Consider the following 57,671-nt stretch of genomic DNA (forward strand, 5'->3'; position numbering starts at 1 on the left):
TATTTACCAAAAAAAATTATATAATCATGCCTGACATATCTTCCATCGTTCAAATAATACAATTAATGCTTGCACCGGGAATCATGATTTCTGCCTGCGGTTTGCTTCTTCTAGGAATGAATAACAAATACTCCCTGGTAGTAAATAGAATTCGTACTCTCAATGAAGAGAGACGAAGAGCCCTGCACAAAATGGGTGAAAAGGAATTTACTTTACAGGAGAATGTAAGGTTTGAAAGTATCACAAAGCAACTTGAGAGACTTACATACAGAGTTGGACTTGTTCGAAATGCTGTACTGTCCTACACAATTGCAGTTGCTCTGTTTGTACTTACTTCACTTCTTATCGGAGTTGGATATCTTTTTGATATGACAAGGCTGAACAGCTTTATTACAGTTTTATTTCTATTAGGAATGACATCCGTTTTAGCTGGAGTTCTCTTCGCTGCTTACGAAACATACAAAGGTTACGAAATCGTAAAGTACGAAGTTGAGAGTGATGAATGACTTTTCAATGTCATCACGAGCGAAGCGAAGTGATCTCAAGCTTAAAGAGAGATTGCTTCACTTCGTTCGCAATGACAAAAAAATGCTAACTCACTTTTTCGATTCATCCGGAGCTGGTGGTACAACGATCTTCTTCCTCGGATTGTTTTTCAACTCTTCCAGTAAGACTTCCACCGCTTTTTCAAGTGAAGGATCTCTTCCCTGAACAACCAGGTCAGCACGGTCATCGATTTCTATATCAGGATAAACACCTTCATTTTCAATAGCCCAGTTGCCATTAGTATCTAAAAATCTAAAAACAGGAATATTAATGTTGCCGCCATCCATCAAATTAGGATTTCCGGAAATTCCGATAAGTCCTCCCCAGGTTCTGGTACCGATTATTTTTCCCAATCCTTCTTTTCTGAAATAATACGGAAATGCATCACCGCCGGAACTTGAATAACCATTTATGAGGCAAGCTTTTGGTCCGTCATGAACAAATCCCGGAACAGGAATTGGTTCAGTCCCGCGTCGTGTCCAATAGTTTAAAGTCTTTCTTGAAACTAATTCAATCATTCTATCCGGCACGAATCCTCCGCCGTTGTAACGGTCGTCTATAATTAAAGCTTCTTTGTTTGTCTGAGGATAAAAATATTTGAAGAGTTCTCTGTTCCCTTCTGTTGCGGTGTTTGGAATGTGAATGTATCCAATTTTTCCGCCTGATAATTCATCAACCATTTTCATGCGTGAATTTACCCAATCAAGATAAAACAGGTTTTGTTCGCTCTTGACCGGTTTTACTTTTTCTTCTCTTGCACCTTCTTTCGATGGTTTAGAATTAACAAGAAGTGTTACAACTTTATCTGCTTTGTTTTCAAGATATTTGTACGGATTTATGTCAGCAGACAACTCGTGACCATCGATAGCAATTATAAAATCTCCTTCTTTTACACTAACTCCATACTCTGTTAACGGTGATCGAAAATCTGAATGCCAGTTTTCACCTTTGAATATTTTTGTGATCTTATAGAAACCTGATGGATCAGCTTCAAGTTCGCAGCCAAGTAATCCACCATCTATTCTTTTAACTCTTTCAAAATCTCCCCAATCAACATAAGTGTGCCCCGCACTCAACTCACCAACCAGTTCGCCAAAAATGTAATCAAGATCCATTCTGTGAGAAAGATATGGAACAAGCTGTCCATATTTCTCCCGCATTTTGTCCCAATCATTACCATGCATTTTTTCATCATAGAACCAGTCACGCAATAAACGCCAACCGTCAACATATATCTGTTTCCATTCTTCTTTTGGGAAAATTTTTATTTCCAGATTACTAAGATCTATTCTGCCATCCGTATTCTTCTGGTTTTCTTTAACGTCAACAATTCCATATTCACCAGCTTTGGCATACAATAATTTTTTACTATTGGATGAAACAACATAGTTACCAATATCTTCAAGCACTGTTACTTCTTTTTCATCTTCCTGGTTAAAGAATTTTAATTTTGAACCTGAGTCATCGCGATAGATATAGAGAACTCCTTTTTCTGCCTGATGAAGCGAACCATAATTTCCTGATTTTCCGGGAAGGACTGCAATTCGATTTTCAAAATTTTCAGGATCGATTTTTACAACTACTTTTCCGGTATCTTTTTTATTATTCTGTTCACCATTTGTTTTTTCATCATCACTTTTTGGCTGGAATAATGCCGGGACATCATTATTCAGAGCAGCAGAATAAACTCGTGTCGGATTCGTATAAACATAATTGAATTCCCAGTTGCTGAATTTCAGATTAAAATCACGGTTTGAGAAGAAATACAGATAATTTCCATCTCTGCTGAAAACAGGATTGAATTCATTTGTCAGATCGCTTGTAAGCTGCATAGTTTTTTTCTGGTCAATTGAATATACCCATATCGAACTCATACGTGATTCACTTCCCTTTGTGTATGTCAGCCACTTACTGTCCGGTGACCATTGATAGTCTCTGATGTCATTATAATTGCTTTGATCAACTTCAGTAGTGCTTCCTGTATTTACATCGACATACCACAACTTCTGATTCTTATCTGAATATGCAAGCTTTTTGCTGTCAGGTGACCAAACAGGAGCAAATCGCCAGATAGTTCCGTCCTTTGTAATTTGTTTTTCTTCACCTTTGCCATCACTTGCTTTCATAAAAATTTCGTACTCGCCCTTACGGTCAGAAAGATATGCGATCCATTTTCCATCAGGAGACCATACAGGATCAATTTCTCTTATACCGGGAGTTTGCGTGATGTTTACTATCTCACCATTCTCTGCAGGAACAGTAAATACATCTCCTCTTGCTTCAAGTAAGGCTCTTTTTCCGGTTGGAGAAATCTCAAACCAGTTTACCTGACCCTTTAAATTTTTTATATAAGGAACAGTTCCCGGAAAATCCCCAAAAACCTTTATTTGGACTTGTTCATTTTTATTTGTTGATGGATCATATTTGTAAATATATCCCCCGTTTTCATAAACAATTTTATCATCGCCTGCACTTGGCCATAGAACATCGTAATTATCAAAATCGCTGACAGCAGAAGTTTGTTTTGAAGAAAGATCGTAAGAATAAAGATTAAGAGTACCAGTTCTGTCAGATGTAAAATAAATTTTTTCTCCAACCCACATCGGCTGATTATCAGTTCCAAGCCAGTCGGTGATTTTTTCTGTGGTATTATTTTTTAAGTCGTAAATCCAAACATCCTGTGCACGACCGCCGCGGTATCTTTTCCAAGTTCGCCATTCTCTTTCAATCGGAGTGTAAACCATTTTTGTTCCATCAGGAGATAACATTCCTCCTCCGCCTTCAGGAATTTGTAATGGAGTTTCAAATCCACCATCAACCGGAACGAGAAAATATTTTCCCATTCTTTCACCCCAGGGAAGTCGGTTCCCACGAAAAAGAACATTCTTTCCATCCGGTGTCCAGTCGAGAACCTGGTAATCAAATCCACCGCGCGGCGGCATAACTCCAACATCATTGTAGTAAGTTAACTGAGTCGGAGCTCCGCCTTCAACCGGAATAATGTGAACCTGCCGGTTCCCTGAATATTCACCAGAGAATGCAATCCACTTTCCATCAGAATAAAATTTTGGAAATATTTCAATTCCTTCGTGAGATGTTAACTGACTTGCAGTTCCACCGTTTGAATCTACAATCCAGATATCACCTGCATAAACAAAAGCAATTTTATCTTTGCTGATATCAGGAAAACGAAGAAGACGGGTTAGTTCTTTATCTTGTGAAAAAATATTAATTGAGCAACTTAAAATGAGAAAAAATGAGAATACGATTTTCATTTGGACTCCGGGAATCTGAAAGAGATTATATTTTTATTTTTGGTTGGTTCATTTGATTTTGCACATGCAATATAAGCCAATCATAGAATTTTTCTGATACCATTTATCATAAAAAAACCCCTGCTCTGAACTTGTGAGCAGGGGTGTAGGTGCGCTGTACATTTGGAAGGATTATTTCATCAGGATCATCTTCTTTGAATCGACAAAGTCTCCAGCGTTGATTTTATATATGTACACTCCCGATGCAATTGTTGAAGCATCGAAGCTGACCTCATAATTTCCTGCTGGTTTATCTTCATTTACTAACTTTTTAACTTCTCGCCCCAGCACATCGTAAACTGTAATATTTACAAAATTATTTTGTGCAATTGAATACTTTATTCTTGTTACAGGGTTGAAAGGATTTGGATAGTTCTGCTGTAGTGAAAATTCAATAGGTGCATTGTCACCGCTTACCATAAATTTGGTAATATTTGGATTATCTATAACAGTATTTTCACCAGGCTTAAGTTTCGTATTAATCACTTTCCCGCTCTCATCCATCAGTTTGATATCAATTTCTTCTACACTTACTGTAACCGGATAGACTACGCCACTCATTTCAATAGTCTGGATTGCACTGTTTATATCTTCTGCTATTCTTCCACTTGAGAACCTGAGATCATACATTCCAGATGGTGGTGCTGGAGGTAGTTCGTAATGATTTAAATCAACCTGGCCTTTTACTGAGTATAATGTGTAGCTTACTCCGGCTGCATCTGTAATTATGATTCTTCCCCAATCTTCCGGGAACCATTCTACTGATTCTGTACCTTTAGCCAAGGCTTCAGGTATTATTATCTGACCTGCACCACTGAGCTTTATCCAGTATCCATAGCCAGGATCTATTGATGTTGCTGTCAAATATCCACCTGAATACTTGTATATCGGTCCAGTCTGAAGTCCTGGTGGATTAGTAGTTATTAGTGATGCTGTTGCAGAGATTTCATATCCTCCAAATAAATTCCAGCCTGCACTTGCATTTATTGGATCGTGAGGTACTATCTGTATTCCTTCTATCGGCCATTCATCTCCGCTATTGTACGTTCTGGCTCCAGTATGCTTCATCCAATATCCGATTCCAGGGACTGCATCGGTAACGGGCAGATATCCTCCTGCATACTTAAATACATTAGCACTTTGATCTCTATATGCCCACCAGGTATTTACATTTTGATCTGGTGAGTTTAATCCAGGTATTGAAACGATGTTCCAACCATTGCTTATGTTTACTGATAATTGAAATGTTGTTGGTCGTTCATATTTAATATAAAGTGAAGTGATGGATGGATCTGTTATTGTATAACTGCTTTGATTTCTCATATCCACATTAATAATATTTCCATTTATTACATCCGTTAATAGAAAAGTGCCTGAGGGAAATCCTAGAGTATCCCAAATGAATGTCATTGGATAACCAGAAGGGCCTGGTTGAAATGCCAGTGTCCATGTTACTTCTGTTTCTGTGCTGTCTCTTATATCAATTAAAGAACTTACTTCAGGAACTGTTGGTAAAATAAATCTCGCATCAAAAGTACCAACAGGTGGTACGGGCGGTAAAATTTGTTCTCCAAAAGTTGTATCTATTCCATTTGTAGCAGTAGGTCTTTGCCCAAATTGTAACTCAATTTCTGAATCAGTTCCACCCACATCCCTCAGTGCTATTGGTATTACGTAATCTCCTATAATTGCCGGTGGCCTTACTTCAACTGTTAAAGTACATTCGACTGCTGCTGCATAATCATCTACTATAGTAAATACTATTTCGTGAAAACCAATATTTGCTGGAGTCGGAGTCCATGAGAATTCACTGCTTACAGGATTTCCGGTGATAGGCAGTGGAGGATTCATTGATGAAAGAAATGGTAAGCCGCTTACGTCAAGCACAACAAAATCTCCCGGGTCAGGGTCTCCTGCCTGGACTGTAAATGTAATTGGAGTTCCTGCTATAACAGGTAATATCTCTCCACAAGCTGGTGTTTCTCCATAGAATATCGGTATTGTATTAGAAACTGCATCTCTATATAAAACTAAATTAGGATGATGCTCTCCGCTAGCTTGAAAGAAATCTCCACCAAGATACAAGTCTGTTCCAACCCTGGTAATTGCTTTAACATAACTACCGTTGAAATCAAGATCCCAGTCTGGATCAACATTACCAGTAGTATTATTCAATTTTGCAACCTTGTTTATTGAGCCGCCACCAATTGTTGAAAAATTTCCACCGACATAAACATAGTTCCCAGCACTAAGAATGCTTTTGACATCACTGTTTGACCCTGGAGTCCAGTCAGCATCGAGTTCAGAACCAGTTTCATCTACCTCTAACTTTGCAAGACGGTTTCTGGTTTCACTTTCAATAGTTGTAAAAACTCCACCAACATAAATATGATCTTCACTATTGGCTATAGTGTTAACTGTTCCATTTGCATCAGCTTTCCAGCCTGTTACAACTTCTCCATCAGAATTTAATTTTGCTAAACGTTGTCTTGTAGTTGGAGTTATACCGATTGATGTAAAACTTCCACCTACATAAATATAGTCTCCTCTTACTGCAATTGTCTGAACAGTATTATTTGGATTTGGCTTCCAGGTAGAATTAATATCCCCAGTAGAAATGTCAAACTTCGCAAGACGGTCAATATCCGAATAGCCTCCTATTGAGGTAAATGCACCGCCAACAAACATATCATTTCCACTTATAGCCATTGTGTAAACTGTACCTCCGGTTGGGTTTGGATTCCAGGATAGAGCTGCACCGGTTGTAGGATCTAACTGGGCAAGTACCCTCCTTGGCTCACCACCTACTGTTGTAAAACCACCACAGATATAAATGTCACTTCCATTCAATACTATTCCTTCAATCTGATAATCAGTATCAGGATCCCAGGTTTCATCTAAAGTACCACCATGTGCACCACCAAGTCTAAATAATCTAGCAATATTATTTCTTGGTTCACCGCCAATTGTTACAAAACTTCCACCAGCATATATGTTATCTGCATCTGCAGCAATCTCTTTGACTTCTCCGCTTGCATTAGGATTCCAGTCTAGATCTAAGTCCACAGTACTAGTAATATTGAATTTTGCGATTCTATATCTTGAATAGCTACCAACTGTTTTAAACAATCCACCTGCATAAAGACTAGACCCACCAATTGCGATCGTTATGACTGAAGCATCTATATTCGGATTCCAGCCATCAGCCTCTCCTTCCACATTTATTCTGGCTAAACGATTCCTAGTTGTTGGAGTTTCGCCGATTGTCGTAAAATCTCCACCAACATAAACAAAGCTTTCATGAACTGCTATTGAATGAATCTTGCCACCTTGACCCGGGTTCCAATCCGGATCAACACTACCGGCGGTATTGTTCAACTTGGCAATACAATTTCTAGATACGCCACCAATTGTAGAAAAATTTCCACCGACATAAACATCATCATCATCATCACTTATTGCAATTGTATAGACAGCATTATTCGCACTTGGATCCCAGGAATCAAGAAATCCGCTACTATTGAATTTTGCAAGACCGCTTCTTGTGTATGGAGTTCCGTCCACTGTTATTGTCCAAAAGCCTCCACCAACATAAACTTCTCCAGTACTTGAAACTTCAATTGTATAAACAATTTGGTTTGCACTCGGACTCCAGGTTGGATCCAAATTACCGGTTGTTAAATCAAATTTTGCTAGACGGATTCGTGAAGTACTGCCGATAGAAGTAAATTGACCACCTATGTAAATATTATTCCCGCTAACTGCAATTGCTTCTACTGTAAGGCTAGGATCTGGATTCCAGGGATGAACTGTTCCATCAGCATTTATTCGTGCTAAGTTCTTTCTCGCAAAAGTCTCTCCATCTTTATACAACTCGTTAAAACCTCCACCAATTAACCATCCACCAGAACCATCAGGTTCAACACAATGGATGAATCCGTTTACTTTTGGAAACGTTAAATTCGGAAAGTCTGAAGCTGCTGTAAGATTAGCACCATAGCCGGTATTTGGACCTACAACTCCAAATCCTCCTCCAATATAAATGTATTCCTCGCTTACAGCCATTGATTTTACAATTCCATCTGCAATCCACAAATCCGGATCCGGTTCATAAGGTTGTGCAAATACAACCGATGTTAAAGCAGCAAAAAAAACTGCGATTGAAATAAATGTTTTCATATAACCTCCATTTAGTGATTAAATAAAATATTTGGTTAAAATTTTTACTTCTGGATCAGAAAGAGTTTGCGCACCTCCTTTCCCTGGTTTGATCCCTACGAATTATTGAGTGCGAAAATAGATTTTAATGGAGGGGTCTGCTGTTGTTATTGTAACAATCTCAGGCGTTTTTGTAACAAAAAGGAAATTATTTGAAGGAAATAGATAGAAATGCACGGTAGTCGCAACCTTCAGGTTGCGCTTGTTGGTCAATCTCGAAGGCTGGGGACTACGGTGAAGGGATTACGCTAATTATATTTTCATTGCTCTCAGCTAAAACCCAGTTCAAGCCCGGCTTTTTCTATCCCCGATCTACCCGTCTCACCTCGGTGAGCCGAGGTGGAAAGATCGGGGCTAATATTTTTTAATTAAATTTTAGGGGTTGCAAAAATTGCCCCGACTTTCAAGTCGGGGAAAACTATCAAAACCACTAGCAATTTGGCTTTAGCCTAATTCCTCAGGCTACAATATTGTAGCCCTAGACTTCAGATTGTGTTAAGATCGTTTTATGTTTACCTCAAAAGGTTCTCTCGATACATTTCATTACTCGAGAACCTTTTGTTCTACCTGGTTTTCGAGCTTGCCTGCTGCAAGCAGGTTTTTTCTGATGCAATCAGAAAAATTATCGAGAAAACATTTCTATTTAGCGTATTCGGAAGGGCTGACATTAAAATACTTTGTGAATGCTTTGCTGAAATGTGACGGGCTGTTGTAACCGACTTCGTATGCAACCTGGGTCACGGATAATCTTTTCTCAATTAGCATCTCGGCTGCACGTTTTAACCTGTAAGCTCGTATAAATTCACCCGGCGCCTGCCCTGTTATAGCCTGTATTTTTCTGTGAAGCTGCATACGGCTTACAAATAATTCTTTTGCAAATTGTTCAGTATCGTATTCAACATCATCGAGATGTTTTTCAATAATGTCGTATGCTTTTTTAAGAAACTCATCATCAAGAGGATTTGTTGTTACTCTTTCCGGTCGTGGATGAATATCCTTACCGAATTTTTCTTTTAGTCTCCTCCTTTGCTCGATAAGATTTTTAATTCGTGTAAGAAGCTCTTTTGCATCAAATGGTTTTATAAGGTAATCATCAGCGCCGGTTTCAAGCCCTTCTATTTTATTATCGTGTGATGCTTTAGCAGTTAGAAGGATAACAGGTATATGTGAAGTGAGAAATTCTGTTTTAATTATTCTGCAGAATTCTATCCCATCCATTTCTGGCATCATTACATCACTCACTATCAGATCAGGCATAATTTCTTTTGCTTTCTCAAGTCCCTGCTGACCGTTAACAGCTTCTTCAACTTTATAATGGCTATTGAGAACGTCTTTAATGTATTCACGCACATCACGGTTATCTTCAACAAGCAGAATCAGATTTTTATTTTCTCTTAGGTCGTTACCAATATCTCCAGTTACCAACTCAGTTTTCTTCGTAAATACAGATTCATCAATGTAAATATTTTCGAGTTCCTGAACAGAGCTCTCAACTATTTCATCATCTTTCAGATGATTTCTTCCCAACGGAAATTCAACAATAAACTCACTGCCGCTTGTCCCGACTTTGTCGGGATCGCCGACTTTACTATTCACACGAATACTTCCGTTGTGCAATTCGATGAGTTCCTTAATTAAAGCGAGACCTAATCCTGAACCTTCATATTCTCTTGTCTGTGAACTGTCAACCTGGTAAAACCTGTCAAACAGTTTCGGCAGTTCATCTTCGGATATTCCAATGCCGGTGTCACGAACAGAAATACAAATAAATTCTGTTACCTTTGTTTGACCCACCCCTCGCCCCTCCAATGGAGGGGATAACGATCTTTTTGAAGTCCCCTCCTCCGGAGGGGATTTAGGGGTGGGTGAATAGATACCCACCGTTATACTCCCACCTTCAGGCGTAAACTTGAATGCATTCGAAAGAAGGTTAGTGAGAATTTTTATCATCATTTCTTTGTCGAAGTAAAGCTCAATGGTATCTTGTTCCGATTCTATCTTAAGATTAATGTCTTTCCGCTCTGCAAGAGATTCAAAAGACATTACAATTCCTTTTACAAAAGGAACGATATTACTCTTCGATGCTTTAATTTTCAGCTTGCCTGCTTCCAGTCTGGAAAGATCAAGAAGCTGGTTTATAAGATTCATCAGGCGGTGAGCATTTCTCCTGATAATTCCCGTAAGCTTTTCAATTTCATCTGCCGGAGTATCGGAAGTTAGTTTATCAATCGGACCAAGAATCAAAGTAAGCGGTGTTCTGAACTCGTGAGAAATATTTGCAAAGAAACGTGATTTCATTTTATCTGTTTCTTCTCTTTCCTGCAATTTCACTTCATCAAGCTTAACCTGGTTTTTTAATCTTAGTCGGTTCATTTCGTATCGTCTCACTGCATAAAAAATGCTTAGCACGAATAAAATGTAAAACGTGTATGCCCACCATGTTGCCCAAAAAGGCGGCGAAATTATAATCTTAATTGATGCACCATCTTCATTCCAGACACCATCGAGATTACAGGCCTTAACTTTGAAAACATATTCGCCTGCATCAAGATTTGTATAAGTTGCATTTCTTTGAGTTCCTGCATCAATCCATTCTTCTTCATATCCTTCCAACTTGTACATATACTTGTTTCTTGAAGGATCTGCATAATGCAATCCTACATAATCAAATCGAAGATCGTTTTCATCATAAGAAAGATTTAATTCTTTAACGTTCGTTATCAATCCATCATACTCCAATTTTTCATCAGGTCTGTTAAAGAGAGACACATTGCTGATGACAACTTGCGGAGGAACCGGATCGTCTTTTATATTATCTGGATGAAACAGAATAAATCCATCAGCAGTACCAAACAACATTTCTCCATTTGAATTTTTAAAAGCACTATTGACTGCAAACCTATCGCCTTCAAAATTTTCTGAGGTCGTGTAGTTTTTTACAGTATGCGTAGAGGTATTCAACATTGATAATCCGTAATCTGTACCAATCCATAAATTGCCGTTGTTATCTTCTAATATCGACCTAACCAAATTATTACCTAGCTTAATGGTAGAAATAAAGGATTCTGAATCTCTGTCAAATAAAGCAATACCTTGATTATAAGTCCCGACCCAGAGATTTCCACACTGATCTTCATAAATTGCAAGTACAACAAGTTCATTACCATTAGCAAACCTAAATGATTTAAATGAATTAGTGGATGGATCAAATTTATTGAGCCCTGCATTACCTTGACTTGCGACCCAAATAAAACCATCACGAGCACGAATAATACCTTCCACTCTGTTATCACCAATACCTTGCTTATCATTTTCATCTGGAAGATATTTCAGGAATTTACCTGTTTTCTTATTGAATTTATTTATACCGCCACCACGTGTTGTAATCCAGAGGATATCATCACCATCTGGCAACATACTACGAATTATGTTATTACTGATTGATTCAGGATTATCAGGATTATTTGAATAGAATTTCAACTTATTACTTGCCAGATCAAATCTTACTATTCCCCTATAAGATGTACCAAGCCAGAAAACTCCAGATTTCTCTCTACAAATAAACGTTACTGTATTATCATACTTATTATTATCAAATTTGAAATTCTTAAATTCACCTGATTTTCTATTAAAACTATTGAGGCCGAGCTTAGTGCCAAACCATATTGTCCTTGTTGAGTCTTCGATAATACACTTAACTACTTTGGAATCTTTATCAGCACTTTTATTAATAGCTCGATTAAAACGTTTAAACTTAAATTTATTCCCATCCCATTTATTCAATCCACTGAAATAAGAACCGATCCAAATTATCCCGGTTTTATCTTTGAAAATTGATTGTAATAAATTGGGGTTACTAATACTAAACTGATATTCCGGATGATATTCAATGAGTTTAAAATTCTCACTAGCTGGATCAAAAATCACAAGACCGGAGTACTCTATAGATCCAAATATTAACCAGAGAAATCCATGATCGTCTTCGACCATTTTCCGAACATAATTATCATTTCTATAATTTATTGAGGGAGTTAGTTGATAGTGTTTAGAATTTAAACTTCGCAAGTCTAATTTTGTTACTCCCAATGAATGTCCAATCCATAATATTCCATCTCTTGCTTGGAGAAAAGAATTGATTGTACCAATGGATGAAATCAGATTATTAATACGATCATCTTCTGTAAGGAGTTCTTTCTCCTTATCATAAATTAATATCCTGTTTTCAGTACCTACGTAAATATTTCCCGATAACTTATCATAGGAAATAGAACTAACCCCTTTCGAAAGAACAGATTTATTATAATAAATACGACTGAATTTTTCCTTAACTATATTAAATAAGTATAAACCACTATTAGCTCCAATTAAAAAATTGCCATCTTTTACCTGAAGTATACAATTTACCCAGTTTGGCACTACACTAGATGTGTCTATAGATAACCAAGATGATCCTGGAAAATTGACAACACAGTATTTTCAGGTAATCCGTCAGCTAATGTAAAGTGTTCAAAGATTGGTTCCGGCCAGTTTGTGTCCGCATAATTCCCCTGCGAATGAATTGTGAAATTCACCAGTAAGATAAAAAGAGAAGCCAGTCTTCCAACAGAAATAATAATTGAATTCAAGTGTTACAACCAGCGCAATTGAATTTGTTAATTTAATTGAAGGAGTAAAATTCTATCATGAATATAGGAAGGAAAAACTGCAAGGCGCAACTTTTGTTAACAATGACAACTGTTTATTCGGGCATATTTCAGAATTGAATATTGATTGACATTATTTTTTCGGACTTCTCTATCAGAGTTTAGCTTCGACGTAAGATAAAACTTCACCCAATTTCTTTTGTGCCTGTTGTTTCAACTCAGCACAAGTTTTTCTCATCTCATCAACAAACTTCTGGTCTTTAATATCTTTAAGATTAATAAGCACATTATAAATTCCGCCAAGAACGCCTGTGTAAGCACTCTGTGCACCGACACCAACGTCTGTAATTGAATTCGGATTTCCATTTTTGGCAACATCTTCTGCGATTTCAATTGCACGGTAACTTTGCTTTGCAGTGTTGAGAGGGACCATTACTGCTTGTTTCAATCCGGCTTGCATTGCTTCTTCTCTAGCTTTCTTTTCCTCAGCAGTCTTGTTTGGAAGCCGGCGAGCATTCATATAAGTATTGAATGCATTTGTATCCTCATCAATGGCTCTCACTAATTCTTCTTTAATCTGTTGGCATTGTTCCGCAGCATCATTAAGAATTTTGTCAACAGTATCGCTTCCTCTTTTATTTGCGGTCAGGTTGCTCACCATAGATGACAATGAAGCACCCAAAGCACCAGCTAAAGCCGCAATTGAGCCACCACCGGGTGCAGGTGATTCGCGTGAGACTTCATCAATAAAATCTGTTAGTTTCATTTCAACTAATGCTGTTTCAAGATTTTTAGGAAGTCCTAAAACTCTTTCTTCAATTTTGAATTCAGACACATCATTCAATCCCAGTGACTGAACAGCAGTGTTCAGAATATCTCTAACCGGAACTCCAACCGAACGATGCTGCTGCCTAAGATAAAATTTTCCTGTCTCCAGCAAAGCGGGATAAGGAACCATTCCAACAATTTCACTTCCCGTAACGACAAGTCCTCTTTCCATTGCAAGCTTTCTGGTCTCTTCAATAACATCGTGCATTGAAGTCACTTTGTAGTTGGTCAGGTTAATAGAAATCTGTGCGCGGTCGTACTTCGGAACCATCCATCCTATTGCTTTCGTGAATTTAAACTTCCCCGGCTTTTTTACTGACTGACCTTCAGGCTTTTCAGGATTTATTCCGTGTTGTTCAAGAATATCAGCAAGATCGTATTGATGTTTAACTTTGCAATGATCAATCGTTTCATTTAATGTTTTTCCATTGAAGTCACAATCGCCGCAGGGATAATTTCCTTTTTCATATTTCAGAATGTCTTCACTCTTGTAATAAAAGTTTCCGTTGTTAGTTCTGCGTGCTGATCTTCCCTTTTCTCTTATTTCAAATGCAATATCGGTGGCATGATTTACTTCACGTGTATTCAGATCGATATTATAAGCAATTAAAAATTCTCTCACTCCGATAACTGTTGCCCCAGCTTTTGCATTAAATTTTGCTGGACCGAAGTCTGGTTTCCATTCAGGTTTTTTTAATTTTTCTTCGAGCGCTTCGTACTCACCTTGCCTGATTTTTGCAAGATTTTCTCTTTCCGGTTTAGCAGCAGATTTTTCGTAAAGGTAAACTGGAATATGAAGTTCTTCTCCAACTCTCTTTGCTACTTCTTTTGAAAGTTCAATACATTCCTCAGTTGTAACTCCTGTAACCGGAACAAACGGACAAACATCTGTTGCACCCATTCGTGGATGCGAACCTTTGTGTTTGCTCATATCAATCAGTTCTGCAGCTTTTTTTATTGAGTTGAATGCAGCCTGTTTCACAGCTTCGGGTGGACCAATAAAAGTTACAACTGTCCGGTTCATATCAAAACCAGGATCTACATCGAGCAGTTTTGCTCCTTCTACTTTTTCAATTTCGTCTGTTATTTGTTTTATTATTTCAGGTCGTTGTCCTTCAGAAAAATTAGGGACACATTCGATTAGTTTATCTTGCATTTATATCTCTTTTTAATGAAGCTTTGGAAAAAAGTATTTATTGATATGAAAAATTAAAGGTATTGTATCAGAGAGACAAGGTGGATTAGTTATTTTGTGGAAATGTGTACTTAATTAGAGCTAGTACACTAACCAATCGTGTTTTTCTTGCTAAACAAATAAATATATACACTTAATATTATTATAACCACCAACTGAAAATAAATCGGTGTGCTGATTAAATTTCCACTCATAAAAGCTGAGCTAATAAGCAAATACTTAATCAAATAATAAAATATCTTACTTAAAACTACACTCACCATCATACCGAACATTTTGTTCGATAATCTTTCAGACAGAAAGAAGAATAACCAGACGTTCAGTAAAAGTTCGCTAGTAATAAGAGTAGTTTTTATCAAGGATGGATGTGCAGAAATCAGAAATGAGAAAACAGGAAGTGTTAATGCAATCAGGTAAGCGTTTTTCCTGCTTGTGTGAGAGATAGCAAGTATTAACATTATGCGCATCGGCTCTAAATAATAAACTGGGAAGTTGAATAAATGAGAGATTGGCGGGACAAGGTATATTGCCGCTAATGCAACTATATCGAATACTATAAGTTTAATTTTTGAAACAGAGAATGGGTGCAATGCCGAATTATCCATATTTAATTCTCCAATTAATATTAACAATGTAAAATTAAGCTTTTCCAATCAAAGTATACACCTAGTAATTAGTCAATAATACTTTGATTAGAAATTATTAATTTTCATAATAATAAAAATAATTTTCTCATTAAGCTGAGACTAATATGGACCGCAGAGATTTCATTAAGAAAAGTATACAGGCAGGAATATTAGTTGGATCTGCCAGTTCATTAGGAAAATATTCCAATCTATTTGCTTCACAAACTTCGCTCCTCTCAAAAAACTATGTCCTCGTTGCTATCAAAGGCGGCGAACCCGATTCTATGTTTGATAAAGCCATCGAATCTCTTGGTGGAATGAAAGCATTTGTTAAAAAGGGGCAGAAAGTCGTTGTTAAACCGAATATCGGATGGGACGTAAGTCCAGAGCGAGCAGGAAATACAAATCCTGTTTTGGTAAAACGAATCGTGCAACATTGTTACGAAGCAGGAGCAAAGGAAGTGTATGTTTTCGATAATACCTGTGACGATTGGAAAAGATGTTATTCCAACAGTGGAATTGAAAAAGCAGTTAAGGATGCCGGCGGTAAAATTGTTTCGGGAGATAGTGAAAGGTATTATCAATCTGTTGAGGTCAAGCAAGGGAAGAAACTTACCAACACCAAAGTTCACGAGCTGATTCTTGATTCAGATATTTTCATTAATGTTCCAATCCTCAAACATCACTCCTCAACTGATCTTACTATCGCAATGAAAAACTTAATGGGAAACGTTTGGGACAGGGGTTACTGGCACAGAAATAACTTACACCAATGCATCGCGGATTTCACCTCCTTCAAAAAACCAGATTTGAATATTATTGATGCATATTATGTGTTGAAGAGAAACGGACCACGCGGCGTTTCCAAAGCTGATGTCGTGTTGATGAAATCCCAGATAATATCAACAGACATAGTTGCAGCAGATGCAGCTGCATCTAAACTTTTTGGATCGGAACCGGAGAACATTTCATATATTAAGCTTGCTGCTGAGATGAAACTCGGACAAAAGGATTTATCAAAACTAAATATCAATAGAATCATCCTGTAAATATGAACTTTTCTAAATTAAAGAAGATCAGGGTTTATGTTGCTCTTCTTTTCTTTGTGACTACTCTTTTATTATTTCTAGACATCATACATATAATTCCTGCGCGATTAACGCCTTATGTGCTTTACTTTCAGTTCGTTCCATCTACTGTTAAATTTTTCAACCAATTCTCACTGATTGCTTCTGGCTTTATCATCGTTTTAATAGCTACCATTTTATTTGGGAGAGTTTACTGTTCCAGCGTTTGTCCGCTTGGAACTCTTCAAGATATTATTTCAAGAGTCGCACTGACTTTCAACAAGAATAAATTTTTTCAGATGCTCAGAGACTTCAAACTGCTGAAATATAGTATTCTGACTGCAACAATTTTATCTCTATTTAGTGGTAGCTTGATATTATTAAATCTGCTCGATCCTTTTAGCCTTGCAGGGAAAATATTCTCAAACCTATTTCGTGTGCTTCTGATTCCATTTAATAATTTAGCAGCTCTCACTCTTGAACAATTCAATATTTACAGAGTATATCCAATCGAGTTGAAAGCATTAAGCTGGATTGCAATTTCTTTTTCATCAATTATTCTTTTAACAATTGGAATAATGTCTTTCACAAAAGGAAGATTATTTTGCAACACTATCTGTCCTTTAGGAACATTCCTTGGACTAACTTCAAGATTCTCTCTGTTTAAGATAAAAATTGATGAGACAGATTGTTCTGGATGTGGCGTTTGTCAAACTGTATGTAAGGCAGGATGTATAGATAACGAAAATAAAAAGATTGATTACGATAGATGCGTCAACTGTTTTAATTGCTTCACTGCCTGCCCTTCGAATGGAATTGTATATAAAAAATCGCTACAATCAATATTACTAAAAGAAAAAAAAGAAATTGATATTGATAAAAGAAAATTCTTCACAAGGCTTGTTATCGGAGTAATCGGATTATCTGACTTTTTAAAAGCACAGGTTAAAGTCATTCCCAAAAAGAAAAGTACAGTTCCTGTATTTAAAAATGTTTATCCTTCACCACCAGGTTCAGGAAGTGTAGAACATTATTATAGTAATTGTACAGCATGTCATCTCTGTGTTGCTGCCTGCCCGACTCACGTTTTGCAGCCATTATTTCTTGAACATGGTTTCTTTAATATACTCCAGCCTTTTCTGGATAACTCTGCAGCTTACTGCACATTTGAATGCATCAGATGCACTGAAGTTTGTCCAACAGGAGCGCTTCTTCCTATAACAGTTGAAGAGAAAACAAAAGATCAGATTGGGAAAACAATTTTTGTAAAAGAAAATTGTATCGTTGAAACTGAAGGAACGGAATGTGGTGCTTGTTCTGAACATTGCCCGACGAAGGCTGTGATTATGGTCCCATACAAGAACAACATAAAAATTCCCGAAGTTACAAATGAATATTGTGTCGGCTGCGGAGCTTGTGAATATGCCTGTCCAACTATTCCTTATAAAGCGATTTATGTTGAAGGAAATGAAATACATCAGATTGCAAAAGCCGCACCGCAGGAAAGGCTTCAACAGGAAATAGACTATAAGGAAGAATTTCCGTTCTGATTAAACATCCAATCCTCTTCTCTTATTTAAAATCATTAAATTTCGATTGGCGATAACCTTTAATAATCTACAAATTTATATTATCGAGCCCAGTTGACAGAATATTTAAATAAATTTTTATCCAGCTTGAGAGTCAGGGGGTTGATTCCAACCCTTAAAATAATTTCAGACAAGCTAAGCTTCGAATCAAAATGCCTCTTGATCTCTTTTAAGCTGAACACAAAGAAAGCACTTAAAAAAGGTGAGTTAATTATTGATCATGGGAAATATAAATTTATTTTTTATGGCGGTGGCGATAGAGGCGAAATTCTATATCATGCTTTCTGGGATAAAATGTTTTCAGAAGAAATACAAAAAGTTAAAAATTTTATCAAGCCGGGTGATACTGTAATTGATGTTGGCGGTAATCTTGGTTTCTTCGTTTTGATTTTAAATGAACTAGTTGGGAATACAGGAAACATTTATACCTTCGAACCATCAAAAAGACTTAAAGCAAAACTCGAATCCACAGTTCAGAAAAATTATCTTCAAAATGTTACTATTGTAAATTTCGCACTTGGAGAATCAGAAGGAGTCACAACAATTCATTACAATCCAAAGCAAACAGGTCTAACTTCGATTGTAACTGATTTTGAAACTGGATCACTCAGTGAAGAAATTCAGATCACAACACTCGATAAATATTCTGAAAATATTTCTGGAAGAGTATCATTCATAAAAATTGATACTGAAGGTTTTGAACCGCAGGTTTTAAATGGCGCAAGGAAACTTATTTCCAGGGACAAACCAACTATTTACATTGAGCTTGGCGGCGATTATCAGAACTCATCCGCACAGGCATTAAAGATTCTAAAAGAATTAAATTACGATTGTGAAGCATATAGTATCGATTTGAAGAATGTTCCCGCCGGAATAAATTTTATCGCTACTCCAAAACCTTAAAACAAATTATTTAATCAAATGAAAATCGAAAGAATTGAACTCCGTCATACCAAAATGGAATTGGTTTCTCCCTTTACAACATCAATGGGAACTGAATATGATGAAGAACATATTATGGTTAGAATTGATGCAGAAGGAATTACTGGCTGGGGCGAATCGGTAGCTGAAGGAACTCCTTTTTATTCTTACGAAACAGTTCAGACTGCCTGGCACATTCTTCAGGATTTTCTTATCCCATCAATTCTTGGAAAAGATATCAGAAGTATCGATGAAGCAATTTCTCTTTACTCAAAAGTTCGTGGACATATGATGGCAAAAGCCGGTCTTGAAGCAGCATTGTGGGATGTTTTTGCAAAATCAAAAAATATTTCGCTTTCAAAAATGCTCGGGGGGACTAAAGATAAAGTTGAGGTTGGTGTAAGCATTGGTATACAAAATTCCGAATCTGAACTTATCAATAAAGTTAGTGCTTATCTTGATGAAGGCTATAAAAGAATTAAAATAAAAATTTCTCCGGGGAATGATATTCAGTACGTTAAAGCATTGAGAAAAGAATTCCCGGAAATTCTTCTTCAAGTTGATGCTAATTCAGCTTATGAATTAAAACATATTAATTTGTTCAAAGAAATGGATAGCTATCATCTTCTGTTAATTGAACAACCTCTTGGATACGAAGATATTTATGATCACTCAAAACTTCAGCGGGAACTTAAAACCCCAATTTGTCTTGATGAAAGTATTCATTCGCTCGACGATACTCGTGCTGCAATTGAACTTGACAGCTGCAGAGTAATCAATATAAAACCAGGACGAGTTGGAGGATTTACTGAATCAAAATTAATACACGATTACTGTGCATCTAAAAATATTCCTGTTTGGTGCGGTGGAATGCTTGAATCAGGAATTGGACGGGCAGGAAATGTTGCTCTCGCTTCTCTTCCAAACTTTACTTTGCCCGGAGATATTTCTGCAAGTAAAAGATACTACAAAGAAGATATTGTTGAACCAGAATTCACAGTTAATAAGGACGGAACAATGGATGTTCCAACTAAACCGGGTATCGGTGTAGAGGTAAATATGAAAAGATTAGAACAAGTGACTGTTCGCAAGAAAACTTTTAAGTAGATTACTATAAAAAAGCCCCTCGTAAGATGAGGGGCTCGCAATAAGTCATTAACGTTATTATCTGATTCGTTTAAATTCAATCCTTCTGTTCATTCTTCTATTTTCAGGTGATGCATTCGGCACTCTCGGAAATTCTTCGCCATATCCCTTTGAAATTATTCTATCGGGTTGAATTCCCTTACTGATCAACCAGAATCTTACTGAATCAGCTCTTCGTTGTGAAAGTGATTGATTACTTGATGCACTACCAACGTCATCAGTGTGACCACTTATCTCGACGATAATATCTGAATAAGTCTGCATTGTTTTTAGCGCACCTTGTAGAACAATTTCAGATTCAGGTGTAATGTCAGATTTTCCTGTTTCAAAAGTAATTCCTTCAAGTACAATTGGTACATCCATTTTCACTACATCATCTTCAGGATTTAAAGGATTTGTACCACGATTAACTTCTGTGAAATCATCAACAGTTCCACCGTCTGTATCTGCCTTTAATGGATCAGTTCTATACATATTTATTTCTTCTCCATCTTTCAAATTATCAGCGTCCGTATCAGGATTCAAAGCATCTGTTTTGTAAAGATTTATTTCATCACTGTCTGAAATTGTATCGCTATCTGTATCTACTTTGAGCGGATCGGTTTTGTAGACATTAATTTCATCTCCATCATTTAAACCATCACCATCTGTATCAGCTTTCAGCGGATCTGTATTGTGAGTTTTGATTTCCAGGTTATCAGAAAGTCCATCTGCATCTGTATCTGATTTGTTTGGATCAGTGGAATAAGTTTTTACTTCTTCACCATCGGTTAAACCGTCAGTATCTGAATCTGTATTTAAAGGATTGGTCATGTAAGTCCTGACTTCTTCTCCATCTTTCAAACCATCGCCATCAGTATCTGGATTATCCGGATCAGTACCAAGTTCCTTTTCTTCCCTCTTCGTTAATCCATCACCGTCTTTATCCGACGAACCGCTGCCATTAACAAAAATTAGTCCTATACCTGCACTATAATAACCATCATAGTTACCCTCAGAGTTTGCTAAATTCTGATTATCATATTTATTTAAATCATCAGATAGTGAAAAAGTGTACCCACCTGAAAAATCTAATGTTATTGCCTCGGAGAGTGCTACTTCAAAACCACCACCAACAGGGAATATTGTTGTCCAACCTTCTTCTTTCCCATTGTTAAATGCATCGCTAGGCGGATCATCATTATTAAAGTACATTGCACCAACACCACCATATAAATATGGACTCCAAACATCCATATCAAACGGACTTAATATGACTCTTAGATCTAATGGAATCATATAAGTCCACCAATTATTTTTTGCTGTATCTATGCCCGCGAGTCTTCCAAATCCTCCACCTGCTTCCATTTCGACAACCGGCGTAAAGAATTCAAATCTTATAAAAAGCCTTCCCAGCCCCGAAAACTTATATTCAGGATCTTTCGGCTTATTCTCCTTATCGAATTCTGTATCAGGCAAAATTCCATTTGCCTGTAAACCAATTTTAACCGTATAGTCATTGAATTGAGCTAAAGAAACTGATGCAGATAGAAGGCAAATCAGCAAGATCAAGTTTCCTGATTTAATTGTAAATAAATTTTTCATTAGTCCACCATATGTTGTGAGATTAGTTTGTTAATCTAAAAATTAACACTTACTGACAATTAAAATGCCATCGAAAACTGGCGGTTTTATTTAATTTTCTTCTAATTTAATCTAAAATTTACCAGAATAAAGGGAGTTAATTGACTACTTGTAAAGGTCAGAGACATCAATTCTACTAAAGAAGAGATGATGTAGGGTAGCTTAATTGGGTTCTTTGAATGAGGGATCCGGTTAGGTTTTGAGTAGCCAACTGCCTTTTTTGTCGGGGAACAAAATTTGTTGACTAAAGAAAAATATTTTTATTCATACCACAACTTGATTCTATTCTAATAAATGATTATTTAAGGAATAGCAAGAGGGCAAATTTTTATAAGTGTGTCATAAACCTTTTAACCTTTCCCTCGCAAATAAATAAATTTTAATTGCTCTTCAAAGAGGAGCACTTTCTTTTATCATTCCAAGTGAGGCAAATAAAGATTGGAGTATAAATGAAACTCGCTATGATCCTTTGCTTAGTATTTCTGGAAACCACTTTTGTTGGTTCCGGAGTGGGTGCAAGCTTAATCATATTTGCATTAAGCTAAATATCCTTTTAGACAAAAAAATCTGACCAGCAAAAATCAATCTCGGGATTTTCTGGTCAGAATTTGTCTTCGATTAAGTATTCGGATTTAACCCAAATTATTATTCTATCCTTTAACAACACCGAGTGGTCTTAGTTTAACGATAGGTTTTATAAGATCTAATTCAGATTGAATTACCTCATCAATGTTTTTATAGGCAAGAGGTGACTCACCAAGATCAAACAATTCCCCACCATTTATTTTCTTTCCAAACTTTTTGAGTTTACCCCATCGATCATATACAACGTCACCCATTGCTTTATCGCATTCTTTTGCAGTAAGATTTCTGCAAGCATCCATTCTTCCCATTTTTCTGCCGGCACCGTGAGAACAGGATTGAAAAGATTCTTCATTACCTAATCCTTCAACAATGTAAGAAGAAGTCCCCATCGAACCGGGAATTATTCCCTTCTCACCTTTCTTAGCAGATGTTGCACCTTTCCGATGAATCCAAACGGATTTTTCAAAATGATTTTCCAATGCTGCGTAATTATGATGGATATTTGTTTCTTCAAGAAAATTTACATCACCAAGATTTATTAGAATGGCTTGTTTAAATTCTTCCATCATTAATCTTCTGTTTTCTCTTGCATATTCCAGAGCAAAATTCATATCTCTAATGTAATCATTTCCTTCATCCATCTCTGTTCTAAAAAATGCAAGATCTTTATCCGGTAGTTCATCATTGTATTTATCATTTATTTCCTGAGCAAGTTTATGATAATATGAGGCGATCCTATTACCAATATTTCTTGAACCTGAATGTAGCATCAGCCAGAGGTATCCATCCTGTGAAATTTGCATTTCAATAAAATGATTTCCGCCGCCTAAAGTTCCAAGATTTTTGAATGCTAATGTCCAGGTAGCTTTATCCAACCATGCTGGCAATTTTGGATTCTTGAAGTCATCAACTTCTTCACCAATACCAAGAGTTTTTAAGTAAGCAGGAAACCCATCCCATGAGTGTGGATGTTTGTGTGCATTTCCTTCACCGACCGGTACATTTGCTTTTATATCATTAAGGATTTTTCTAATTAAAGATTTATCAGTTAAATCATTTGCAGGAAAATTGGTTTTAACTGCACCCATTCCACATCCAATATCAACACCGACTGCATTCGGTATGATTGCATTTTCGGTTGCAATAACTCCACCAATCGGCATTCCATATCCGACATGAGCATCGGGCATTAACGCAATATGATTTAAAGTAACAGGATGATTAGCAAGATTTTCAGCCTGTTCAAGTGCACCTAGTTCAAGTGTTTCGCACCAGGATTTTATCGGTATTTTAAGATTTTCATCTTCTTTGATCCATTTCATAGTTTTCCTCTTTAATACTTTATTGTCTGTGTGGTAGGACTCGAACCTACATTTTCCCGGCTCCAAACCGGCACGGATAACCAATTCCCGTCACACACAGATATAATTTAGTAAACGTATTATCTATTAAAAATTCCAATTATAAAATTTTATTGCGTGACGTGTGGGATTTGAACCCCGACTCCTGATAGACAGTCAGGTGTGTTTCCGTTACACTACACATCACTTTTATAGATATTCTATTAATATTTAATTGTCCCACCGATAGGATTCGAACCTACATCATTTCGGTTAAAAGCCGAAAGCATTGCTCCTTTATGCTACGGTGGAATAATGTCTTTAAGTACTCTCTGCAGGAATCGAACCCACATCTAACTGCTTAGAAGACAGCTGCATTATCCTTTATGCTAAGAGAGCGTTGGAATCGTTATAAGGATTTGAACCTTAATCCCCCGACTCGTAAGCGGGTATCTTTTCCATTAGACGATAACGACTTGAGCCAACGCAAGGATTCGAACCCTGTTCTCCGGTTTACAAAACCGGTGCATCAACCTGTAATGCTTCGAAGGCATTCGTACAAGTAGAAGGATTCGAACCTTCAAGCCCTCAAGGGCAGTAGTTTCTAAGACTACCGTGTATACCAATTCCACCATACTTGCATTCAGGGTGTGAGCTAAGATTTGAACTTAGTCCTATTGGGTCACAGCCAATTATGCTGCCATTACACCACAAACACCATAATAATGTCGTTAAAGGAAATGAATACCTATCTTAAAAATTTTTAAATCAATCTATCTAAGAACGATAAAGTCCTACGGGTAGGATTCGCACCCACTATCTCCCGGATATAAGCCGGGTGCATTTACTAATTATGCTTCCGTAGGGTAGCGGGTATTGGATTCGAACCAATGACCTTCAGCTTATGAAACTGATGAGCTGCCGCTGCTCAAACCCGCCAAATGATTAGTGGAAAGGGTAGGAATCGAACCCACGCAGTCAACGGGCTTCAACCGCTTGCTCTACCTGCTGAGCTACCTTTCCATATTTTGCAGTCCCGGCAGGATTTGAACCTACATCTTTGGGTTCAAAGCCCAATGTGCTTACCATTGCACCACAGAACTATTGAGTCGGTAAAGGGAGTTGAACCCTCACTTCAAGTTTGGAAGACTTACGTGCTGGTTCCGTTAAACACTATACCGACGGATTGAAAAATTGATTCTCTGCTGAACAGGCAGGACTCGAACCTGCATCATTCCGGTTAACAGCCGGGCGCTTCACCATTGAGCTACTGTTCAATTAATTTTATTCAAGCTTTATCACCAATTCTTATCTGATATTGCTTCTCATTAATTTTATCGACGCTGATATTTATTGCTAAAAATTTTTTCACAACCTCAATGATTGTCATTGTATGTAAAGTTGGTTCAGTCGTAATAAAACTTCCGCCACCAGCAAGTGCCATCGGGATTATCAATTGATCAGCCAGATATTTATACACCGGAACATCAGCGTCCACATATTCAGAATATTCTCTTAATACATCATCGATTACATTTTTCAACTTATAATTTTTTCTTCCGAATCCGGTAAAGGTTTCTGTTGAATTATCATTTTCATCGATGAGAATGATAACATTTCCCGGTCCTGGCGAATCAACCATTTTTGCTATGCAGTTTACTTCATTCCAACCCAGCTTTTTTTGAATGATCTTCATCTCACTTTTACCAATGCTTTCCGGAATTAGTGAGGAGTATGCAATTGCTTTCCTGTTCAGCTGGGATCCTTTTTCAATGATTTCGATCTGGTTCAGTTCTTTAACAGGTTTAACATTTACATCAATCTTTCCACCTCCTACCGGAAAGAATCCGAATTTCCCGATATTAATATTTACTACAGGTCCCATTTTTCTCAACTGGTTAAAAAAAGAATAATTCAGAAAATCTACTGGCGGAGAAAATTCATTATGGGTTCCACCGCCTAAACTAATGTTCGATTCACCATTCGCAAGCATAAGAACGGGAACAACAGTTTGAAGCACAAGAGTTGTACTTCCTGCAGTTCCAATATCAAAATTGTAATTACCGGATTTAATTTTTGCGGGGTCAAAGTATAATTTCAAAGAACTAATTTCAGCACCTCGAACTCGAGCATCACAAATTTCTGCGGCAGCTTTTACTGCAGTGAGATGTTGCCTCATTAAGCCGGGCTTTTTTCTTCCGGCTCTTATATTCTTAATAACTACCGGAAATTGAGTATACATTGATAAGGAAAGAGACGACCTGAGAATCTGGCCGCCTCCTTCTCCGAATGAACCATCTATTTCAATGAGCTTTTTCATACTTAAAGTAAGTTAACAATTTTGTCAGTTAACCCTTTATCACCAAGCATAATTTTCAGGTCAGTTCTTGCAGCGATCTTTTCAAGAACTTCCAGCTCTTTGAGCTTCATAAGTACTGGATTGCTCTCGAGCATTTTAGCAGTATTAGCCTGGTTTCTCATTGCGGCAGTCTCCTCTCTTCTGGAGATGAGATTTGCCTCTGCTTCTTTTTTAGCAAGGATAACTTTGTTCAGTATCTCTTTCATATCACCAGGAAGAATTATATCCCTGATTCCATGACTCAGAACCTCAATACCGTACTTAATCATTCTTGCTGCTAGTCTTTCCTCAAGCTCTTTCGCAACAGAGTCCTTTTCAGCAAGTATCGCTTCAAGTTCTCTTGTTCCGATTACTTCTCTAAGAACAAGCTGAGCTTCTCTGTAGAGTGCCTGAGTAGAATCTTCAACCATTGATACAGATTTGTATGCATCTACAATTCTGTAGTTAACAAGGGTATTTAGTCTTAAAGAAACTTTATCAGCAGTCATAATTTCTTGTCCGGAAATATCGCTTGACTTTACTCTCAGATCTACCTGATAAAGTTTTACTTTGGAAATACCTATCCAGAATGCATATCTGCCTGGTTTGAGATTCCCTATGAAGTTTCCATTCTCGAAGTACAGACCAATATGGTTGTCTTCTACAATGAATTCATTTAGTACAGCTTTCGATGCACCTGCATCCATAATTATATCCAGTTTTTCATGGACAAATTGTGGGCTTTTAACATCGATCACTTCCACTAAAACTTCACGACCAACTTTCCAAAGAGCATAAATACCAGAGTAAAGAATTCTGTCAAATCTTCCGTCAATCCAAATGACTGCACGTTGATTATCTTTTAGATCAATTACTTCTAATTCATCTTTATTAATTTTATCGGACTTGATTATTGATTCGAGTTCCTTATGGACAAGCCACGCCTCTTTTACAGAAACAATATCAAGTGCTTCATCTTTAAATGGATCTGTAAACCAGTATGAACCTTCGTTGAGTATTTCAACAAATTGTTCATCCACAAAGTACAGTCCTCTTTCGTGTGCAAGGATTCTTCTTTTACCAAACATGACTTATCTCCTTTTTATTTTTGTTAATCAGTTAATTAAAAGGGCTAATTGAAGAAAGACAACTAACTCAACACATTTCTTCTGCGGAGCGTTACTTAAGCAATTCAAAGTTGTATCGTATCTGCAAACTCAAATTCAACAACACAACTTTTAAAGAGCGGTATCCGCACGCTGCAAGGCAGAATACTAATGCTGCAAACAGAATTATGCCTCCCCAATAATTTCTGTTTGCTGCTAAATCGCTCATCCTTCCTCAAAAAGCCAAAGAACAGTTCACCTTTACAGGGTGCATGAGCGGGAATCGAACCCGCGACCTATAGATCATTAGTCTATTGCTCTTCCAATTGAGCTATCATTGTGCAGTTTCAACATCGTCTTTAGAACCCGCAACCGGAACATTAAATGATAATTGATTACTCAAACCAGATAATGCCGACCGGTCAAATATCAATTCTGCATAAATTATAAGCCAATGAGTGTGCCAGCACTTCGGCTGAAAACTTAACTGGTTTATTTTTAATGACTTATGGGAATTTTTGACCTAACTGCTTGACGACATTATTAATAATCACTATAATTAACTATAATATTTTAGATTTAAAGATAAAACTATGAAGAACATACTTTTCAGTTTGTTGGGAACAACATTAGATAAATCTTTCAAGCAAGATAGATGGGAAAGATGGCGGCCATCCGTTGCAATTTGTCAACACGAGGATTTAATAATCGATAAATACCATTTAATTTATCCGTCAAACCATCTTCGCCTTGCAGAGAATTATAGAGGATATTAAAATTGTATCTCCTGAAACAGAGGTAATTCCACATGAAATTGATTTTAAAGATCCATGGGATTTTGAAGAAGTGTACACTGGTCTTCTTGATTTCCTCGAGCACTTTGATTTTCATAAAGTGGAGGATCGATATCTTTTCAATATTACTACCGGTACCCACGTTGCTCAAATATGTATTTACCTTCTAACTGAATCACGAAGATTTCCAGGTAATATTATACAAACATCTCCTGCTCACGGAAATGCTGCAGGAACTTATTCTATCATAGATTTAGATTTATCGAAGTATGATAAAATAGCAGCACGATTTGCGAAAGAAATAAAAGATGATATCGCATTTCTAAAATCCGGGATTGAAACAAAAAATAAAAAGTTTAATGAACTTATTGATAGAATAGAATTAGTCGCCTTAAGAACTAAGGATCCAATTTTGCTGACCGGTCCGACTGGAGCTGGAAAATCCTTCCTTGCAAGAAGAATTTATGAACTTAAAAAGTTGAAAGCTTCCGTCAAAGGTCAATTTGTTGAAATAGACTGCGGAACAATTCGCGGCGATGCAGCTATGTCCGCTTTGTTTGGGCACAAGAAAGGTGCATTCACTGGTGCAATCAGCGACAGACCTGGTTTGTTAAAAACTGCTGATAAAGGAATTGTTTTTCTCGATGAGATTGGCGAACTCGGCCTAGACGAGCAAGTAATGCTTTTAAGAGCGATAGAAGATAAAAAGTTTTTTAGTGTGGGTGCAGACAAAGAATCAACAAGTGATTTTCAATTGATCTGTGGAACGAACAGAAATCTTCAGCAAAGAGTAAAAGATGGATTGTTTAGAGAAGATCTACTTGCAAGAATAAACCTTTGGACATTCAATTTGCCGGGATTAAAAGATCGTCCTGAAGATATCGAACCAAATCTCGATTATGAATTAAACCGGTATGCAGATAAAACAGGTGATGTAGTGCGATTCAACAAAGAAGCACGAGATGCATTCCTGAATTTTGCAGTTTCAAAAGATGCAAAATGGCTAGCTAACTTCAGAGATTTGAATGGTGCAATCATCAGGTTATGCACACTTGCACTTGGAGGAAGGATTACACTGGACATTCTTGAAGAAGAAATTAAAAGATTAAAATCATTATGGAAGACAGAAAAAATTGAATCTGAGGATAGGTTGATAAATAATTTTAGGCATATAATAGACATAACAAGAATCGATTTGTTTGAACAAATACAGATTGAGGGTGTTTTAAAAGTCTGTCGAGAATCAAAAAGTCTATCTGATGCAGGAAGAAAACTGTTTGCCATTTCACGCCTATCAAAGGCATCTTCAAATGATAGTGATAGATTAAAAAAATTTTTAGTCAAGTACGGATTGACCTGGGAAATGACCCAAAACAATTATATCTGAAACAGAATTAGAAATATTAAGAATCAATTTAAAATTAAAAAAACCCTCAGAATTTTATCATCTTGAGGGTTTTTGAGCTGGTGAACGGATTCGAACCGCCGACCGGCTGATTACAAATCAGCTGCTCTACCAGCTGAGCTACACCAGCTTATTTTTTGTGTGCCAAAAATATTACTTTCCAATCACCTATACAAATTAAAAACTTGATCATTTCAATTTATTTATCAAGAATTGTAAGTTCTTCAACCCAGAACAATTCGCAGCTGCCACCACCTGTGTCATCCCTTTTTAGTGAACTTTTCCACCGCCAGCCATCTTCAGTGGTAACTTCAACCAAATAGCCTTTCATTTCTATCAGGCTTCCTTTGTAAACTTCGTCAAATTTATCTTCAACGCTCTCATCTTTGGGAATGATATGGATATTCGCACTATTCAAACTAATCTCTTTCATTGGTATCGGTAGTACGTCTGCTTTCCAGCGATACCATCGGTTACTTTGTGAAATATCAATTTTATCGATTACACTTTGATCTGACATCGGTCCCCAGCCAAGAGCAAGATCTAATGGAGAAATTTCACTCTCTTTTCCCAAGGAAAAATTATTCCTACTTAATACTCTTGCTTTTATTTTATACTCTGCCAATGCTTTGAAGTTGAATTCATATTTAATCCAAAATCTTTCCTCAGAAATATTAACTTGTATTGGCTGGTCAGGTGCTGTCAGACCGGGAGGAAATGTGATAACTGTTTCAGGATAAAAGAAGTAAGCAAGAACTACAATTAACAGGGCTGCAGGTATAAGAATTTTCTTCATTTGATCTTCATTATAATTATTATTCGGTCTTTTCTTTTTCCTTAAACTCACCCGTATCAGAATATATTTTGAACTGGACCATTTTTTGTCGGATCTTTTTAATCAGTTCAAACTTTACTCCTCCATACTCAACCGTTTCATTGAGACTTAAAATTTTACCTGACTGTTCTGCTATAAATCCTGCAACGGTATTATATTCATCAGATTCAGGAAGTGTGAGAGTAAAAACTTCGTTGAAATCAGTTATCTGCATAGAACCTAGAACAAAGTATTTATTATCAGGAAATTTATAATACTCTTTTTGTTCAATAATTGCATCGTTCTTTATCTCACCGACAATTTCTTCAAGAATATCTTCAATCGTTATGACACCTTCAGTTCCGCCATATTCATCCGATACAATTGCAAGACGTTCACCTCGCTGCTGCATTTCAGTTAGAATTTCAGAAATCAATTTTGTTTCAGGAATAAAATAAGCTGGTCTTATTAAACTTTTTAAAGAAGATATCGAGCCAGACTCTATCAGAAGTTTTATAACATCTTTACTATGCAGTATTCCAATTATATTATCAATCGAATCTTCATATACCGGAATTAATGTGTGTCCCCTTAAAATAATATTTCGCAGTAGTGTTTCATCTGTTTCATTAATATCAATCGAAATCATTTCGGTACGAGGAACCATTACTTCTCCGGCCTTCAAATCATTAAACTCAATTATGTTTTGAATTATTTTTTCTTCTTTCTCATCAATCGCTCCGGATTTGACACCGTCAGCAATAATATCGAGTATCTCATCCTCGGATGGTTTTGCCTGAGCAAAATTTGTTTTTTCCTTGAATGGCAGAAGAAAGAGATCACTTGTTTTATTCAGAAATCTTGCCGGAACAATAAAGAGTTTTGAGATAGGAATCAGAATTATTACAAACACTCTTCCCAGAAAATTTGAATACTTGAATCCAAGTGCTTTTGGAATAAGATAGCTGAATATTGTAAGGAATGAAGCGATTAAAATAATTGTTAGAATAAGTGATATTATTAACCGGAGCGAATCATCATAAAATCCTACTCTCGGTTCGGTTATATCCGGATTGATAAGCTTTGCGCTCAACAGGAATCCGAATACAACAGAAGAAATTATAAACGTCAGGTATAATAAAAGTATGGTTCCATAATACGGCTCTGGATTTTTGTGTACTATATGGAACTTTTGCCAGATTGTATCTCCCCTTTCTTTAAGTTCTTCGATCTTATTTTCACCAAATGATGATAGTGCAATCTCTCCAGCAGTAATTAATCCTGCCAGAAACACGGAGATAATAAATAATACAAGTTCAACTAAATATAAGTTCATTTATCAATAGAATTTAAGTATTGTCATTTGCTTCTAATATTAGAATATAATCCATTTTCAATGCTTAAAAATAAATAAGCTATAATTAATAATATATGACCAATTGAATGGTAAAAACTATTTGGTTAAAATTGATTATTCAAAATTGATAGTTTCGGAAAAACAATGGTACCCAAAACAATAAAATTAAAAGATAAATCTTCACTTGAAATTATCTGGGAGGATGATAGTTTAAGTAATATTTCATTGAAGTATTTGAGAGATGAATGTCCCTGCGCTACATGCAAAGGCGAAACAGTTCTTCTTAAAACCTACAGACCTCCGGTAAAAAAAATGATGACTCCGGAAATGTATTTGATCAAGAATATTGAAGTTGTTGGTGAGTATGCTATTCAGATTACATGGAAAGATGGTCATAACACCGGAATTTATACTTACGAATACCTGCAGGAACTTGATAAAGGTCAGGCATCAGAAAAGAAGCAGGACTATGATACACTTCTATGATCTCCAAATCTGAACTCCAATATTATTCTTCTCTGCTGACAAAAAAGCATCGCAAATCAGAAAAGAAATTTCTTGTTGAAGGAATGAAATCGGTGCTTGAGGGCATTAATAGCAACTATGAATGTGAAGTTATCTTTATAACTAACAAGTTTGCTGAACAGTACGAAGATACTATTAAAATGCTGGAAAAAGCGAAAAAGAAAACTATATCGCTGAAGCAAAAAGAGTTTGAAAAATTATCTGATACTGAAACGCCGCAAGGAATTGCTGCAGTGTTTGTGAAACCTGGGCTTGAATTTTCACCAGAATTAATTTCAGATGATAAAATTATTGTGATGCTCGATAACATTTCTGATCCCGGAAACCTTGGGACAATATTTCGTAATTGTGATTGGTTTGGTGTGAAAAATATTTTATTGAGTGAGAACATAGTAGATTATACAAATCCAAAAGTTATCCGGTCATCGATGGGTTCTGTTTTCCACGTAAACATTTTTGAAAATATAAATTCTGATAACTTGAATGCTTTGAAAAAAGATGGTTATGAAATTCTCGCTGCTGATCTCGAAGGTGAAAATGTTTTTACTTACAGAAGTGATAAGAAAAAAATATTAATCCTTTCCAGCGAGTCTCACGGTCCAACAAAAGAAATTGAAAAGTTAAGTGATAAAAAAATCAGCATACCGAAAATTGGCAATGCAGAATCGTTGAATGTTGCTTCAGCGTCTGCTGTTTTACTTGCTCAATTAACTAAATAAAAAAGGCGACCAACCGATCGCCTTTTGAATTGGTTGTCGTCCAGTATATGATTATAGCTTTTCAGCCATTTTTAACAGAGTAATTAAACCAGCAAATCCTATAACCAATCCAACTATGTTAAGAATATTTTTAATTAACTTTTCTCTTTTTTTAATCTGCTCATACGTCTTATACATATTATCGATAACTCCTACTTAAGAATTAATAATTTTTTAACTTGAACAAATTCACTACTCTCCAAACGATAAATGTATGTACCGCTTGGGAGATTACTTGCATTAAGAGTTACCATATGATATCCTGATTCGAATGTTCCTTGTACTATTGTAGCTACAAGTTCACCAAGCATATTATATAGATTTATTTTTAATTGAGTTTGCACTGGAAGTGAAAATTTTATATTTGTCACCGGATTAAACGGATTGGGATAATTCTGGTACAACTCATACTCCGTAGGTAATAGCTCGACTTCAACCTCGGTGGAATATTCGTACGCTCCGTCTGTATCAATCTGTTTTAGACGATAAACAAATTTACTTCCACCTATCGGATTATTGTCAGTAAAATTGTAACTCTTCGGTGAATTACTGTTTCCATTTCCTTGAACAAAGCCTATCTTCTGCCAGGTTGTATTTTCATTATTTAAAGTAATTGATCTCTCGACTTCAAAGCCATAGTTGTTTACCTCTGTCTTTGTTTCCCAGTTCAAATCTATCTGATCTTCAGATACTTTTGCAGTAAAACTTGTCATCTCAACTGGTAATGCCGACCACACCGTAAATGGGTTTTGAATAGTGCCTAAAATAGCTAGGTTTTGAAAGGTTACGGGAGGATAATCTGGATTTTCATCAACTTGATCCAATTCAGCATTATAGACTTTGAAAGTTACATTTTCACCAGCCTGTTGATTTGATCCAACGGTTAAAAAGAATCGGTACCCGTTAGCAGTTGAGATATTATTATAGGCAACGCCTCTGCATTCACTTCCTACAAACGCTCCTATTTTATCATTTGGATTTGAAGAGACTATTAAATTCCAAACTATTTCTCCAATGATTTGCATATTATTTTGTAAATTTCCAACAGGTACCCAATTTGGTTCTTCTAATATTTTTTCTATTGGATCATTTAAAACTAATGGAGCTGTAGTATTTGAGGGATATGTTAATACTGTCGCATTAGTAAGTTGTGTTTTATAACCATTTCCAGGATTAAGATTCATTAATGAACCTATCCATTGGCTTGAACCCTGATCATAAACAGCAAATTGATTTTGACTTACAAACCTATCCATACTAGCTGGAGTTGCTGTCATATTAGCTAAAGCCAAGTTGATTGCAATCGATGTCCGTGGCAAATAACCAATCCATGTCCATCCCGGGTCCAAACTGATTGGGTTTGTGGAGGGATTCAAAGGTAATCCCTGAAGTGTGAAATTAGCTCCAGATGCAGAATTCAAGATGTACATTTTTTTCGGATCGATTGTAACTAAACTTCCGATCCACTGGCCAGAACTTGCATCATAGATTGCAAAATTTGTTTGTCCTATTATTCTATCATTTGCTGATGCGGATAAACCATTAAATACGGAATTAATCGCCATATTTCCTGGATCAATGTTAATCGAGAACCACGTAAATCCCGATCCAAAGTTGTATGCAAGTTCAACCATACCACAGTGAAAGATAAATGGATCAGCCAACGACCCCACTAGTGCTTGATTAACAAAGTCTATTGTTTCCAATACTGATAACTCTTCGCAAGTCGATGATTTCCACGACTTGAAAGTTACAGTTTCACCAGAAAGTTGATTGCTTGATATAGTTAGAAATATTAGGCCACCGGAAGCTGATAACGGGTATGCAATTCCTCTACACTCACTACCAACAAACGCTCCAATTGCATCAGATTCATTTAGCGTCACAACGCCGTCAAACTCAAGCTGTGCTATAACATTCATATTATTCTGTTGATTAGTAACTGCTACCCACCCGTGGTTACAACTTGATTGAATTACATTTAATATTATAGGACTAGCCCCAGCAGCTGAAACAGTTACAGTTCCATTTCTTATACTTCCGGTTCCGTTTGGTTCAGCCGTAACTTCAAAATATCCGGGTGTAGTATTATGTGGAATTGAAACTGTTAGCCAGGTTTCACTCGGTGTGGCATCAAATATTAATTCATTGAGGTTACCACAATTAGTTACATCAATATTACCACTTGTACCACCAGCACTAGGTGCATCCCAACTTGTTGTGGATATACATAATGCAGGATCTGGTAAAGGAATAGCAGTAACACTAACATAAACTGGATCTTCATCTGGATCATTGGAGCTGATTGTAATCGTTCCTGTTTCTTGCGCGGAAACTTGATTCCAATCTACACTACAATTGACAACCTGAATACTACCTGGAAAAATTTCAAAAGGCGTTGTTGGATAACCAGCGGTATTCAACCACGTTTTATCACTTGTTATTGAATTAATATTTAAAATACCAGTCCCAATACTCTCGATTGAAATAAGATTGTTCGAGCCAGTTACTGTTTGCATCGCTAAAAAAGCATTCATTCTACCAGCTCCCAATTGACCAATATAACTTGGATTTTCGTTGTCAATATTATCAGCAGAGCTAGTAATAATATTTGTCACTTCCTCTGGAGTTAGAGAAGAATTTTGAGAAAGAATTAGACCTGCTAATCCAGCAACTAATGGTGTTGACATCGAGGTTCCACTTTTATATCCATAGCTATCGTCAAATGTAGTACTCAATATATTTTCACCTGGCGCTGAAATGTCAATCCAGGAACCATAATTTGAACCGCTTGATTTCGCATCAGTGGGGTCTGTTGCAGCAACAGATATAGTCTGAATAATTCCATCAATACTACTTGGAATATTACTATTGTCATTTCCTGCAGCATGTACTACTACAATTCCATTATTATAAGCATCAGTTACTGCAGTTAAAAATACTGAGCTTGCAGTAAAACTCATACTAATAACTTTAGCACCATTATCAATAGCATAATCGATTGCAGAAAGAATAAAACTTGATGAAAGATTACCTCCACCTGAAGAATTTGCCCAACCAGCTCTTAATGCCATTATTGAACAACCATTACCCATTCCTGATACACCAATACCATTATTAGTAGAAGCAGATGCAATTCCCGAACAATGCGTCCCGTGCCCTTGAAAATCCATAGGATCATTGTCAGGAGTTTCACCATCTTCCCCCGGATAAATATCCACTATACCAGTGACCCAATCCCATCCTCTGACATCATCAATATAACCATTACCATCATCGTCAATTCCATTTCCATCGATTTCATCCGTATTTATCCATATATTGCCTGAAAGATCGGTATGATTCCAGTCAACACCAGTATCAATTATTCCAATAATTATACTACTACTACCAATTCCTAAATCCCAAGATTCTGCAGCACGAACTTTTGCCAGATGCCATTGAGAAATGTAACTTGGATCATTTGGGACACTAGAAATCTGATGTATATAGTTAGGATGAACCCACTCAATTTGCTCTTTATTCATCAATTCAGCGATAACATATTCTAGATTAAAAGTTTTCGGAAATTTTATGAGAATTGTATTTTCTAAGGTAGGTGGTAATTGTTTTCTTTTGTAAATTTTTTCTACTTGATATACACCAATTTTTTCAAATAAACTATTAAAAATTGGTGCCCCTACTCCGTCAAAATTTGATTCATTCAGAACAAGATTCATACTTGCTTTGACTTTAACGATCAATTCCCCCTGTAGATAAGGCTGTGTGAGATTGATCAAACTATTCTTATCCAGTGTTATTTTTTCTTTTGATCTATTTAAATTAGTTTCGGGTAAAGTAAGCGAAGTAGGATTAACTTGAATGTCCGGTTCAGTTGTGTACAACACACTTTTATATATTCCCCCATCTGAAACTCCTGCTAATAAAACGCCATTCGGTAAAATTCCCATACTATATACATTTAAATTGTTCAATCCGCTATTCATTTGATACCAAGATAATCCATTATCAGTAGAATGGTAAACACCCGCATAATCCGTAAAGAATAAATTTCGCGCGCTAAAAAATATTGTACTTGAGTAATGGATTAACCCGTCTGTCCGCTCATCTGAGCCAGTAGTAAATTGAATCCAAGAATTACCGTTATCCGTGCTTTTATAACTAACATTGTTGGAAACTGGAAAACAGTAAATACTGTTATTAAAATAGTTTTTCGCAAAATATGCACCCCAGCTAGAGTGTACTTGAACCAGAACCCAATTATTTCCATTATTTGTAGATTTGTATATTCCTCCGGATTGGCCATTTCCAGAACCAAGAGCAGCAAGTATCTCTCCGTTCGGAAGGATTAATATTGACTTTACCAAAGTGTTCAAAAGACCAGAGTTGTTATATGACCAAGTTGTCCCATTGTTTGTAGAACGAGCCACACCTGAATTCGTTGCAGCGAAAAGATAGTCGCTAGCTAAACTTGCAATATCAATTATATTAGTTAAAAGTCCCTGTGATAGCCAACTATTTCCTAGGTCAGTAGAATAATAAACTCCTTGACTAGTTCCAGCATAAATATTTCCATCAGGTCTAATGTATATCTTATTAACTCGCTGTGGAGATAACCCTGTATTACTCTGAAACCAGTTATCTCCTGAATCTGTAGACTTTAAAATACCACCAGTTTCAGTACCTGCTAGAAGCGTGCTGGTTGTATTAGGATGAAAAACAATTGAATAGATTTTTCCGTACGATCCCGGGACATTTGTAGGTTGCCAGAAATCTTGGGGAAATAAATTATTTACACAAATTAGAAGTGCAAATAATGTGAAAGTGTAGATATTTTTCATACTGCCCTCAAAAATGAATTTGTTGAGATAATTGATTTGAAATTAAATTTTGGTCGGTGTAAAGGTGGTAAGTAGAATAGGCTAATTGCCAAATCCAACAATCAGAAGAAAATTTAATCATATAGTGTTGCCCTCTTACGGACAAAATAAATTTAGAAATTATTAGTGGCTTTGGATTCTGTAAGATGCCCTCAAAAAATCCGTCTGCTAAATAGTAAATTGAAAATTTAAAATCAAGAAGCAGTTTCTATTAAATAAATAGTCAATAATTATTCCAAGTGCAAATTCAATTAAAGAATTTTGGCTTACTCTTAAATTGCGGTTTTAGTTGATCCTAAAAATTAGACCTTATTATGGTCAAGAAACTTTTTATTGCTTTCGTAGGAGTATATAATTAAACGTCATTTAGTATATAATATTTGGAAGTGACAACAATTTCCACTTAGATATTATCTATCACCCGTCAACAATGGCGGATTAGCGGAGCAGTATCATCTTCTTAGTTTCAACAAAACTTCCACTTTCAATCCTGTATAAATAAATTCCACTTGCTAAACCTGAAGCATCGAATTGAACTTCGTAATTACCCACTTGCTTAACTTCATTTACCAGTGTTTTCACTTCTCTGCCAAGAATATCATAAATCTTGATCCGTACTAAGTCCGGTCTAATTATGCTGTAGCGAATAGTTGTTGTCGGGTTAAACGGATTCGGATAATTTTGAAATAAGTTATAATCCTCCAACTGTGCATTTTTCTCATCATCAACTGAAACTATTGGAGGAATTGGAGGAAGTGTCACAGATTGTTCTTCGGTTGAAATTGTAAACACAGCAGATCCATAAGCTGGTAACGTAACACTGAAACTTGAAAGTTCACTTCCTAACTTTTGAAAACTTGTATCAGAGTACAAATTATTTATCCAGTAAATCGAGCCCTGATTAAACCCACCAGTGAATTTCAGGTTAGCAGTCGTTAAATTCATTGTAACTGTTTTACTTGCATTACTAAAGTTGACAACAGTTAATCCATTCGAATCGTTAAATGGTCTTAAGAAAGAATAAACTAATCCATCTGAAGTTGTTATTCTGTCAAAGTCAGATTCATCTGAGCTGTTCACTTGTCCATCGCCGTTTGTATCCAGCTTGTGCTGCGAAAATGCAGGAAACTGTGTTCGTATTTGTGCGATTCTTTGGTAATGTGGGGTAAGCAAATCTCTTCCGGCAAAATTCCAATCGATTATTCCTCTTCTTCTGACATTCAAATCAGGTTCTCCCGGATTTCCTAAACCTTTTCCCCAGCCGACTTCCTGCCCGTTCATCATCATCGGCATTCCAGGTGCAGTGAAAATTGCGGTTGACATAGGCATTGTTTTTTCAAATGAGTTATAGATGTAACTGATACGATCTTCATCCTGTGATTCCATAAATCTCATGAAGTATGAATTTTCTCCTGGATGAAAACCACCATTGTCCAATCTCGAATGTAAAGTATTAATTCCGCTGATGTTGAAATTGAAGTCGCGTACAGCATTAAAGTAAAATGCAAAATCATATGCAGCATCCAATCCTCCGTTCCTATCTGCGTACAGGACTTCAGTTCCAACCCCTGTTCCATCATCTTCGCCAAGAAGCAATATTTCTGGTTTAATATCTTTTAAAGAATTTCTAACTGGAATCCCCATATTGCTTTCACCATATTTTCTGTGAACACCCCAATAAACATCAAAACGGTAACCATCAATTCCGAACTCATTGATCCAGAAATTGTAAACATCAATCATATATTTTTTTGCATCAAGATCGCGCCAATCGTAATTCAGCAATGCATCACTGAAACCGCAGTAATAATAAATTCCCTGCGGTGTAACACATTGACCTAATCCATTATCGTTATGAGGGATGAATTGTCTCTGATAATAATTCCAATACTGCGAGTAATCTCTGTAAAGCAAAGCTTCCTGTGCAAAAGGATGTTCTCTTCCGGTATGATTTGGAGTAATATCCTGGATTACTTTCAATCCAAGTTCATGAGCCGCATCAACAAAATCTTTGTAATCCTGATTTGTTCCTAAAGATGTTTCAACTTTCAAAAAATCAATTGTGTTATAACCAATATTAATTTGATTATCAATGTTTCCGGGAACTTCAGTTACAGGCAGAATCCAGATAGTATTGAAACCCATTGCTTTTATATATGGAAGATTTGCAATCGCAGCTTGAATTGTTCCTGCAGGAGTAAATGCTTTGAAGAAAAGTAAATATATTCTTGCATTCTTTACCCAATCGGGATTATCGACGTATCCTGCAACCGTTACATTTTCACTGTCAGGAATAACAACAAAATAAGTTCTAGTTGAATCAATATTTTCATCGGGATCTTCAACAGTGAGCGATAAATAATATTCTCCCGGCAGCGAAGGTTTTGTTGTCATCACTTCAACATTTGTCTGTCCGTTAATTCCAAGTGATTGCGGATTGTTTGAATCTTCTTTCCATAGAAAAGTCAAATTTTGTCCATCAGGATCAGTACTGTTTGCACCACTAAGTGTTAATGTATTTCCATTTTGAGTGATGTCAATCTGAGCCTTCGGAATATGATTTACTTTTCGGATGATATTTAAAGTGTCAGATGTTTCTGTTTGACTTCCGATAACAGCTTTAATAACAAATTTATTTTCGCCTTCAAGTAAATAAACAACACGGTTCAGTTTCCCACCAACAACCGGAACTGTCCAGGTAGAATCAAACCGTATGATTTGAGCAGAAGTTACAGTAGTATCATATCCACCGCTTTGATTGAAAATTCCTCCCTGCAGCTTCCAGTTATTTTTCCACGTTTCAGAAGGCAAAGTAAAAAACTGAATTACATCTGCCTGGACTGTAAATGTTGATGTGTCTGCGCTTGAAGTTCCAATTGTACTTTCTGCATACAGAATCAATTGATGTTCTCCATCACCAAGTGGAGCCGGAGGAGTGAACGAAATCTCTTTAGTCACAGGATTATACAAGTCTCCGATTCCTGTGTATTCATTGCCGTCAATCATTATCTTGAATGAATTTGTATCAACACTAGAAGAGATCGAAGGGAAAAGATAAGCAGTAATTTCTGGAAATCTTGTTCTTATGACACCTGAAGCAGTTGTCGAATTTGGCAACAGGTAATGAATGGTAGGATTCCTAATGAACAGGTACGAATTATTATTATCATTTGGATTTTGTCTTGGATTCAACGGGTCAGGAAACCATTGTCCATCATTAAATTTATATTGATAGGCACCGGGAACACTCACAGGAGCAGGTAATGGATTAGGTCCACCTACTCTCAGCTTAATAGTTTTAAACCAGGTATTTGTACTCGATTCGTAGGTCATTAAAGAATTTGCATTAAGCACCCATCCATTAAATTCTCCGGGAAGATATACATTTGTCGGAGTATTATTCGGATGATAATAAAAAGTTACGAAGACACTGTCATCCTGCTGCGTAAAAATATTCTGACTAAAAAAGAATAATATGCTAATCGTAGTTAAAAATTTCATTTAGAATCCTTTGTTAAAATTTATTTTTTCTTTCCAGTGATTTGAACTGTAATTTCTCTTTTTCTCGAACGATTATCGAAATCAACAAAAATTATCTGCTGCCAGGTTCCCAATAATAATCTTCCTTTTGTGAAAGGAACGGTTAAAGATGCACCCTGAATTGCTGATCTTATGTGAGAATGTCCGTTACCATCGTGCCAGGTATTATCGTGCTCATAATTTAAGTTGACAGGAGCAATTCTATCAAAAAATTTCGGATAGTCTTTCAGCAAACCGGGTTCATATTCAATCGTTGTTACCCCGGCAGTTGAACCGCCGGCAAAAACAATCACATTTCCTTCAATAAATTTTTGCTGATAGATCAGATCTGAAATTCTATCTGTCAAATCAATAATATCACAATTTCCTTTGGTTGTAATGTTAATCGAATGGGTTTCGATTTCCATAAATAACTCTTCATAAATTATTGAAATTTTAACTATTTAAAGTTACAAAATTTCTCACCAGTGTGATGACAAACATCCTAATTACATTGGAAGTCTACCACTTCCCTCTTAATTTTGTAGAATAAATTTTTAATCAAAAACAAGGAAACGATATGACTTCACAGGATTTCATTAAGCTTGAAGATAAACACGGAGCTCACAATTATCACCCAATCGACGTTGTAATTGATAGAGGAAAAGGTGTTTGGGTGTGGGATGTTGAAGGTAAAAAGTATCTTGATTTTCTATCAGCATATTCCGCAGTTAACCAGGGACATTGTCATCCAAAAATTGTTAACGCTTTAACTGAACAAGCACAGAAACTTACTCTTACTTCAAGAGCATTTTATAACAGCTGTCTCGGTGAGTATGAAAAATATATAACAGAATATTTTGGTTATGATAAAGTTCTTCCAATGAACACCGGTGTTGAAGGTGATGAAACAGCATTTAAACTTGCACGCAAATGGGCGTATGCAGTGAAAGGAATTCCTGAGAACAAAGCAAAAATAATTTTTTGTGAAGGAAATTTTCACGGACGTACTATGATGGCAGTCTCAGCTTCTAACGATCCTGATTGCAAAGATGGCTATGGACCTTATCTCCCGGGAATCGAATTAATTCCGTTTAATAATATTCCCGCTTTAGAAAAAGCTCTGCAAGATCCAAATGTTTGTGCTTTTCTGGTTGAGCCAATTCAGGGGGAAGCAGGTGTGATGGTACCGGATGAAGGATATTTGAAAAAAGCGTATGAACTATGTAAATCTAAAAATGTTTTATTCATCGCAGATGAAGTTCAAACCGGATTATGCAGAACTGGAAAATTATTAGCCTGTGATCACGAAAATGTAAGACCGGATGTTTTAATACTTGGCAAAGCTTTATCCGGCGGTGTAATGCCAATTTCTGCTGTTTTAGCTGATGACGATATTATGCTTACTATAAAACCAGGTCAGCACGGTTCAACGTTTGGCGGAAATCCTCTTGCTGCTAAAGTTGCAATTGCTTCACTTCAGGTTCTCAAAGAAGAAAAACTTGCTGAGAATGCTGATAAGCTTGGAAAATACTTCAGGCAGGAAATGCAGAAAATAGTTGACGAGCTTGAGATTGTTACTCTTGTGAGAGGTAAAGGTTTGCTGAATGCAATTGTAATAAAACCTACAAAATCCGGTAAGACTGCGTGGGATGTTTGCGTAGAATTTAAGGAGAACGGATTACTCGCAAAACCAACTCATGGAGATATTATCCGCTTCGCTCCTCCGCTTGTAATAACAAAAGAAGAAATCGATTTTGCAATTGATACGATCAGAAAAGTGTTAAAGAAGTTTGAACACGAAGTAGTCGCTGTAGAAGCTTAATTAAAAAGCCCTCTTCGAGAGGGCTTTTTAGTTTTGGTTGATGTAGTTCTGAATTTCCTTATTAGTCTCTTCTATGATTTTATTAAACCTTTCTATTCTCGCATTTATATTCACCCAATCTTTATTTTTCCCTGAAAGTTCGATCGCATAAGCTTCATCACCAACTTGTATCGCACCTATTGAATAGCTCGAACCTTTAATTGAGTGAACAGTCTCAACTATTTTCGCCAGGTCGTGATTTGCCAGCAGTTCATTAAGGTGATTGTATTTATCATCCAGATCTGATAGAAAAGACAGGAGCAGATCTTTTTCGAATTCCTTATCTCCAAGACTAACATTTTTCAACCTGTCCTTGTCCAGAACAGGACTATGCTTGTGCTGAGGCTCATTAACGACTGAAGTATTTTCGTCTTTACGGATATCAAGCAACACATCTATTTTTTTTACAAGTTCCTGACCGGATACCGGCTTTGAAATATAATCTGTCATCCCGGCATTCAAACACTTTTCTTTATCACCCATAAGTGCATGAGCAGTGAGTGCAATAATAGGAATATCACGTTTGGAATTTGGGAATGAACGGATTTTTTCCGTTGCAGTAAACCCATCTACGTTCGGCATTTGTAAATCCATAAGAACAAGATGATAGCTACCGTTTGATACTGCATTCACAGCTTCCATTCCATCGCATACCGCAGAAACATTAAAACCAAAGGTGCTTAATATTTTCATGGTTACTTTTTGGTTTATGAGATTGTCTTCTGCAAGAAGAATATTAAATTTTTCACGTTTCTTTTTAAATCCGTTTCCACGGAAGCTTTCAATACTGCCGAGAAACTGATTTTCAAATGTTTCTTTTTCAATCTGACCTTCAGTTAATGCATCACGCTCGGTCTGAATCCTGCAATTGATTGTAAAGCTGAAAGAGCTTCCTTCACCTTCTTTACTGGTAACACTAATTTTACCGCCGAGAAGTTCCACATATTCCTTACTTATTACCAATCCTAGTCCCGTACCATGAGCGAATGATTCATAAAAATCACCTAACTGAGAATAAGGTTTGAACAATTCTTTTATTTTCGATTCAGGAATTCCGATACCTGTGTCAGTAACAGAAATTGAAACTTCGACTTCATCATTGCTTTTTCTTTTTGTTTTTGCAGCTATTATGATTTCACCATCCGATGTGAATTTCACGGCATTGTTCAATAAGTTGATCATTATCTGCCGGAGCTTTACCATATCGCCAATCAATAAAGAATCAATTTCTGCAGGAATTTCCTTTTTGATCCTTACATTTTTCTCGTTCGCTTTTAATGATACAACGGAAATAGATTGATCTACCACATTAATCAAATTGAATCTGACTTTTTCTACTTTGGCTTTTCCGGCTTCAATTTTTGAAAGGTCGAGGACCGAGTTTATAATATCCAGTAATGATTCAGATGATTGACGTGCATTTGTTGAAAAGAATTTTAATTCCTCTTCACTTGAATATGCACCGGCTTCAATCAAGGAGAGAAATCCTAAAATTCCGTTTATTGGAGTTCTGATTTCGTGGCTGAGATTTGCCAGGAATTTACTCTTTGTTCCGCTGATCCTGATAGCTTCCTTAGCGAGTTTTTCATTCTTCTCTTTTTCCTCTTTCAACATTTTAGCAACTAATTTTCTGTCTTCTTCTATTTTAACCTGTTCAGTGATATCATAAATGTTACCTTCGAAATAAATATTTCCAAATTCATCTTTAACAACTCGGTCATTCAGTCGCACTACGGCAATTGATCCGTCTTTCTTTTTTAATCTTACTCTGTAATTCTCAACTTTACTATTTGTCATCAATTCTTTTATAAGTTTATTCCTGTCTTCCTGATCAGCATAAAGTTCTTTAATATTTTTTTCCATTAACTCAACACTGTTAGAATAGCCGAGTATTTTTGTAAAAGTCTGATTGATAGTGAGCAATTTACCTTCAGCGGTTGATTGGAATATTCCTTCAAGTGAGTTATCAATAATCGCTCTGTATTTCTGATCCGATTGTTCTATTTGAAGATTTCGTTCGGCTAGAAAAAAACGCATCCTGAAATTGACTGCACAGGCAACAATAGATACCACGCTGAGGCACAAAACAAATATCACAGATTCTTTCATATTTGGAAGGAAGTAAATGCTGTGATTGTTGAAAAGTATTGAGGCGGCGAAAGTCAGGTTATAATATATTGCTACAATTATCTGGTGTTTAATCTCCCAGCTTAAAAAAAGTGCGGAAGAAAATATCATCAAACCAACTATACTGGAATTAACCAGAATTGTTGACGGTAATAGATAAATCATCAAGCCGGATGAGATGATAATGCTTAGTAATAGTAAATGAATTAGAAAAATCGATCTTTTAACCGATGTGCCATTACTGGATGTTGCAAGTACCAAAAATGCTATCAGTGTTGAAGAGAGTCTGATAAAGTAAATCTCAATTGAATTCTCCGGAAAGTATCGCACTTCTAATATCATAGCGAATGATCCGAACAGTGCTACCAGCACAGCCATAATACGCAGCGGTACATAAAGCAGGCGTTCAAGTTGCTCTATCAACTCCTTGTATTTCTCTTTTGAGAGCGGGAATTTATTCTTAAAAATAAATTCAAAAATTGAAGAGCTTATAGCCGAGGTAAATTGAGAGCCTTTATTTATATTTATTGAGTTCAATTATTGCCTTAATCAGCAAGTATAAATCGTTATGTCACTAAATTTTATCAAGATTATTCTTCACATTTAATGCCATCATGGACTTCCTGTATTCAATAGATTTATCAATATTTTACTTCTTCAATCATACCATTTCTACCGGATTTTTGAATAAGTTCTTTTCCATAATTACAGATGTAAATAAGTGGTATATAGCTTATGTTATTCTTGTTGGAATTGCTTTCTTTAAAGGCGGAAGAAAAGGCAAGATTGCCGTCATCGGATTAATTCTTTTGATCATTGTTACGGATCAGACTGGTTACAGATTACTCAAAGAATCTATCGAGCGAATAAGACCGTGCAATGCTCTTGCTGATGCAATAACGCCTGTTGGTTGCGCAGGAGGATTTTCATTTCCATCGAACCATGCACTTAATAATTTTGCGGCAGCTGTATTTCTATTAAGATTGTTCCCTGCATACAAATGGACATTTTTAGTTGTGGCGACTTTAGTTTCTCTGTCGAGGATTTATCTCGGTGTTCATTATCCTTCAGATGTTATCGGTGGTGCATTAATCGGTGCCGGGTTTGGCTACTTGTTCTCAATTGCGGCGATAAAAACTGATGAATATTTTCAAAAGAGATCAAATGCTGTTTCATCACAATAAAATTGTTTTCAAGCGATTATTTTTTTTCTCGGCTGTTATGATAATTTGTTTGTACACTGGTTTAAATTTTGGTCAGGAGACACAAAAAAGTTTTGGAAACCTTATTGTCATCATCACAGGTTTCTCAAACGAGGAAGGCAATTGCAGGTTTGCACTGGATAATTCAAAATCAGTTTATGAGCGAGAAGACTCTGTTTGGATCGGAAAGGTTTTACCGATAATTAATAAAAAAGTTGTCGTTGAAATAGATTCCTTATCGTACGGTGAGTACGCTGTGAGAGTGTTCCATGATGAAAATGAAAATGAAAAAATTGATACTAACTTTCTCGGTATACCGACAGAAGATTATGGATATTCAAACGATGCTTCAGACTGGTTTGGACCACCTTCCTGGGAAAAAGCAAAATTTATTTTCAATAAACCTGAAATGACAATAGAAATTGAAGTAGATTCGTTTCTTTAAATATTAATTATTCTTGTGAGATTATGTCTTCAATTGAAGAAAAAATAGTAGAAAAATTCTTTTCAAAGCTCGACAAAAAACTAACGGGCTGGATGGCTAATTACGGATTGTTAGTTCTGAGGATAAGTCTTGGAATAGTTTTTTTCTGGTTTGGCATATTAAAATTTTTTCATGGTTTAAGCCCGGCTGAAGATCTGGTTAGGAACACAGTCTATTTTGTTGATCCTGATTTATTTCTTCCTGTGCTTGCAACTTGGGAATCTTTAATCGGCATAGGATTGATCACAGGAAAATTTCTTCGCTTTACAATTCTTCTTTTATTCCTGCAAATGCCGGGAACAGCATTACCTCTTCTCATTCTTCCTGAAAAAGTGTGGACGGTTTTCCCATACGGTTTAACTCTCGAAGGTCAATATATTGTGAAAAATCTTGTTCTGATTGGCGCGGGTCTGGTTATTGGTGCCACAGTTAGAGGTGGAGGAATTTTGAGTGACTACAAAGTTTTGCTAAAATCAAATGAATAAAAACTAGCAGGTATTAAACCATATTTATGAAATCTTTAAAGCAACTATTTGAGAACAATCGCAGATGGTCATTAAGCCAGACACAATCCGATCCTGATTTTTTTAATCGGCTCGTCCATCAGCAGACGCCGGAATATTTGTGGATTGGCTGTTCCGACAGTAGAGTACCTGCAAATCAAATTGTTGGATTAGCTCCAGGTGAACTTTTTGTTCACAGAAATTTGGCAAACCTTGTGGTTGATAACGACCTCAACTGCGTGAGTGTAATTCAGTTTGCGGTTGAAATCCTAAAAGTAAAAAACATTATTGTCTGCGGTCATTACGGCTGTGCAGGAGTAAAAGCAGTATTGGAAGGCACTAAGCTGGGAATCACAGATGACTGGCTTTCGCATTTAAAAATCATTAGGCATAAACACGCCAAATTAATTGACTCAGGAAAAGAATATTCTTACCGTCTTAAAAAACTTTGTGAATTAAATGTGATTGAACAGGTATTCAACGTTTGCAATATAAGTGTTATTCCGAATGCCTGGCAAAAGAAACAATCACTCACTATTCATGGTTGGATTTATGACATTAAAGATGGATTGCTGCAAGATCTTGATGTTTGTATATCGAACTCAAACGAATTAATGGAAGCTAAAACAAAAGCAGTATAAGAACTATTCAAACAAAATTAAAAATGAATCCAAAGGAAATAATTAATTCACTGAATAATCTTAACCCGGAACAGAAAGCACTATGGGGAAAGATGACTCCGCAGCATATGGTTGAGCATCTGTTTATTGCTGTTCAGGCAAGTATTAATGAAATTGAAGTGAAGGTTTACACCGAAGAAAGAAAAATTCCTGTACTTAAAAGATTGTTCTTTCGGGATGGAGAATTTCCAAAAGAATTTATGAATCCTGCTATTGGTCCTGATTTATTGAATCTTAAATTCAATGATCTCCAATCAGCAATCAAAGAAATTGAAAGCGTTTTAATGAGATACAACAAATTTTTCGAAACAAATCCTTCGACAAAAACCATTCATCCGGTATTTGGTTACCTGACGAAAGATGAATGGGATATTTTCCATAAGAAACATTTTAAGCATCACCTTTCCCAGTTTGGAATATCCGATTAAACAACCCTGCTTCCCTTCCTCATCAGGTTTGACGTTTTATTAATAACTGCTTTCATTCCATCAATTATTATTTTAGTATTGGTAAGAACAAAAAAAGTTTTCCGATGAATACTTACAATACATCTCAAAAATCCGAACCCCGAATCCGGCAAACTATCCGAAGCGATTTCCGGCAGACAAAAATCAAAGAAGAATTCAAATCCGAGTATAAAGATCTGAAGCAATATTTTCTGACTGAAGAGCGGAAGAAAAAGCTTGAGAGCATGAACGCATTTAAGAAATTTTTTGTTCTTCCGTGGTGGCTCCTAAAAGCGATGTATCTCCGGCTGACTCCGTTCAGAAGAATTCTTTTTTTCATAGGGTTAATAGTATTAATAACATCTGGAAACATCCAAACAGATGGAAGTGAGACAACACTGTCCTTGAATATATCAGCTATACTTGTCGGAATAATTTTTTTATTCATACTTGCGCTTGAATTAAAAGATAAACTATTGGCAAAAACAGAGCTTGAGGAAGGCAGAGCAATCCAGCAGGCATTGATGCCGGAACAATCACCAAAAGTAAATGGATGGGATATCTGGCTGTTCACTCGTTCGGCGAATGATGTTGGAGGTGATTTACTTGATTTTATTCAGGTTGGAGAAAATAAATTTGGTGTTGCTGTCGGTGATGTTGCTGGCAAAGGATTGAGTGCTGCACTGCTGATGGCAAAGCTGCAATCAACTATCCGCGCAATAATTTATGATCAGCTTCCTTTGAGTAGAATGTGTCAAAAGTTAAATTCGATTTTTTACAGAGATAGTCCTTCCAAAATATTCGCTTCACTTGTTTATACTGAGATATCAAATTCATCCGGTGAGATTAATTTTATTAATGCCGGACATTATCCTCCTTTGGTTGTTAAGAAGGAACAAATCATAAAGTTAAGTAAAGAATCGCCGGCACTTGGATTAATGATTAATGCTGATTTCTCAGAAAAAAGTATTTCTCTTGAAAAAGATGAATTTATGTTGATTTATTCCGATGGATTGACTGAAGCACAAAATGTTTCAGGTGATTTCTTTGAAGAGAAAAGGCTGATTGATCTACTGAATAAGAAACACTATTTAACTTCCCGGCAGCTCGGAGAGATGATAATTGAAAATGTAGACTTCTTCAGGGGAAAAGTGCCAGCACACGATGATTTAACTCTTGCGATTTTGAAGAAGGTTTGAAATTTCCACTCCCCTCCTCTCCGAGGAGGGGACGAAGGGGTGGTGCGACAAAGTTATTTCCGAATTTTTAACTAAACACCACCCCGTCCGGCAACTACCGGACACCCCTCCTCAGAGAGGAGGGGATAACGTTTTATTTTATTATTCTTTTCTGAAATGGCTTTTTATTTCTTTAAGCACTTTATCAAGATTTAATAATACTTCCTGATTTTCAAATCTGATTACTTTTATTCCTTCAGCTTCAATCTGCTTTGTTCTATTCTCGTCATCTTTAATTGCTTTTTCGTCGAAGTGAAAATCTCCATCGAGTTCAATAACCAGTTTTTCTTCCGGACAGTAAAAATCAACAATAAAATTTTTTACGCTTGACTGTCTTCTGAATTTTCTTCCTTCAAACTGACTGTTCTTCAAGTATCCCCACAGAAATGCTTCAGCTTGGGTTGCATTGTTTCGAAGATGTTTTCTTTTATCCTTCAGATTCTTTCTGTTAAAAGTCTTCATACTTAAAATTATAAAAAGTGCAGGTTTATCCCCTCCTCTCCGAGGAGGGGATGAAGGGGTGGAGGGAGAAAAAGTAGTTATTGAGTTTTAAGTATAAGCACCACCCCGTCACTTCGTGACACCCCTCCTCATAAATGAGGAGGGGATATTAATTTATTTTATAATTATTATTTGAGAAGTATCATCTTTTCTGAATCGGTGAACACAGGTATATTTCTTTCGTCTATTACTTGTATCGAATAAATATACATTCCGCTTGACATATGACTGTATGTTTTTCCCATCATCACTTCAAACTTTGTAATCTTACTTTTGTCTTCTGCATTCGGCTGAAAGACTACTTCATAATATCCTTTCTCCTGCCATTCGTTCACTAGTATTCTTACCAACTCTCCTTTCAAATCATAAATACTTAGTCTAACGTGTCCCCTTTCTTTTAACCTGTATGGAATTTTTGTGGATGGATTAAATGGATTCGGGTAATTTGCCAGAAGTCTGTATCCGTCGTATCCTTTTGGAGGATGTTCTCCTAATCCTGTTACCAATACATTTATCTCTTCACTCGGATAGCTCTGGTTTCCCTGGTTGTCGAATGCTGTTATCACATAATAAAATCTTGTCTCTTTGTTTACCGGTGGAAGCTGATCGTAGTAAAATGTATCCGGTGTTTCTGCTATCATTTTTGTTGAATCGTAGATAAGAATTGTAACTGTATCCCTGTAAATCCTGTAATGAGAGAAATCTGCTTCTGTGTTTTTATTCCAGGTTAGTTTTACAAGTCCTTCTTCTATCGTGGCAGTTACATTATGAGGAGGGCGGGGAGCCAAATCCTCATAAGTATATGTCCAGCCGTAAGGACCACCATAAAGCCCGATGTCGCTTCTGCTTCCGTCTCTGTCAAGAATTGTTGGATCGCCTGCATCTATTAAAGGTGAATATTTCTCAAGATGAAAATCCAAATCTCCTTGTGTTGTGTCATCATTTACTACCATCGGGTCAACTGAGAGGTTTGTTGTGTCTGGTGTGAAGCCATAATAATTAATATCGTTATTCCATACGTTGTTGTATTTAAAAATCAGATTCTGTGTGCCCCAGGCTTCTATTCCTCTTTCTGCATTCGTAACAACATTATTTTTTACAGAATGATTGGGACCAATACTAATCACATATTCCAAATCTTGAAAGTTCCCTGTCGCATAGTTATTGACTATATATAGATGATTGCTTCCATTCGTATAAATTGCATCTATTCCCTGCTCTGCATAAATTTTATTATTGAATACCCAGTTAGAGTCTGAAGCAAAACTATGCAGGAAAATGCCATCAATACCACCTTTCAGAATTATTATATTGTTTGTTATTGTTGATCTGGTACCGGGTGATTTAGTTATACCATTACTTTTAGTTTCAATATAATTAGAATCTATTACCGGTTTATAATTTGAATTATCAGCTGTTATATAAATACCTTCACCGAGTGTCTCGGCTAATGTAAAAATATCATTTCTGCTTATTCTAGAATTAGAATTATATAATAAAACACCAATTCGTAGATTGAAATAATAATTTCTATAAGCTTGAATATCGGAGAACCAAAGCAAAATACCTGTATTAGAATTAGAAAATTTGTTTTCTGTTATCAACCCATTTTGTCCTGTTGCGTAAATACCATATCCATAATTAAAGTCATTAGAAGTTCGAATATAGAACCCTGTCACAAGACAAGAATCTTTCATCGTAATTGTTTTATTGCCAGAAGGAGGGTAAATCCTGCTATCCACGACGCAGGAATCTGTTCCTGCACCAATGAGTGCTAACCCCGGTATCATCACAACCTGTTCTTGGTAAACTCCGTTGGCAACATAAATGGTATCGCCAAAGACAGAAATGTTAATACACTTTTGTATGCTGTCTGCGGCGGTTTCCCAGCTTGTGTAGGGTGGTATGCTGCTTCCGGTTTTGCTGACAAATCTAATCGTAGCGTTAAGCGGTAAGCTGTAAGCGATAAGAAGGAAAAATAAAATCAGGAAGAGAGTTTGGTAATATTTTTTGTAGTCGTTCAAGTGCACACTCTCAAATTCGTTTATATAAATATTTTTTAAAATAAAAGAGTAATAACACTATTCCCCTCCTGCCAGAGGAGGGGACGAAGGGGTGGAGGGAGAAAAATCATTATCGTGTTTTTAACTAAACACCACCCCGTCCGGCAATTGCCGGACACCCCTCCTCAAAGAGGAGGGGATTTTTATTTTTAAATTTTTATTTAATCAGCATCATCTTTCGCGTCAGCTCGGTGCTGCCGGAAATAATTCTGTACAAATACAATCCGCTGCTCAGTTTTTCAGCATTAAAATTAACTTCGTGAACTCCTGCAGGATATTTTCCTTCTGCTACTGTTGCAACCTCTGTTCCTAATGCATCGAATACTTTCAATGTAATATATGAAGCTTCAGGCAGTTGGAAGCTAATTGTTGTTGTTGGGTTGAACGGATTGGGATAGTTCTGACTGAGTGCAAATTCTTTCACAGTAAATAAATTCACTTCCAGCTCATTTGAATAATTTACAGCACCATCATAATCAACCTGCTTCAAACGGTAGTGATATGTTCCGTCATAGAAAAGTCTGTCTTCAAACTGATATAAATTTCTTTCGGTTGAGTTGCCGTGTCCCTCAACGAATCCAATTTCAATCCATTCACTCTCTTCTTCTGCTTGATTCAAATCTCTTCTTTCAATATAGAATCCGAGGTTGTTTAGTTCACTTGAAGTCTGCCAGGATAAAAAGACTTTTCCGTCTTCTGCATTTGCAGCAAAATTATTCAGCTCAACCGGAATTGTTATTGAGTCTTCAATGATTGAAACCCAAACACTCAGACTGGTCTGAAGCCGCATCCATATCGGATAAATCTTTCCATCTAAAGCCGCAATGTTTGTGTAATCACCAAAGAATACTCCGGATGTTGGTGTAAAAGAACTTTCACTGATCTTGAAGTTATCAAAAGTAGCGCCGCCGTCAGTTGATTTTGCAACAAAGACATCGGTTGCAGCACCGGTTGTGTTTCTTCTATCATAAAAAACAAACCATAAATGACCGGTTGAAGGATCAATGGTTGACCAAACAAAAAACTGATGACGGGTTGTGTTATCGTTGTTGACTTTTATCGGAGAAGTCCACGTATTACCACCGTTTGTTGATCTTGCCATAAAAATATCAGTATCAGTTGCACCATTTCTCTGATCTGACCAAACCACATAAACATTTCCTCTGTAAGGTGAATTGCTGATATCACACATTGTAATCGGGAGTCCGTTGCATCTGTAAATTCCTGAAACCTCAAAATCCCAACCGCCGGGAATATCGGAAACAAAAATATCCTGTCCCCAAGTTTGACCACCATCAAGTGATTTATCGAATACGATTCCAACCGGACCAGCCCACGCAACATAAACTTCGCCATTTGGTCCAACACAAGGAACTGCACCTTCAGTTGTATGATCGCTGTCTATACAATTTCCACTGACATCACTTATTACTTTTGTCGGGCTCCATGATAAACCATAATCGGTTGATTTTGAAAATCTTATTCTCGAACTATCCGACTGATTTGAACTGCCATAGTCATCGAACTCAGTCCACGTGGCATATATTGTTCCCCTGTATGGAGATTGCGAATGATCTACCGCCAGCCATTCCTTATCCTGTGCTTGAGGTGAGATACCCTGATAAATTCCTACTCCACCATTCCAGCTGAGTCCGTTATTAGTTGACCTTTGCACAACTATTCTATCAATCCACCAGCCTGATATCGGGTTAGAAAGATGTGAATAATAAAGATTACCAAGGCTGTCAAATAAGACGACGGGATCGCCCCAGACTCCGAGAGAACTTGAAACCATTTGAGATTCCGTCCAGGTTAATCCGCCATTAGTTGAGCGATAAAAACAATTAATGTTTGCTCCTGCGGCAAGTATATTCGGATTAAGAGGATTGATGGCAATCGTAACTTCGTTTGGACTGCCGCTGTTATCAACCAGTATATTTGGATACTGAGAAAAGAGATTAACCGAAGTTAACAATACAATAAGAAGAGAAATGTTAAGAATTTTTTTCATTCTGATTCCTGTTGAAATTTAGTTTAAATTTAATTGTTAATAAATATCTGATAGATCTATAAAAGTTTTATTCCTTTATCAATTTGTTTTTAACCCGTCCGCCTTTTTTCATTGGATCGTCAGGATATCCAAGTTCTTTCCAGTTGAGCAATCCTTCACCGCCTTTTCCGTGGCAGGAAGTACATTTAAGAGCGTTGTCTGCACTCATCACCATATGATTGATTGGCCAGTACATTTTTGTTTCAATGAAATCTACCGTACCGGAAAATTCCTGATTTATCTGCTGCATTCCTCTTGTCGACGCAGTGACCCAATCAGATGTACTTGCGTAACTTTCTTCTCCAAAAATTCTCGGGATGATAAGATTTTTATTTACAGGATCGTAAGGTTGTTTAGATTTAACAACTTTGAAAGGAGAAATTTTTGATTTTGGATTTGAAATTTTACCTGCTGGTTTGTTTATGTCAATCACTTTTGACTTTTCAATTTTTTCACCAAGCTCATAATAATCTGAAGAACCATCACTCCAGTAATACTCCGGTTTTATATTTTTTGACCATACGAGTTCGCCGAAATTTTTAAAGTAAGTTTCCTGACCGTATTCATCTTTTGTTGATTCCCTGTCTTCACCTGCTTTTGACCAATCCCAGAAAGTAACTGTTGGTTCTGTTCTTGCATAAGTTGGAATATGACAGGTTTGACACGCAACCGCTGATGAATGATTGTTCAAGTTTTCCTTTTTGTGAGGATTTGCATCGTGACAATTTTCGCAAGCTACAGGACTTTCTCCTGCTTCATTTTTAAGTGAGATATTATGCGCTTCACTTTCGTGACAATCGGAACAACCGAATCCCAATCCGCCGAGATGATAATCAATTTCTTCGGACGGACTGAGAAGACTTGCATCCATCGCTCCGCTTCGTAAAAGAACTCCCCCGCTTCCACTGAAATGACAGGTCGCACAATTTTCTGTTTTTGGTTTACCAACACTTTGAGCCACTGCAAGTAAGTCAACATCTGCTTCAGAAATTCCTGAACCGAACGGCAATCTCTTGTAAGTACCCGTTTGATCATGACAAACAAGACAATCAATATTTTCCGCTGAATTAAACTCAAATGATTCATCCATTCCTGCAAATGGAACATGGCAGGATACACACTGACTTGAACTATCAGTGACAAACAAACAAAAATTATTTATCGGTACATATTTCCCGTTAACTAACTCTGGTTTGAATTTGGCCGATGTTGCACTCGAAAGCCAGTTCCAATGATTGGATTGCAACACTTGCTCTCCCATATCATCGTGACACATCAGACATTCAGCAGTGACATCCATTGGTGAATCATAAGGTCCGGAAACGTTTTCTTTATGATCCTGGGAAAATGATGATTGGGAAATAATCAGCAGTGGGATGAGAAACAACTTTTTCATATAGATTTAATATTTGTCAATTATTATGAAAAATTATTAAGAGAAATTTACCAACTTTTTTAGGTTAAAAGTATCTTAATTTCTTTTATTTATTAAAGAAACAAGAGTTATTGCAGAAGTTTCAGTGGAATAAATATTGCAATTCACAGTTATTTGGAATAAGTTTTAAGAAATAATTATTCACAACTGTGCAAATAATAAAAAACATATTGCTGCTTTATTTGCTTTTATCCTCATCTGTTGTACTTGCTCAGAATTCTACAATACCACATCCCGGATCTCCAATATTTTCTTCATCGGCAAGCATTTATTCCGATCATTATTTTTCAACACTAATTGATAATGAAATAAATGCATCACCCAAAATGAAACTTGCGATGGCAAGTCAACCAATTTTTGTAAACAGCGAAAGCCCTTTGATCGATGGTACAATTTGGAGAGCAAATTCCGACATCGACTATTTGAGATTAAGTTCTATCGGCGGACTGATGCTTGCTGCAAATCTCATTGCACTTGATTATCAGATGGATATCTGGTATAGCGAAAAAACAACAGGCTTTCATTCACTCGATTTAGTTGAGGATTGGGGAAAATACCAGCAGATGGATAAGTTCGGTCACTTTACTGATGCATACTTTACAAGTGATCTTTCCGGAAAAATTTATCGCTGGTCAGGAATGTCAGGCAACACTTCTGTCTGGCTTGGTGCATTGACCGGATGGTTGTGGATGCTTGAGATTGAGTTGAACGATGCATTTATGGCTGAATGGGGCTTTAGCTGGGGTGATATGCTTGCAAATACCGCAGGCTCAACATTCTATGTGCTTCAGCAATTCAACTATGATCTGCTTGGCGGAATTCATCCAAAATTCAGCTGGCATAAATCCGATGCCTGGAAAGAGATGAGATACAATCGTGATCCAAAAGCTCTGATTGAAGATTATGAAGGGATGACTTTTTGGGTAACAGTAAATCCACATCATTATTTTCCAGATAGTTGGAAGAAAACTTACCCTGAATGGCTTGCACCGCTTGGGCTTGCTTTCGGTGTCAGTGCAAAGATATCGGAATTAATCCATGGGGCGGATACCAGGAATATTTCTTCGGACTCGATGTTGATCTTAGAAAATTACCAATCTGGGGAGATTCCGGACTGATGAAATTTATTGTGAGTGAAGTTAACTTCCTCCGTCTGCCTATGCCGACAATTCGCTTTTCACCACAGGGAACGTGGTTCGGATTTTATTTTTAATAACACACTTTTAACGCAATCCTTACAAGCTGTGCTCACTGCAATATTAGTTTACTGATTTATTACTGATATTTACTTTCAATAAAAAATATTTATTGGAAGGGATTAAAAATGTCAGTAATGGATGCAAAAAAAAATCAATTCAACAAAAAAGCTTTTAGAGATTATATTTTTATCACAATCGGTGCCGCAATTATGGCACTCGGTATTGGAATTTTTCTTGTTGATGCTAAAGTTGTACCAGGAGGTGTCAGTGGATTATCAATGGCAATTTATTATCTGACAGGCGGTGCATTCCCGATTGGTGTTACTATCTGGCTTCTTAATATTCCACTATTCATCTGGGGAGTGAAAGAGCTCGGGACACAGTTCGGTGCAAGAACATTTTTTGGATTTACTTTGAATTCATTCTTTATCGATTTCTTTAGGGGTGAACTTCCGGGATTCAGTTTTATTCAGCTTCAAAACACCGAAACAATAATGAGACTGCGACAAGATGATTTTCTATTTTTGATTTTGCTCGGTGCTGCACTACTTGGAATTGGATTAGGTCTGGTTTTCAAATTCAGAGGATCAACTGCTGGAAGTGATATTGTCGCGGCGATAATGCAAAAAAGATTCGGCATCAAACCAGGAATGGCAATTATGATAATTGATTTCTTCGTAATTGTAATTGCAGGATTTATAATAGAACTAAAAGATCTTGCTGGTGACAGAAGTGCAATGAC

Annotated in this window: 37 protein-coding genes, 15 tRNA genes and 1 pseudogene (1 of these 53 cut by a window edge); 17 read left to right on the top strand and 36 right to left on the bottom strand. The window is 36.6% G+C overall.

Annotated elements, in window-relative coordinates; all coding sequences use genetic code 11:
* Nucleotides 1-65 precede the first annotated feature (65 nt).
* Nucleotides 66-506: a DUF2721 domain-containing protein gene (locus IPM14_07195; GenBank protein MBK9097906.1), complete on the top strand. Its 441-nt coding sequence runs from the start codon at nt 66-68 to the stop codon at nt 504-506.
* A 90-nt stretch (nt 507-596) separates the two neighbouring features.
* Here the strand turns inward: IPM14_07195 and IPM14_07200 are convergent, their stop codons facing one another.
* The 6 genes from IPM14_07200 to IPM14_07225 form a co-directional block, all read right to left on the bottom strand.
* A complete protein-coding gene (locus tag IPM14_07200; protein ID MBK9097907.1) occupies nt 597-3,821 on the bottom strand; it encodes a PD40 domain-containing protein in 3,225 nt (1,074 codons plus the stop codon).
* A gap of 171 nt (nt 3,822-3,992) precedes the next feature.
* Complete coding sequence (locus IPM14_07205; GenBank protein MBK9097908.1) at nt 3,993-8,039, bottom strand: T9SS type A sorting domain-containing protein; 4,047 nt, start codon at nt 8,037-8,039, stop codon at nt 3,993-3,995.
* 678 nt (nt 8,040-8,717) lie between these two features.
* Nucleotides 8,718-12,494, bottom strand: coding sequence for a response regulator (locus IPM14_07210; protein MBK9097909.1), 3,777 nt, complete (start codon nt 12,492-12,494; stop codon nt 8,718-8,720).
* 14 nt (nt 12,495-12,508) lie between these two features.
* Nucleotides 12,509-12,703, bottom strand: coding sequence for a hypothetical protein (locus IPM14_07215; protein ID MBK9097910.1), 195 nt, complete (start codon nt 12,701-12,703; stop codon nt 12,509-12,511).
* A 172-nt stretch (nt 12,704-12,875) separates the two neighbouring features.
* A complete protein-coding gene (gene ftcD, locus IPM14_07220) occupies nt 12,876-14,705 on the bottom strand; it encodes a glutamate formimidoyltransferase (GenBank protein MBK9097911.1) in 1,830 nt (609 codons plus the stop codon).
* A 128-nt stretch (nt 14,706-14,833) separates the two neighbouring features.
* On the bottom strand, nt 14,834-15,349 hold the full coding sequence (locus tag IPM14_07225) for a hypothetical protein (protein MBK9097912.1): 516 nt from the start codon (nt 15,347-15,349) through the stop codon (nt 14,834-14,836).
* 146 nt (nt 15,350-15,495) lie between these two features.
* On the opposite strand from IPM14_07225, the gene IPM14_07230 reads away from it, so the two are divergent.
* The 4 genes from IPM14_07230 to menC all read left to right on the top strand — a co-directional run bounded on the left by IPM14_07230 (nt 15,496) and on the right by menC (nt 20,054).
* Complete coding sequence (locus IPM14_07230) at nt 15,496-16,419, top strand: DUF362 domain-containing protein (GenBank protein ID MBK9097913.1); 924 nt, start codon at nt 15,496-15,498, stop codon at nt 16,417-16,419.
* A gap of 2 nt (nt 16,420-16,421) precedes the next feature.
* Nucleotides 16,422-17,987 carry a 4Fe-4S dicluster domain-containing protein gene (locus tag IPM14_07235; protein ID MBK9097914.1) on the top strand — a complete coding sequence of 522 codons (1,566 nt, stop codon included), beginning with the start codon at nt 16,422-16,424 and terminating at the stop codon, nt 17,985-17,987.
* 198 nt (nt 17,988-18,185) lie between these two features.
* Nucleotides 18,186-18,929, top strand: a complete 744-nt coding sequence (locus IPM14_07240; protein ID MBK9097915.1) for an FkbM family methyltransferase — start codon at nt 18,186-18,188, stop codon at nt 18,927-18,929.
* Between the two features lie 18 nt (nt 18,930-18,947).
* On the top strand, nt 18,948-20,054 hold the full coding sequence (gene menC / locus IPM14_07245) for an o-succinylbenzoate synthase (protein MBK9097916.1): 1,107 nt from the start codon (nt 18,948-18,950) through the stop codon (nt 20,052-20,054).
* A gap of 57 nt (nt 20,055-20,111) precedes the next feature.
* Here the strand turns inward: menC and IPM14_07250 are convergent, their stop codons facing one another.
* The 19 genes from IPM14_07250 to IPM14_07340 all read right to left on the bottom strand — a co-directional run bounded on the left by IPM14_07250 (nt 20,112) and on the right by IPM14_07340 (nt 27,429).
* Nucleotides 20,112-21,677 (bottom strand): OmpA family protein, encoded by a 1,566-nt coding sequence (locus IPM14_07250; GenBank protein MBK9097917.1) that lies wholly within the window; start codon nt 21,675-21,677, stop codon nt 20,112-20,114.
* 689 nt (nt 21,678-22,366) lie between these two features.
* A complete protein-coding gene (locus tag IPM14_07255; GenBank protein MBK9097918.1) occupies nt 22,367-23,623 on the bottom strand; it encodes an RtcB family protein in 1,257 nt (418 codons plus the stop codon).
* Between the two features lie 156 nt (nt 23,624-23,779).
* A tRNA-Asp gene (locus IPM14_07260) sits at nt 23,780-23,848 on the bottom strand.
* Nucleotides 23,849-23,879: 31 nt separating this feature from the next.
* Nucleotides 23,880-23,953 (bottom strand) — tRNA-Lys (locus IPM14_07265).
* 14 nt (nt 23,954-23,967) lie between these two features.
* Nucleotides 23,968-24,040 (bottom strand) — tRNA-Arg (locus IPM14_07270).
* 2 nt (nt 24,041-24,042) lie between these two features.
* Nucleotides 24,043-24,117, bottom strand: a tRNA-Arg gene (locus IPM14_07275).
* 3 nt (nt 24,118-24,120) lie between these two features.
* Nucleotides 24,121-24,193 (bottom strand) — tRNA-Thr (locus tag IPM14_07280).
* 5 nt (nt 24,194-24,198) lie between these two features.
* Nucleotides 24,199-24,282: transfer RNA gene (locus tag IPM14_07285), tRNA-Leu, on the bottom strand.
* 5 nt (nt 24,283-24,287) lie between these two features.
* Nucleotides 24,288-24,360 (bottom strand) — tRNA-His (locus IPM14_07290).
* Between the two features lie 73 nt (nt 24,361-24,433).
* Nucleotides 24,434-24,507: transfer RNA gene (locus IPM14_07295), tRNA-Ile, on the bottom strand.
* Nucleotide 24,508: 1 nt separating this feature from the next.
* Nucleotides 24,509-24,580, bottom strand: a tRNA-Met gene (locus tag IPM14_07300).
* Nucleotides 24,581-24,590: 10 nt separating this feature from the next.
* Nucleotides 24,591-24,664: transfer RNA gene (locus IPM14_07305), tRNA-Phe, on the bottom strand.
* A gap of 8 nt (nt 24,665-24,672) precedes the next feature.
* A tRNA-Gln gene (locus IPM14_07310) sits at nt 24,673-24,744 on the bottom strand.
* Nucleotides 24,745-24,748: 4 nt separating this feature from the next.
* Nucleotides 24,749-24,824, bottom strand: a tRNA-Gly gene (locus IPM14_07315).
* Between the two features lie 22 nt (nt 24,825-24,846).
* Nucleotides 24,847-24,918: transfer RNA gene (locus tag IPM14_07320), tRNA-Asn, on the bottom strand.
* Between the two features lie 11 nt (nt 24,919-24,929).
* On the bottom strand, nt 24,930-25,961 hold the full coding sequence (locus tag IPM14_07325) for an RNA 3'-terminal phosphate cyclase (GenBank protein ID MBK9097919.1): 1,032 nt from the start codon (nt 25,959-25,961) through the stop codon (nt 24,930-24,932).
* 2 nt (nt 25,962-25,963) lie between these two features.
* On the bottom strand, nt 25,964-27,067 hold the full coding sequence (locus IPM14_07330) for a slipin family protein (protein ID MBK9097920.1): 1,104 nt from the start codon (nt 27,065-27,067) through the stop codon (nt 25,964-25,966).
* 91 nt (nt 27,068-27,158) lie between these two features.
* Complete coding sequence (locus IPM14_07335) at nt 27,159-27,314, bottom strand: hypothetical protein (protein ID MBK9097921.1); 156 nt, start codon at nt 27,312-27,314, stop codon at nt 27,159-27,161.
* Between the two features lie 39 nt (nt 27,315-27,353).
* Nucleotides 27,354-27,429: transfer RNA gene (locus IPM14_07340), tRNA-Ile, on the bottom strand.
* 249 nt (nt 27,430-27,678) lie between these two features.
* Here IPM14_07340 and IPM14_07345 point away from each other — a divergent pair.
* Nucleotides 27,679-29,266 (top strand): annotated as a pseudogene (locus IPM14_07345) (sigma 54-interacting transcriptional regulator).
* A 75-nt stretch (nt 29,267-29,341) separates the two neighbouring features.
* On the opposite strand, the gene IPM14_07350 reads toward IPM14_07345, so the two are convergent.
* From IPM14_07350 to IPM14_07360, 3 genes are all read right to left on the bottom strand, one after another.
* Nucleotides 29,342-29,414: transfer RNA gene (locus tag IPM14_07350), tRNA-Thr, on the bottom strand.
* Between the two features lie 69 nt (nt 29,415-29,483).
* A complete protein-coding gene (locus IPM14_07355) occupies nt 29,484-30,080 on the bottom strand; it encodes a hypothetical protein (GenBank protein ID MBK9097922.1) in 597 nt (198 codons plus the stop codon).
* Nucleotides 30,081-30,099: 19 nt separating this feature from the next.
* On the bottom strand, nt 30,100-31,434 hold the full coding sequence (locus IPM14_07360) for an HlyC/CorC family transporter (protein ID MBK9097923.1): 1,335 nt from the start codon (nt 31,432-31,434) through the stop codon (nt 30,100-30,102).
* Between the two features lie 165 nt (nt 31,435-31,599).
* On the opposite strand from IPM14_07360, the gene IPM14_07365 reads away from it, so the two are divergent.
* Together IPM14_07365 and IPM14_07370 are read left to right on the top strand one after the other, a co-directional pair.
* Complete coding sequence (locus IPM14_07365; protein ID MBK9097924.1) at nt 31,600-31,941, top strand: DUF971 domain-containing protein; 342 nt, start codon at nt 31,600-31,602, stop codon at nt 31,939-31,941.
* Complete coding sequence (locus IPM14_07370) at nt 31,938-32,699, top strand: RNA methyltransferase (protein ID MBK9097925.1); 762 nt, start codon at nt 31,938-31,940, stop codon at nt 32,697-32,699. Before IPM14_07365 ends, IPM14_07370 begins: the two co-directional genes overlap by 4 nt.
* Before the next feature lie 191 nt (nt 32,700-32,890).
* Here the strand turns inward: IPM14_07370 and IPM14_07375 are convergent, their stop codons facing one another.
* The 3 genes from IPM14_07375 to IPM14_07385 form a co-directional block, all read right to left on the bottom strand.
* Complete coding sequence (locus IPM14_07375) at nt 32,891-37,579, bottom strand: S8 family serine peptidase (protein ID MBK9097926.1); 4,689 nt, start codon at nt 37,577-37,579, stop codon at nt 32,891-32,893.
* A 477-nt stretch (nt 37,580-38,056) separates the two neighbouring features.
* Nucleotides 38,057-41,119: a T9SS type A sorting domain-containing protein gene (locus IPM14_07380; protein MBK9097927.1), complete on the bottom strand. Its 3,063-nt coding sequence runs from the start codon at nt 41,117-41,119 to the stop codon at nt 38,057-38,059.
* Nucleotides 41,120-41,139: 20 nt separating this feature from the next.
* Nucleotides 41,140-41,565 (bottom strand): YjbQ family protein, encoded by a 426-nt coding sequence (locus tag IPM14_07385; GenBank protein ID MBK9097928.1) that lies wholly within the window; start codon nt 41,563-41,565, stop codon nt 41,140-41,142.
* 152 nt (nt 41,566-41,717) lie between these two features.
* Between IPM14_07385 and rocD the strand changes: the two genes are divergently transcribed.
* Nucleotides 41,718-42,962, top strand: coding sequence for an ornithine--oxo-acid transaminase (gene rocD, locus IPM14_07390; GenBank protein MBK9097929.1), 1,245 nt, complete (start codon nt 41,718-41,720; stop codon nt 42,960-42,962).
* 27 nt (nt 42,963-42,989) lie between these two features.
* Here rocD and IPM14_07395 read toward each other — a convergent pair whose 3' ends face one another.
* Nucleotides 42,990-45,551 (bottom strand): response regulator, encoded by a 2,562-nt coding sequence (locus IPM14_07395; protein ID MBK9097930.1) that lies wholly within the window; start codon nt 45,549-45,551, stop codon nt 42,990-42,992.
* Between the two features lie 188 nt (nt 45,552-45,739).
* Between IPM14_07395 and IPM14_07400 the strand changes: the two genes are divergently transcribed.
* The 6 genes from IPM14_07400 (at nt 45,740) to IPM14_07425 (ending at nt 49,642) form a co-directional block, all read left to right on the top strand.
* Nucleotides 45,740-46,312, top strand: a complete 573-nt coding sequence (locus IPM14_07400; protein MBK9097931.1) for a phosphatase PAP2 family protein — start codon at nt 45,740-45,742, stop codon at nt 46,310-46,312.
* Nucleotides 46,293-46,775 carry a DUF2141 domain-containing protein gene (locus tag IPM14_07405; GenBank protein ID MBK9097932.1) on the top strand — a complete coding sequence of 161 codons (483 nt, stop codon included), beginning with the start codon at nt 46,293-46,295 and terminating at the stop codon, nt 46,773-46,775. Before IPM14_07400 ends, IPM14_07405 begins: the two co-directional genes overlap by 20 nt.
* 23 nt (nt 46,776-46,798) lie before the next feature.
* On the top strand, nt 46,799-47,299 hold the full coding sequence (locus IPM14_07410; GenBank protein MBK9097933.1) for a DoxX family protein: 501 nt from the start codon (nt 46,799-46,801) through the stop codon (nt 47,297-47,299).
* 26 nt (nt 47,300-47,325) lie between these two features.
* The gene (gene can, locus IPM14_07415; protein ID MBK9097934.1) at nt 47,326-47,958 is read left to right on the top strand and encodes a carbonate dehydratase; all 633 of its coding nucleotides are present in this window, start codon (nt 47,326-47,328) and stop codon (nt 47,956-47,958) included.
* A gap of 23 nt (nt 47,959-47,981) precedes the next feature.
* Nucleotides 47,982-48,425 (top strand): DUF1569 domain-containing protein, encoded by a 444-nt coding sequence (locus IPM14_07420; GenBank protein MBK9097935.1) that lies wholly within the window; start codon nt 47,982-47,984, stop codon nt 48,423-48,425.
* Nucleotides 48,426-48,529: 104 nt separating this feature from the next.
* The gene (locus IPM14_07425; GenBank protein ID MBK9097936.1) at nt 48,530-49,642 is read left to right on the top strand and encodes a PP2C family protein-serine/threonine phosphatase; all 1,113 of its coding nucleotides are present in this window, start codon (nt 48,530-48,532) and stop codon (nt 49,640-49,642) included.
* Nucleotides 49,643-49,783: 141 nt separating this feature from the next.
* On the opposite strand, the gene IPM14_07430 is transcribed toward IPM14_07425, so the two are convergent.
* The 4 genes from IPM14_07430 to IPM14_07445 all read right to left on the bottom strand — a co-directional run bounded on the left by IPM14_07430 (nt 49,784) and on the right by IPM14_07445 (nt 55,691).
* Nucleotides 49,784-50,143, bottom strand: a complete 360-nt coding sequence (locus IPM14_07430) for an endonuclease domain-containing protein (protein ID MBK9097937.1) — start codon at nt 50,141-50,143, stop codon at nt 49,784-49,786.
* A gap of 167 nt (nt 50,144-50,310) precedes the next feature.
* Nucleotides 50,311-52,206: a right-handed parallel beta-helix repeat-containing protein gene (locus tag IPM14_07435; GenBank protein MBK9097938.1), complete on the bottom strand. Its 1,896-nt coding sequence runs from the start codon at nt 52,204-52,206 to the stop codon at nt 50,311-50,313.
* 196 nt (nt 52,207-52,402) lie between these two features.
* On the bottom strand, nt 52,403-54,256 hold the full coding sequence (locus IPM14_07440; protein MBK9097939.1) for a T9SS type A sorting domain-containing protein: 1,854 nt from the start codon (nt 54,254-54,256) through the stop codon (nt 52,403-52,405).
* 67 nt (nt 54,257-54,323) lie between these two features.
* Complete coding sequence (locus IPM14_07445) at nt 54,324-55,691, bottom strand: tetrathionate reductase family octaheme c-type cytochrome (GenBank protein ID MBK9097940.1); 1,368 nt, start codon at nt 55,689-55,691, stop codon at nt 54,324-54,326.
* 188 nt (nt 55,692-55,879) lie between these two features.
* Between IPM14_07445 and IPM14_07450 the strand changes: the two genes are divergently transcribed.
* Together IPM14_07450 and IPM14_07455 are read left to right on the top strand one after the other, a co-directional pair.
* Nucleotides 55,880-56,848, top strand: a complete 969-nt coding sequence (locus IPM14_07450; protein ID MBK9097941.1) for a DUF2279 domain-containing protein — start codon at nt 55,880-55,882, stop codon at nt 56,846-56,848.
* 215 nt (nt 56,849-57,063) lie between these two features.
* A protein-coding gene (locus IPM14_07455; GenBank protein ID MBK9097942.1) for a YitT family protein crosses the window boundary here: on the top strand, nt 57,064-57,671 show its 5' portion. The gene runs 334 nt beyond the window's last position; the window shows 608 of its 942 coding nt (coding positions 1-608); it begins with the start codon at nt 57,064-57,066; its stop codon lies off the right edge, out of view.

The sequence above is a fragment of the bacterium genome, assembly GCA_016716565.1.
Taxonomy (GTDB): domain Bacteria; phylum Bacteroidota; class Ignavibacteria; order Ignavibacteriales; family Ignavibacteriaceae; genus IGN2.

What these genes read in the sequence shown, in the direction of transcription:
- IPM14_07195 (MBK9097906.1), top strand. Translation starts at nt 66, where the DNA reads ATGCTTGCACCGGGAATCATGATTTCTGCCTGCGGTTTGCTTCTTCTA.
- IPM14_07200 (MBK9097907.1), bottom strand. Translation starts at nt 3,821, where the DNA reads ATGAAAATCGTATTCTCATTTTTTCTCATTTTAAGTTGCTCAATTAAT.
- IPM14_07205 (MBK9097908.1), bottom strand. Translation starts at nt 8,039, where the DNA reads ATGAAAACATTTATTTCAATCGCAGTTTTTTTTGCTGCTTTAACATCG.
- ftcD (MBK9097911.1), bottom strand. Translation starts at nt 14,705, where the DNA reads ATGCAAGATAAACTAATCGAATGTGTCCCTAATTTTTCTGAAGGACAA.
- IPM14_07225 (MBK9097912.1), bottom strand. Translation starts at nt 15,349, where the DNA reads ATGGATAATTCGGCATTGCACCCATTCTCTGTTTCAAAAATTAAACTT.
- IPM14_07230 (MBK9097913.1), top strand. Translation starts at nt 15,496, where the DNA reads ATGGACCGCAGAGATTTCATTAAGAAAAGTATACAGGCAGGAATATTA.
- IPM14_07235 (MBK9097914.1), top strand. Translation starts at nt 16,422, where the DNA reads ATGAACTTTTCTAAATTAAAGAAGATCAGGGTTTATGTTGCTCTTCTT.
- menC (MBK9097916.1), top strand. Translation starts at nt 18,948, where the DNA reads ATGAAAATCGAAAGAATTGAACTCCGTCATACCAAAATGGAATTGGTT.
- IPM14_07250 (MBK9097917.1), bottom strand. Translation starts at nt 21,677, where the DNA reads ATGAAAAATTTATTTACAATTAAATCAGGAAACTTGATCTTGCTGATT.
- IPM14_07255 (MBK9097918.1), bottom strand. Translation starts at nt 23,623, where the DNA reads ATGAAATGGATCAAAGAAGATGAAAATCTTAAAATACCGATAAAATCC.
- IPM14_07325 (MBK9097919.1), bottom strand. Translation starts at nt 25,961, where the DNA reads ATGAAAAAGCTCATTGAAATAGATGGTTCATTCGGAGAAGGAGGCGGC.
- IPM14_07330 (MBK9097920.1), bottom strand. Translation starts at nt 27,067, where the DNA reads ATGTTTGGTAAAAGAAGAATCCTTGCACACGAAAGAGGACTGTACTTT.
- IPM14_07335 (MBK9097921.1), bottom strand. Translation starts at nt 27,314, where the DNA reads ATGAGCGATTTAGCAGCAAACAGAAATTATTGGGGAGGCATAATTCTG.
- IPM14_07355 (MBK9097922.1), bottom strand. Translation starts at nt 30,080, where the DNA reads ATGAAGAAAATTCTTATACCTGCAGCCCTGTTAATTGTAGTTCTTGCT.
- IPM14_07360 (MBK9097923.1), bottom strand. Translation starts at nt 31,434, where the DNA reads ATGAACTTATATTTAGTTGAACTTGTATTATTTATTATCTCCGTGTTT.
- IPM14_07365 (MBK9097924.1), top strand. Translation starts at nt 31,600, where the DNA reads ATGGTACCCAAAACAATAAAATTAAAAGATAAATCTTCACTTGAAATT.
- IPM14_07370 (MBK9097925.1), top strand. Translation starts at nt 31,938, where the DNA reads ATGATCTCCAAATCTGAACTCCAATATTATTCTTCTCTGCTGACAAAA.
- IPM14_07375 (MBK9097926.1), bottom strand. Translation starts at nt 37,579, where the DNA reads ATGAAAAATATCTACACTTTCACATTATTTGCACTTCTAATTTGTGTA.
- IPM14_07380 (MBK9097927.1), bottom strand. Translation starts at nt 41,119, where the DNA reads ATGAAATTTTTAACTACGATTAGCATATTATTCTTTTTTAGTCAGAAT.
- IPM14_07385 (MBK9097928.1), bottom strand. Translation starts at nt 41,565, where the DNA reads ATGGAAATCGAAACCCATTCGATTAACATTACAACCAAAGGAAATTGT.
- rocD (MBK9097929.1), top strand. Translation starts at nt 41,718, where the DNA reads ATGACTTCACAGGATTTCATTAAGCTTGAAGATAAACACGGAGCTCAC.
- IPM14_07405 (MBK9097932.1), top strand. Translation starts at nt 46,293, where the DNA reads ATGCTGTTTCATCACAATAAAATTGTTTTCAAGCGATTATTTTTTTTC.
- IPM14_07410 (MBK9097933.1), top strand. Translation starts at nt 46,799, where the DNA reads ATGTCTTCAATTGAAGAAAAAATAGTAGAAAAATTCTTTTCAAAGCTC.
- can (MBK9097934.1), top strand. Translation starts at nt 47,326, where the DNA reads ATGAAATCTTTAAAGCAACTATTTGAGAACAATCGCAGATGGTCATTA.
- IPM14_07420 (MBK9097935.1), top strand. Translation starts at nt 47,982, where the DNA reads ATGAATCCAAAGGAAATAATTAATTCACTGAATAATCTTAACCCGGAA.
- IPM14_07425 (MBK9097936.1), top strand. Translation starts at nt 48,530, where the DNA reads ATGAATACTTACAATACATCTCAAAAATCCGAACCCCGAATCCGGCAA.
- IPM14_07430 (MBK9097937.1), bottom strand. Translation starts at nt 50,143, where the DNA reads ATGAAGACTTTTAACAGAAAGAATCTGAAGGATAAAAGAAAACATCTT.
- IPM14_07440 (MBK9097939.1), bottom strand. Translation starts at nt 54,256, where the DNA reads ATGAAAAAAATTCTTAACATTTCTCTTCTTATTGTATTGTTAACTTCG.
- IPM14_07445 (MBK9097940.1), bottom strand. Translation starts at nt 55,691, where the DNA reads ATGAAAAAGTTGTTTCTCATCCCACTGCTGATTATTTCCCAATCATCA.